Below are 57,671 nucleotides of genomic sequence, written 5' to 3'. Positions count from 1 at the left end.
CTTCACCACCCTGGCCGTGGCAAACGGAGCAAGTCTGTGCATAGACCTCTTTGCCTTTGCCCAGATCGGCGTCAGTGCCCTCAGGCAGCGGCAGACCAGCGAGTTCCTTGCGGACGAAGGCTGCAACGTTCTTTACGCCTTCTTCGCCGATGGCTTGGCCCCAAGCCGGCATTGCCGCGATACGGCCGTTCAGGATGGTGGTCTTGATCGAGGCCGCGTCACCACCCCAGCGCCAATCGCTGTCGGCCAGGTTCGGGAAGCCGAGAGAACCCTTGGCGTCAGACCCGTGGCAGATCGCGCAGTAGTTGGCGAACAGGCGCGCACCCATTTTCACGGCTTGCGGGTCCTGAGCGGCTTCTTCCACCGACATGGCTGCGTACTTGGCGAAGATCGGGCCGTACTTCTCATCGGCCTGGGCGACCTCGCGCTCCCACTGCTTCTCCTGGGTCCAGCCACCTTCGTAGCCGGGCAGGACGCCTTTCCAGTTACCCAGGCCCGGATAGAGCACGAGGTAAAGGATGCCGAATACCAGCGTGCCGATGAACAGCAGGAACCACCAGCGCGGCAGCGGGTTGTCGTATTCCTCAATGCCGTCGAAGGCATGACCCATCGTTTGATCCGTGGTGCCGGCCGACTCGCCCTTGCGGGTGGCGAAGATCAGCCAGAACAGAGCGACGATGGTGCCCAGCGTCAGCAGGGCGATGTATCCACTCCAGAAAGTGCTCATGTGCTACTCCTGGACAGCCCGAGCAACTCTGGCTGTCCGCGATTGAAGTCCCTGACGGCTGGCTTGGCAGCCGTCATTTTTCTTGGCTGCGATTAGCGCTTGTTGGTCAGAGCCGTGCCGAGCACCTGCAGATAGGCCACCATTGCGTCCATCTCAGTCTTGCCCTTGACGGAGTCACGAGCGCCGGCGATGTCTTCTTCGGTGTACGGCACGCCGAGGGTGCGCAGTGCCGACATCTTCTTGGCGGTGTCCTTGCCGTCGAGGGTGTTCTCGACCAGCCACGGGTAGGACGGCATCTTCGACTCGGGCACTACGTTGCGCGGGTTGTACAGGTGCGCACGGTGCCAGTCATCGGAGTAGCGGCCACCGACACGGGCCAGGTCCGGGCCGGTACGCTTGGAGCCCCACAGGAACGGATGGTCATAGACGCTTTCGCCGGCAACGGAATAGTGGCCGTAGCGCTCGGTTTCAGCACGGAACGGACGGATCATCTGCGAGTGGCAGCCGACGCAGCCTTCGCGGATGTACAGATCGCGGCCTTCCAGTTGCAGCGCGGTGTAGGGCTTCATGCCTTCGACCGGCTCGTTGACGGCATCCTGGAAGAACAGCGGGACGATCTGGGTCAGACCGCCGATGCTCACCGCCAGGATCATGAACAGGGTCAACAGCCCGACGTTCTTTTCTAGTTTCTCGTGCGATTTCATTTACCTAGGCTCCTCAGGCGATCTGCGCGGCAGCGTCGTACTCGGCGGGCTTGGCAGCCTGCACGGTGCGCCAGGTGTTGTAGGCCATCACCAGCATGCCGGCGAAGAAGATCGCACCACCGATCATGCGCACCACGAAACCTGGGTGGCTGGCTTCCAGTGCTTCGACGAAGGAGTAGGTCAGCGTGCCGTCGTCATTGATCGCGCGCCACATCAGGCCCTGGGCGATACCGTTGACCCACATCGAGGCGATGTAGAGCACGGTGCCGATGGTAGCCAGCCAGAAGTGGGTGTTGATCAGCGCGACGCTGTGCATCTGGGCGCGGCCGAAGACCTTCGGAATCAGGTGATACAGCGCGCCGATGGACACCATGGCAACCCAGCCGAGGGCGCCGGCGTGTACGTGGCCGATGGTCCAGTCGGTGTAGTGGGAGAGGGCGTTGACGGTCTTGATGGCCATCATCGGACCTTCGAAGGTCGACATGCCGTAGAACGCCAGCGATACCACCAGGAAGCGCAGGATCGGGTCGCTACGCAGTTTGTGCCAGGCGCCCGAGAGGGTCATCATGCCGTTGATCATGCCGCCCCAGCTCGGAGCCAGCAGAATCAGCGACATCACCATGCCCAGGCTCTGCGCCCAATCCGGCAGCGCGGTGTAGTGCAGGTGGTGCGGACCGGCCCAGATGTAGACGGTGATCAGTGCCCAGAAGTGGACGATCGACAGGCGATAGGAATACACCGGACGCTCGGCCTGCTTCGGCACGAAGTAGTACATGATCCCGAGGAAGCCTGCGGTGAGGAAGAAGCCCACGGCGTTGTGGCCGTACCACCACTGCACCATCGCATCGGTTGCACCGGCGTAAACCGAGTAGGACTTCATCGCGGTGACCGGGATTTCCAGGTTGTTGACGATGTGCAGGATCGCTACGGTCAGGATGAAGGCGCCGAAGAACCAGTTACCGACATAGATGTGCTTGACCTTGCGTGTCGCCAGCGTGCCGAAGAAGACGATCGCATAAGCCACCCAGACGATGGTGATCAGGATGTCGATCGGCCACTCCAGTTCCGCGTATTCCTTGGAGCTGGTGAAGCCCAGCGGCAGGGAGATTGCGGCGAGCAGGATGACCAGCTGCCAGCCCCAGAAGGTGAACGCGGCCAGTTTCGGCGCGAACAGGGTGGTCTGGCAGGTGCGCTGGACCGAGTAGTAGGACGTCGCGAACAGAGCACAGCCGCCGAAGGCGAAGATCACCGCGTTGGTGTGCAATGGACGTAGACGACCGAAACTGGTCCACGGGAGGTCAAGGTTCAGAAATGGCCAGGCCAATTGTGCTGCGATGAAAACGCCGAGCCCCATCCCGACGATTCCCCACACCACCGTCATGATGGCGAATTGGCGGACCACCTTGTAACTGTAGGCGGTACTGGTTGCTGTGTTCATGTATGGGCTTCCATCCACGGGTAATGAGCAGTTTTTTTCTTTCTAATAGAAAGCGAGGCAAGGATGGGGAAAGGGCAATCTGCCGGTATTGACCCGGATCAATACACACAAAGTGACAAAGGGCATTCCGTCCGCTGGAACCGAGCGCCAGACGACGCGATCGCGAGCCTGATTCTCGCCCACGGTGCAGGCGCACCGATGGACAGTCCGTTCATGGAGGAAATGGCCGAACGCCTTGCGGCGCGTGGCATAGCGGTCTGTCGGTTCGAGTTCACCTACATGGCGCAGCGGCGGGTGGGTGCGGCAAAGCGCCCACCCAGTCCCCAGGCCCAGTTACTGGCGGAGTGGCGGGAAATCCATGAACTGGTGCGACAGCAGGCCACAGGACCGCTGGCCATCGGCGGCAAGTCGATGGGCGGGCGCATGGCGAGCCTGTTGGCCGATGAACTGGAGGCCGATGCACTGGTGTGCCTGGGCTATCCGTTCTATGCCGCCGGCAAGCCGGAAAAACCTCGGGTGGCCCACCTCGCCACGCTGCAGACGCCGACCTTGATCGTTCAGGGAGAGCGGGACGCCCTCGGCGACCGCGAAACGGTGGAGCAGTACGAGCTGTCACCGGCTATCGCGCTGCACTGGCTCACGACGGCAGATCATGACCTCAAGCCATTGAAACGTTCCGGATCGACTCACGCAGAGCATCTCGACAGCGCCGCGGACGTGATCGCAGTGTTTCTGCGGGGGCTTGCTCGGCCTTGATTCCTGCAGGAGGCAGCCGGGTCAAGCGACACCGGCTGCCGGGCGAACTCAGCGGTTGAAGCGTTCCACCAGCGCGTACTGACCTTCGGCCGTTGCGGCGAGGTCTTCGCTAAGCAGCGCCGAGCTGCGTGCGTCTCCCGAGGTCTGATCGGCCAGGCGGGCGATGGTGCTGACGTTGTTGCTGATCTCATCGGCCACTGCGCTTTGCTCCTCGGTTGCCGAGGCGATCTGCGTGGTCATGTCGATGATGTTGCCCATCGCCTCGTTTATGCCGGTCAGGGCCTGGTCCGCCTGAGCGACCTGGTCGACACCGCGCGTGGCCTGAACACGACCTTCTTCGGTGGTCTGAACGGCGTGCCGAGCTTGCAGTTGCAGCTTCTCGATCAGCTGGTGAATCTCGCCAGTGGCCTCGGCAGTGCGTTGTGCCAGCTGCCGTACCTCATCTGCAACCACGGCAAACCCGCGTCCGCTGTCGCCGGCCCGTGCCGCTTCGATTGCAGCGTTGAGGGCCAGAAGGTTGGTCTGATCGGCAATGCTCTTGATCACATCGACCACGCCACCGATTGCGTCGCTGTCGTTGGCTAGCTGATTGACCGCCTCGCCGGTCCTGGCTACCGAATCGGCCAGCTGCTGGATCGCCTTTCGTGTTTCCGCGGTGACCTCGCGACCATGAATGGTGAGACGGCTCGCTTCGCGGGTGGCTTCGGCCGCCAGGGCGACGTTGCTTGCTACTTCCTGAGTGGTCGCAGCCATTTCGTTGATGGCAGTCGCTACCTGTTCGGTTTCCTGGTTCTGCTGCGCCAGGCCGTTTGCGCAGCTCTGTGCCAGCGAGTCGGCCTGCTTGGCTTGGCCCTGCAGTTGTACAGCGGTGTCTTGGAGGCGGGTGAGGCAGGTTTTCAGATGCGCCTGCTGACTGAGCATCGCCATCTCGAGCTGGGCTTCTACACCCCGGCTGTCGGTATACATGCGTGCAATGAGCGGATCGCTGGTGGTCTGGCTCGCCAGCTGCAACAGGCGTTTCAGGCCGCGTTGCTGCCACTGCAAGCCGGCAAGTCCGAGCGGAACGGCAAGCGTGGCTGCGGCGATGAACCCCAGGGCATGGTCGAAGCCTGCGCCGACGAGAAATCCGAGCTGACTGATGATCAGGAAGGGCAACCACTTGCTCAGCACCGGGAGCCAGCGATCGCTCTGGGGCACGCCGCTCTTGCCGGAGTTGATCCGCTCATACAGTGCTTCAGCGCGCTGCACCTGTTCCCGGGTTGGTTTGGTCCGTACCGATTCGTAGCCTGTCACCTGCCGCTGCTGATCGAGAATTGGCGTGACGTAGGCATTGACCCAGTAGTGGTCGCCGGTCTTGCGCCGGTTCTTGACGATGCCCATCCAGGGTTTGCCCTGCTTGAGCGTGGTCCACATATGGTCGAACACGGCCGGCGGCACATCCGGATGGCGTACCAGATTGTGCGGTGCGCGTATCAGCTCGTCGCGATCGAAGCCGCTGACCTCTACGAAGATGTTGTTGCAATAGGTGATCTGACCTTTCAGGTCGGTAGTCGAGACTAATCGCTGCTGGTCGGGAAAGGCATATTCACGTTGAGTTACGGGCTGGTTGTTACGCATCGACTTTCACGCCTGGCAAGGTATTCATAAGGTGGTGCGCCTGACCTTTATGTTTTTTTGAGTCTCAGGCTGACCTATGGGGTCGGCAGCCGCACTGTGTTCTTGAGCGCTATGCTGCCGGACGGAGCTGTTTCAATCCGGCAATAAGACGACTGGCATCTGGTGCGGCTTAATCAATCTGCAATCTCTTTCCGGCACGTTAAGCCCATGTCCGGACGCTCTATGACGGGAGCGATGACTTGGCGGTCACGGATCCGGGCGGCGGCATGGACGTCAGGGCAGCTGGAGATCAGGCGCCACGGAACGGCAAACGCCGGTGCGAATGGATTCGCACCGGCGTTTTTTGTCTGCGGGAGCAGGGCGCCCCGCATGGTGATGCTCAGTGGGCGATCAGTTGGCGCAACACATAGTGCAGAATGCCGCCCGCCTTGAAGTACTGCACTTCATTGAGCGTATCGATGCGGCTAAGCACCTGGAACGAATCACGCGAGCCATCGGCGCGCTCTACGTCGACGGTCAGCATCTGGCGCGGTTTGATGTCGGCGTCGAGCCCGCGGATCGACAACTTCTCCATCCCGTTCAGACCCAGCGACTGGCGCGTCTGCTCGTTCACGAACTGCAACGCCAGTACACCCATGCCGATCAGGTTGGAGCGGTGAATACGCTCGAAGCTTTCGGCGATCACCGCCTTCACGCCTAGCAGATTGGTGCCCTTGGCGGCCCAGTCGCGGCTTGAGCCGGTGCCGTATTCCTTGCCGGCGATCACCACCAGCGGTACGCCTTCGGCCTGGTAGCGCATGGCGGCATCGTAGATGGAAAGCTTCTCGCCACTCGGCTGATACAGCGTGTTGCCGCCTTCCTCACCGCCGAGCATCTCGTTGCGGATGCGGATATTGGCGAAGGTGCCGCGCATCATCACTTCGTGGTTACCGCGGCGCGAGCCGTAGGAGTTGAAGTCCTCGGGTGCCACACCGAGTGACTGCAGGTACAGGCCCGCCGGTGAGCTGGCCTTGATGTTGCCGGCCGGTGAGATGTGGTCGGTGGTGATCGAGTCGCCGAACACGGCCAGTACCCGGGCATTCTCGACATCTGCCGGTGGGGTCGGTGGCTGGCCGATATCCTCGAAGTAGGGCGGGTTCTGCACGTAACTGGAATTGGCATTCCACGCGTAGGTATCCCCGGCACTGACCGGAATCTTCTGCCAGTGCTCGTCACCGCTGAACACGTCGGCGTAACGGCTGCGGAACATCTCGCCGTCGATGCGCGCCACCGCTTCGGCGATCTCGGCGCTGCTCGGCCAGATGTCCTTCAGGTAGACCGGCTGGTTCTGTGCGTCGTACCCCAGCGGTTCGCGGTCCATGTCGATACGTGTGGTGCCAGCCAGCGCAAAGGCGACTACCAGCGGCGGTGAGGCCAGCCAGTTGGCTTTGACCAGCGGGTGTACGCGGCCTTCGAAGTTACGATTGCCGGACAGCACGGATGACACGATCAGGTCGTTATCGGTGATCGCCTGGCCGATGGCGTCTGGCAGCGGGCCGGAGTTGCCGATACAGGTGGTGCAGCCATAACCCACCAGGTTGAAGCCGAGTTCGTCGAGATAGCGGGTCAGGCCGGCGCGCTCAAGGTAGTCGGTCACCACTTTCGAACCGGGCGCCAGAGATGTCTTGACCCAGGGTTTGCGTTGCAGTCCGCGCTCGATGGCCTTCTTGGCGACCAGGCCGGCGGCCATCAGCACGTTCGGGTTCGAAGTATTGGTGCAGGAGGTGATGGCAGCGATCACTACTGCGCCATGCTTGAGCTGGAACTGTTCAGCAGCGACCGCAAACTCGGTATCGGCCTGTTGCTGGCGCCCGCTGGTATCCAGCAGCAGATCGAAGTTGGCGCCGATATCGCCGAGGGTCACGCGATCCTGTGGCCGCTTGGGACCCGCCACGGACGGTCGAACCTGGCTCAGGTCCAGCTCGAGGGTAGCGGTGAACTCGGGGTCGGGCGAGTTGCTGTCACGCCACATGCCTTGTGCCTTGCTGTAGGCCTCGACCAGTGCGATGCGCTCTTCGTTACGGCCGGTCAGGCGCAGGTAGTCGATGGTCACCTGATCGACCGGGAAGAAGCCGCACGTGGCGCCGTATTCGGGGGCCATGTTGCCGATGGTGGCGCGGTCGGCCAGCGGCAGGTGATCTAGGCCGGGGCCATAGAATTCGACGAACTTGCCGACTACGCCGTGCTTGCGCAGCATCTGCGTCACGGTCAGCACGAGGTCGGTGGCGGTGACGCCTTCGTTGAGCTTGCCGGTCAGGCGGAAGCCGATCACTTCGGGGATCAGCATCGACACCGGCTGACCGAGCATTGCCGCTTCGGCTTCGATCCCGCCAACACCCCAGCCGAGCACGCCGAGGCCGTTGATCATGGTGGTGTGCGAGTCGGTGCCGACCAGGGTATCCGGATAGGCGAAGGTTTCGCCGTTCTCTTCGCGGGTCCAGACCACTTGGCCGAGGTATTCCAGATTCACCTGGTGACAGATGCCGGTGCCCGGCGGCACTACGGCGAAGTTGTCGAAGGCCTGCTGGCCCCAGCGCAGAAACTCGTAGCGTTCACCATTGCGCTGCATCTCGATCTCGACATTCTGTTCGAATGCCTGGTCACTGCCGAAGCGGTCGACCATCACCGAGTGGTCGATCACCAGATCCACCGGCGACAGTGGATTGATCTTCTGTGGGTCACCGCCGGCCTTGGCCACGGCGTCGCGCATGGCAGCCAGATCGACGACTGCCGGCACGCCGGTGAAGTCCTGCATCAGCACGCGGGCAGGGCGATACTGGATCTCCATGGTGGAGCTGCGGGTGTCCAGCCAGCTCACCAGGGATTTCAGGTCGTCGGCGCGCACCGTCTGGTTGTCCTCCCAGCGCAGCAGGTTTTCCAGCAGTACTTTTAGTGACGTGGGCAGCCGGCTGATGTCGCCGAGCTGGGCAGCTGCATCGGGCAGGCTGTAATAGTGGTAGGTCTTGCCGGCGACTTCGAGACTGCGACGGCATTTCAGGCTATCCAGGGAAGGCATTCCTCATCTCCTTGTGCCCACACGGTAGGGCTGGCTGATGAATGAGCTTTGAAACTAGCTTAAGTGGCCGGGTTGGTGGGTTCGGTTTCGCTCAAAACATCTCCGAGCCAACTCACCACACAGGCCACCAGGGCAGGGGTTTCGCTACTGCACTGGACCGGGCCATGCGGGCGAGGGTTCCCATGGTCGGCTATGATGCGCGGCTTTGGCGCAGGCCCGACCGCTGACAGGACTCGAACATGAACACTTTGCTGCTGCATTGCCGGCCCGGTTTCGAGGGTGAAGTCTGCTCGGAGATCAGCGAACACGCCGCCATGCTCGAAGTTGCTGGCTACGCCAAGGCACGGCCAGACAGCGCCTGTGCCGAGTTCGTCTGTAGCGAAAGCAGGGGCAGCGAGCGGCTGATGCGAAAACTGCGTTTTGCCGAGCTGATCTTTCCGCGGCAGTGGGCGCGCGGTGAATACCTGCAACTTCCCGAAACGGATCGCATCAGCGTGCTGCTGACTCATCTGGCGAACTATCCGGTGTGCAGCAGCCTGTGGCTGGAAGTGCTGGATACCAACGACGGCAAGGAGCTTTCCAACTTCTGTCGCAAGTTCGAGGCGCCACTGCGCAAGGCGCTAATCAAGGCCGGGCGGCTCGATGAACAGGGTAGCGGGCCCAGGCTGCTGCTGACCTTCAAGAGCGGCCGTGAGGTGTTTGCCGGAATCGCCGAGGCGGACAACAGTGCGCTGTGGCCGATGGGCATCCCGCGACTGAAGTTTCCACGCCAGGCGCCAAGCCGGTCCACGCTAAAGCTGGAGGAGGCCTGGCACCACTTTATCCCGCGCGATCAGTGGGACGCTCGCCTGGCAGCAGGCATGACCGGCGTCGATCTCGGTGCGGCACCGGGAGGCTGGACTTGGCAGCTGGTCAATCGGCACATCAAGGTCAGTGCCGTGGACAACGGGCCGATGAACGCTGACTTGATGGACTCCGGGCTGGTCGAGCATTTTCGCGCTGACGGTTTCACCTTCCGCCCGAAGAGGCCGGTGGACTGGATGGTCTGCGATATCGTCGAGAGGCCGGCACGTAACGCCGCGCTGCTGGAAACCTGGATCGGCGAGGGCCTGTGCCGCGAGGCGGTAGTCAACCTCAAGCTGCCGATGAAGCAGCGCTATGCCGAGGTCAAGCGCCTGCTCGAACGTATCGCCGATGGCTTGGCCGCGCGCGGCGTCAAGGCCAATATCGGTTGCAAGCAGCTCTATCACGATCGAGAGGAAGTGACCTGTCATCTGCGTCGCCTTTGATGCACGCGGATGACCTGTTCGCCCGCTTGCGCGACAATGCCGACCTGTTTCCCGGAGCCCAAGATGAACCAATCAGCTGAAATGACCGCCGACGCCGTGCTCGATGCCAGCGGCCTGAACTGCCCCGAGCCGGTGATGATGCTGCACAACAAGGTGCGCGATCTGGCCGGTGGTGCCTTGCTCAAGGTAATTGCCACCGACCCCTCGACCCAGCGCGACATTCCAAAGTTCTGCATTTTCCTTGGGCATGATCTGGTCGAGCAGCAGGAGGCAGCGGGCACCTACCTCTACTGGATTCGCAAGAAGAGCGAGTGAGCGATGTGGCTGCCGATTCGTTCGCGCCGCCTCAGCCCAGCTCTTCCCGGGCAGTACCCGTTTGCTGGCGTCGCCACATGCGGGTCAGCCAGCGCCAGGCGATCCAGCCGCCGCCGATCAGGTAGATCAGCCCGCCCGGCACCCACATGATCAGCCCGGCGAGTTGCTGGTCCTCCACCGCGCGGCCTTCTCCATAGAACGAAACGCTACCGAAGGTGAGCAGGGCGCCCAGCAGGCCGGTGTGCATCAGCGTAAGTAGTACCGCCATCAGCGCCTGTGGTACCTGCTTCGGGTTGACGCGCAGCACCGACCACCAGAACAGCCAGCCGGTGAACAGAAAGCACGCATGTTCGAAGGCGTGCCACCAGAGGTTGTCCAGCGCCAGCACGTAGAGCTTCGGTGTGTGCCAGATCCAGATGATCGCGCCATGCAGCAGCGCCAGCAGCGTCGGATAGCGGCCGGCACGCAGAATGCCGGTCCATACAGGCTGTGCGAAGCGGCCCGTTACACCGCGCCATTGCGGCAGCGGGCGGGCTAGCGCCCATAGCGGCGCAATCACGATGATGAACAGCATGTGCTGGGTCATGTGCCAGCTGGTGCTGCTTTCCGCCCAGTCGTCGATCGGGCCGAACACGGAAAACACAACCAGCAGCATGGCGCTGTGGAAGCAGAGGGCTTCGCTGCGCCGCGGCGGCACCTTGCGGGCGCCCAGCGCATAGAGCAGCCAGGCTGCCGCGACCAGCACCGCCGTGAGCAGCAACGGTGCGCGGTCCAGCAGGTGGGCATCGAACAGGCCGTGGGCATGGGCCGGCGCCGGCAGGACGATCGCGGCCAGCGTAATAGCAGCCCAACGCAGCGGAAGCCGGGTCACAGGCATGGCGGAATCTGTAACAGCGGAATGCCGACGAACAGGGTCGCCAGCGCCGCGATGAAGTGAATGCCGGCGGCAATCTTGGTGACGAACTGCTGGCGTTCGTTCAGCTGCGCCGGTGCGCGCGAAAGACGCCAGAAGTAGCGCGCCATCCACAACAGTAATCCGAGCGTAAGCAGTGTCAGCACGCCGAGACTGCCATTCAGCCAGTTCCACACGCCTTGGGCTGGGTCGGGTGGGCTGAGCTTGCAGATCACCGCTTGGCCGCCATACATCGCGACGAACCACAGGCTCCAGATGATCAGTCCGATCGGGATCTGCACCGGATGGTAGGGCGATGTTCGCGCATACTTCATCAGGCACCTCCCCAGGTGGCAGGAAACAACACGATGGCGGCATAGCTGACCCAAAGCACGCCAAGGTTGTAGTACCAGAGCTGCTCGACCACGACAGGCTCATACGGCGCCTTGTCGCCTACGTAACCGATGGCTACCCGCCACGCTTGCAGAGCGGTCAGTACGGCTGCCAGCGTGCAATGAATCAGGTTGTACGCCAGCATCACGAAGATCACTGCATCGTGGGCCGTTTCGGTCGGTGCCAGCCCGGCCGATAGCATCAGCCAGAGCAGCATGGCCGACTGCAGCAATGCCACGAGCGCGATCAGGGCGAGTTGCCCCATCAGGCCGTGATGTATGCCGGCGCGCAAGCGCTTGATCAGCCGGTGCAACCAGAGCGTGCCGGCACTCAGCAACAGCGCGCTGGCCAGCATCAGCCAGCCATTCAGCCCGCTGTCCGGCACCTGCCATTGCGGCGAAACGGTCCACAGATAAAACCAGCCGAACAGCAGCGACAGATACAGCGCGCCGTTGGCCAGCAGCGTCACGCCCATGCCCCACAGGCCCGGTCCGTCGAAGGTGCGCGAGTGCAGCGGTGGCTCGCCTGGCTGCGTATGAGCGTCCGGAGCAGCTGCCGGGTGCGCGCCGTTTTCCCAGGACCAGCGCAGCAGTACGACCACCGTGGCAACGGTCGCCACGATTGCAAGAATGTACGCCTTGTTCAGCAGGCTCAGGCACAGCACGGCGAGGAACACGGAGGCAATGAATGGCAGCCAGCTGTTGCCGGGCAGATGAATGATCTCGCGGACCTTGCCCGTCAGTGGATCGCTGCCCCAGGTCTCGCGCCGACCGTGGTCGATTACCGTCAGCGCATGTTCACCACGAGCGATGCTGTCGGGCAGGTCCGGGTCTTTCCATAGTGGATGGCGATCGGTCACGTCGGGCAGGCTGACGAAGTTGTAGGCGCTGGGTGGCAGGCTGGTAGCCCACTCCAGCGTATCGGCCTTCCACGGGTTCTTCGGCGCCGGAATGCCGAAACGAAAGTGCAGGATGATATCCAGCAGGATGGTGGCGACACCCGCCGCCATGATGAAGCTGCCGATCGACGACACCAGATTGGGCATGTCCCAACCGAGGCCGGTGTCGTAGGTGTAAACGCGCCGGGGCATGCCGATCAGGCCGGTCCAGTGCATGATCAGGAACGTCACGTTGAAGCCGATGAAGAACAGCCAGAAGCCCCAGCGCCCGAGCTTTTCCGACGGCATGCGCCCGGAAAAGTGCGGCAGCCAGTAATAAAGCCCGGCCATCAACGGGAAGACCATGCCGCCCACCAGCACGTAGTGCATGTGCGCGACGACGAAATGGGTGTCGTGCACCTGCCAGTCGAACGGCACCAGCGCCAGCATCACGCCGGTCAGCCCACCGGCGACGAAAACGATGAGAAAGCCCACCAACCAGAGCATCGGCACCCTGTACACCGGCTTGCCGAGCCAGAGCGTTGCCAGCCAGGCGAAGATCTGCACCCCGGTGGGTATTGCCACCAACATGCTCGCCGCCGAGAAGAAGGCTGTAGCCAGTTGCGGGATACCGACCGTGAACATGTGGTGCACCCACAGCCCGAAGCTGATGAAGCCGGTGGTCAGCACGCCCAGCACCACCCAGCGATAGCCCACCAGCGGGCGCTGGCAGAACACTGGAATCAGCGTGGAGACGATGCCGGCGCCAGGCAGGAAGATGATGTACACCTCGGGATGGCCGAACAGCCAGAACAGATGCTGCCAGAGCACCGGGTCGCCGCCGCGGGCGACATCGAAGAACGGCATGCCCGCCGCGCGCTCCAGCTCCAGCAGGATCGAGCCGAGGATCAGCGGCGGGAAGCCGACCACGATCATCATCGCCATCACTAGGATGTACCAGGCGTACAGCGGCATCTTGTGCAGCGCCATGCCGTTGGTGCGGGTGCGCAGGATCGACACCACCAGCTCGACGCCGGCGGATACTGCGGAAATCTCGACAAAGGTGATGCCCAGCAGCCAGAAGTCCGAATTGACCCCCGGCGTGTGCGCCGAGCTGGACAGCGGCGTGTACATGAACCAGCCGGCCTTGGGCGCGACATCGAGAAAGATGCTCGATAGCAGGATCAGCCCGCCGAACAGGTAGCAGTAATAGCCAAGGGCGGAAAGCCGCGGAAATACCAGATCGCGGGCGCCGATCATCTTCGGGATCAGGTAGACCGCCAGCCCCTCCATCATCGGTACGGCGAAGAGGAACATCATCACCGTGCCATGCATGGTGAAGACCTGGTTGTAGACGTCCGGCTCCATCAGCTCGTAGCCGGGCAGGGCGAGCTGGGTGCGGATGAGCATGGCCAGCAGGCCGCCAACCAGGAAGAAGAAGGCACCGGTGACCAGAAAGCGCAGGCCAATGCTGGTGTGGTTGACGATGGTCAGCGCGCGCCAACCGCGCGGATTGCCCCACACCTCGTCGAACTGATCGTGGAGCTGGTCGAGGTCGGTAGCGGCGCCATTGTTTCGGGTCGGGGTCATGGCGCGAGGGTCTCCAGCCAGTCGGCAAGCTGGCCGAGGGTTTCTTCGGGAATGTCGTCGTGACGTGGCATGGCGATGCCGTGCTTGAGGCTCTGGTGATCGCTGAGCCAGCGGCGCAGGCCTTCGGCGTCGTTGGCAATCACCCCCGCGCCCAGCGTCGGGCGGGTCGCCAGGTCGCTGAGATCCGGGGCGCGGTTGCCGTCACTGACACCGGCGACGCGGTGGCACTGGCCGCAGCGCTCGTCGAACACCTGGCCGGCGGCGCCGCTGGGCGGCTGGTGTTCTCGCCCGGCGCGGGCTTCGAGCCAGCTGGCGAATGCGTCGGGCTCGAGCGCTTCGACATGGAGAATCATGTGGGCATGCTGGCTGCCGCAGAATTCCGAGCATTGTCCGCGAAACACGCCGGCCTGCGAGGCTTGCAGGCGCAGGGTGTTGGTCCGCCCCGGCACCATGTCCAGCTTGCCGCCCAGGCGTGGCACCCAGAACGAGTGGATCACGTCGGCGCTGGTCACCTCGACGTCTACTGGCCGATCCACCGGCAGGATGAACTGGTTGGCCGTCACTACGCCCCTTTCCGGATAGCGCACCTCCCACCACCATTGATGACCGATGACCTGGATGCGTAGTGGCTGCTCGCCCTCGACGGGCAACGGCAGCATGCCGCGCCCGGTGGGAATGCCAAAAGCCAGCAGGGCGATGATGCTGACGGTGGGCAGGATCAGACCGCCGCCAATGATCCAGCGTCGATTGATCCGCAGGGCCTGCTCATCGCTATAGGTTTGCGGGCGCCGCAGCATGGCGTAAATCCACAGCGCGCTCACCACCAGCAGTACCAGCACGGAGAAACCGAACATCGCCCACCAGACATTGGCCACGTCGCGGGCCATTGGCCCTGCGGGCGAGAGGGCTGACTGCGGCCCATCGCATGCAGTCAGCAAAGGAACTGCCAGCGCCAGCGTGGTCCATTTGAAAGGGTTGCCGCCTCGTCTCGATGACCGGGCGGCCCGTTTCACTACAGTGCCTGGGAGGGCCGGATGGCCACAGAACGCGAGTCGATCAACAGTAACGCCGCCATTGCCGGCCATCCGTTGCATCCGATGATGATTCATTTCCCCGTCGCCGCGCTGATCGGCCTGGTGCCGGCCGACCTCGCCTATTTCTGGACGCTCGACGAATTCTGGTGGCGCGCCGGCCTCTGGCTTTCCGGCGTGGGCGCCATCGGCGGCTGGATTGCCAGCATTGCCGGCGTGATCGATCTGCTCTCCGTGCAGCAGATTCGCCGCAAGGTCACCGCCTGGTGCCACGCGATACTCGCCGTGATGATGCTTTCGCTGGCTTCGCTGAACTGGCTGTTGCGCTATCAGGGCATGGATCGTGGCGATGGCGATGCCATGTGGGGGCTCTATCTTTCGCTGCTGACTGCCGTGCTGATCTCGCTGGCTGCTTTTCTCGGCGGGCGACTGGTTTACGAACATGCCGTCGGCGTGGATCTCGACGGTCAGCAGGCGCCCTGAGTCTTCGTCACGGCTTGCCAGGGACGGCCGGCTCGAGCAGGCAGAATGGGGAGGGTCGAGGCGGGCCGGGCAGTCGGTCATGCGAGGCTGTCGTTCCTTGAGTCAGAAGGGTTTGGCAAGCACCAGCCAGAGGGTCAGGGCGATCAATACGGGGACCAGCACACCCAGGGCCATGCACTGGTATGTGACGCCACGCTCCGGCTCGCGTTCGATGCGCAGGACCAGAACGCCGCACAGGGCATGACAGAGCGCCATGCCGGTCACCATCGTCAGCTTCATGATCAGCCAGCCGGCCAGGGTGCCGTCGCGCAGGAACAGTGCCGTGCCGGAGCCGATGGCGATCAGCGCAGCGGGCGTGCTGATCAGGGTGAACACCATGCGGGTGAGGTGGGCATGGTCGCGGTAGAAGAGTTGATCGCTGCGCTTGGTGCCCGCGGCGATCATTGCCGGCAGATAGAGCAGCGAGCCGCACCAGCAGAGCAGGGCGGCAAAGTGCAGCAGTTTGAGCAAGGGCATGCCGGTCTCCATCCTGCCTGATGCGAATCTGAGGATGTGACAGTCCCGCTTCCGGGCAGTTCGTCGGTGCGGGCGAAGCGGCGGCGGATGAGCGCCGCTGGTGCGCCGGCGCGCTACATCAGGTCGGTGCGCCGCGGTCAGGGCGCTCGAACAGCTGCGTGCCACAGCGACTGCAGAACGCCGCATTGGGCTCGTGGGTGAGCTTGTCGCAGGTTGGGCAGGCGTGGCGCAGGCTGTCCTGGCGCATGGCATTGGCCAGCTCGGCGGTGAAAATGCCGGTCGGCACGGCGATGATCGAATAACCGGTGATCATCACCACTGTCGCCAACGCCTTGCCCAGCGGCGTGTGCGGGACGATGTCGCCGAAGCCGACCGTAGTCAGCGTGACCACCGCCCAGTAGATGCTCATCGGGATGCTGGTGAAGCCGTTGGAGGGCCCCTCGATCACGTACATCAGCGTGCCGTAGACGATGATCAGCGTGGTGACACTGAGCAGGAAGACGATGATCTTCTGCCGGCTGCCCTGCAGCGCCACCAGCAGGAAGTTCGCCTGGCTCAGGTAGGGCGTGAGCTTGAGTACGCGGAATATCCGTAGCATGCGGATGATGCGCACCACCAGCAGGTACTGCGCATCGGGCAACAGCAGGGCAATGAAAGCCGGCAGCACCGATAGAAGATCGACTGCACCGTAGAAGCTGAAGATGTACTTGCGCGGCTCGGGATGCGTGTAGATGCGCACCAGGTATTCCACGGCGAAGATCGCCGTGAAGGCCCACTCCAGATTGGTCAGCAGCTCGCCGTGGCGCTCATTGAACGAGGCGATGCTGTCGAACATCACCACCACCAGGCTGGCCAGGATGATGACCAGGAGCCAGGTGTCGAAGCGCTTGCCGGCCGGGGTATTGGTGAAAAAGATGATGACGTATAGCCGTTCGCGCCAGCTCATCGCCTTCAGGGAATCGTTATCCATTCGCCGTGGTCTCTCGCATGAGTGCTGCCAAAGCGGGCCATTAAAGCACCGCAGCAGCCTGGCTGCATGTCGTGCCGCCGCGCTGGTCGCATGCCGTTGGTAACGTCACTTTGCCTGAATCACAGTTAGCGCATAGTCTGAATACAGGCGCAGCCAGCAGTTGGAGAGTGCAATGCCCGATTCCCAGTTGGTCGACCCATTCGGCCGGCGCATCACCTACCTGAGATTGTCGGTAACCGACCGCTGTGATTTTCGCTGTACCTATTGCATGAGCGAGGACATGGTCTTCGCTCCGCGTGCGCAGATTCTTACCCTCGAAGAGCTCTATGCCGTGGCCGATGCGTTCATCAGTCTCGGCGTCAAACGCATTCGCGTGACGGGTGGCGAGCCGCTGGTGCGCAAGGGTCTGACCGGCTTGCTGGAGCGCTTGGGCGCGCGCGAAGAACTGGAAGATTTGGCCATCACCACCAACGGCTCGCAGCTGCCTAGCCTGGCGCCGGCGTTGCATGCCGCTGGCGTGAAGCGTCTCAACATCAGCCTCGATTCACTCAAACGCGACCGTTTTGCCGAGCTGACCCGTCGCGACCGACTGGATCAGGTGCTCGAAGGCATCGAGGCCGCGCGCCGCGCGGGCTTCAAGCGGATCAAGCTAAACAGCGTGGTGCAGAAGGGGCGCAACGACGACGAGATCCTCGATCTGGTGGATTTCGCTATCGAGCGCGGCCTCGATATCAGTTTTATCGAAGAGATGCCGCTCGGGAGCGTCTCCAGTCATCAGCGGCAGATTACTTTCTGCTCCAGCGACGAAGTCCGTGAGCGGATCGAAGCGCGGCATACGCTGGTGCGCAGCAGCCACGCTACCGGCGGCCCGTCGCGGTACTGGCAGGTGGCAGGCAGCGAAACGCAGATCGGCTTTATCTCGCCGCACAGCAACAACTTCTGTGGCAGCTGCAACCGAGTACGCGTGACCGCCGAGGGCAAGCTGGTGCTCTGCCTGGGGCATGAGGGTGCACTGGACCTGAAGAGCCTGATGCGGCGTCATCCGGGCGACAGTGAGCGCCTGCGCAATGCTCTGGTGAATGCGCTGCAGCTCAAACCGGAAAAGCATCATTTCCGCACCGACGAACAGGTTCAGGTGGTGCGTTTCATGAGCATGACCGGCGGCTGATAGCGCGCGGCCTCTGGCTCACTGGTCAGCGTTTCATTCTCTCCATGTTTGTGTCGCCATAGTTATCCGGCGGCGCTGCGCCTCGGGAGAGGCGTTTCTGTGCGCCGCCGCGCTGCGAGGCGGGCTAGTCGGCGTGATAAACTCCGTGGCTTCTTGCCAGTACCCATTTGATGCCAGGATTTTCGATGTTCACGGCGACTCCGCTTGTTCGTCCCCATGCTGACTGCCAAGGATTGGCTGCATGCGCCTGAAGAGCATCAAACTCGCCGGCTTCAAATCCTTCGTCGACCCCACCACAGTCAGCTTTCCGAGCAACATGGCGGCGGTCGTCGGTCCGAACGGCTGCGGCAAATCCAATATCATCGACGCCGTGCGCTGGGTAATGGGCGAAAGCTCGGCGAAGAACCTGCGTGGCGAGTCGATGACCGACGTCATCTTCAACGGCTCGAATACGCGCAAGCCGGTAACCCAGGCGAGTATCGAGCTCATCTTCGATAACTCCGACGGTACGCTGACCGGCGAATACGCCGCCTTCGCCGAGATCTCCATCCGCCGCCGCGTGACCCGCGACTCGCAGAATACCTACTTCCTCAACGGCGTGAAGTGTCGGCGCCGCGACATCACCGACATCTTCCTCGGCACCGGCCTCGGACCGCGTAGCTACTCGATTATCGAGCAGGGCATGATCTCCAAGCTGATCGAAGCCAAGCCTGAGGACCTGCGCAACTTCATCGAAGAAGCCGCTGGCATCTCCAAGTACAAGGAGCGCCGGCGCGAAACCGAGAACCGCATTCGTCGCACCCACGAGAACCTGGCTCGGCTGACCGATCTGCGCGAAGAGCTGGAGCGCCAGCTCGAGCGGTTGCACCGCCAGGCGCAGTCGGCGGAGAAGTATCAGGAATACAAGGCTGAAGAGCGTCAGCTCAAGGCGCAGCTTTCGGCATTGCGCTGGCAAGCGCTGAACGAGCTGGTCGGCCAGCGCGAGCAGGTCATCGGCGATCAGGAGGTCGCCTTCGAAGCGCTGGTGGCCGAGCAGCGCAGCGCCGATGCGAGCATCGAGCGGTTGCGTGACGGCCACCACGAGCTCTCCGAGCGCTTCAATCAGGTGCAGGGCCGTTTCTATTCGGTTGGCGGTGACATCGCCCGCGTCGAGCAGAGCATTCAGCACGGCCAACAGCGCCTGCGCCAGTTGCAGGACGATCTGCGCGAGGCGGAGCAGGCGCGGCTGGAAACCGAATCGCACCTTGGCCACGATCGCACTCTGCTCGCCGCCCTCGGGGAGGAACTGGCGATGCTCGAGCCCGAGCAGGAGCTCTCCGGAGCCGCCGCCGAGGAATCCGCGGTCCAGCTGGAAGAGGCCGAAGCGGCCATGCAGGCCTGGCAGGAACAGTGGGAGCGTTTCAATCAGCACAGCGCCGAGCCGCGTCGCGCGGCGGAAGTGCAGCAGTCGCGCATCCAGCAACTGGAGCAGAGCCTGGAGCGCCTGGCCGAACGTCAACGTCGCCTGGACGACGAGCGCGCGCTGCTGGCTGCCGATCCCGAAGACGTCGCGATCCTTGAGCTTGGTGAGCAGCTCGCAGCCAGCGAACTCGATCTCGAGGCGCTTGCTGCGGCCGCCGAAGACCTCAATGAACGTCTTGAGCAGCTGCGTGAGGAGTTGCAGCAGGCGACCCGAACGCAGCAACAGATGCAGGGTGAACTGCAGCGCTTGAATGGCCGCATCGCCTCGCTGGAAGCGTTGCAGCAGGCTGCGATGGACCCAGGCAAGGGCGTCGCCGAATGGCTGCGGGAGCAAGGTCTGGCGGACCGTCCGCGCCTCGTCGAGGGCTTGCGCGTCGAGCCCGGCTGGGAGTTGGCCGTGGAAACGGTGCTCGGCGGCGACGTAAATGCGGTATTGCTCGATGAGTTCGTGGCTATCGATCTTGCTGGCTTCGAACAGGGGGATTTACGCCTGGTCAGCCCGCGCCAGGGCGATGTGAGCCGCCCTGGCAGTCTGCTTGATCTGGTCGAGTCAAGATTGGATCTCTCACCCTGGCTGGGGCGCGTGCGTCCTGTCGACTCGCTGGAGCAGGCTTTGGCCGCACGCGCAGCGCTCGGTGAAGACGAAAGCGTGATCAGTCGTGACGGCTATTGGGTCGGCCAGCATTTTCTGCGTGTGCGCCGGGCCAGTGAGGCGGAATCGGGTGTGCTTGCACGCGGCCAGGAACTGGAGCGGTTACTGGCCGAGCGCGACGAACGTGAAGCGGCCTTGGCAGTGGTTGAAGAGCGTATTTCCGAATTGCGCGCAGCCCAGTCCCGCCTGGAAGAGGAACGCGAACAACAGCGCCGGCGGCAGCAGGAAGAGGCGCGGATACAGGGTGACCTCAAAGCCCAGCTGTCTGCCGGGCAAGCACGGCTGGAGCAACTTGGATTGCGCCGCCAACGCCTGGACGAAGAGCTTGCCGAACAGCAGGACCGGCGCGAGATCGAGACCGAGCAACTGGGCGAGGCGCGCCTGCAGCTTCAGGACGCGCTGGATGCGATGGCTCATGACGCCGAGCAGCGCGAGACGCTGCTAGCCAGTCGTGACGGTATTCGCGAGCGGCTGGACCGTATTCGTCAGGACGCACGTCAGCAGAAGGATCATGCCCATCAATTGGCGCTTCGAGTCGGTTCGCTCAAGGCGCAGCATGAATCTACGCGCCAGGCGCTGGAGCGGCTGGAGCAGCAGTTCGAGCGGGCTATCGAGCGCCGCGAGCAGCTTACGCTGAATCTGGAAGAGGGGGAGGCGCCGCTCGAAGAGCTGCGCATGAAGCTCGAGGAGTTGCTAGAACGACGGATGGGCGTCGAAGAGGAACTCAAGCATGCACGCCTGGCGCTGGAAGATGCTGATCGCGAGTTGCGTGATGCGGAAAAGCGGCGCACTCAGGCCGAGCAGCAGGCGCAGCTGCTGCGCGGTCAACTGGAACAACAGCGACTGGACTGGCAGGGGCTGAGCGTCCGGCGCAAGGCGCTGCAGGATCAGCTTCACGAGGATGGCTACGACCTGCACGGCGTACTGGGAACGCTCCCGGCCGACGCCAGCGAGCAAGGCTGGGAAGCGGAGCTGGAGCGCCTCGCCCAGCGCATTCAGCGTCTTGGGCCGATCAACCTGGCCGCGATCGACGAGTACCAGCAGCAATCGGAGCGCAAGCGCTATCTCGATGCGCAGAACGACGACCTTGTCGAGGCACTGGATACGCTGGAAAACGTCATCCGCAAGATCGACCGCGAAACCCGTAATCGTTTCAAGGAAACCTTCGATCAGATCAACAGCGGCCTGCAGGCGCTTTTCCCGAAAGTCTTCGGTGGTGGCAACGCTTATCTGGAACTTACCGGGGAAGATTTACTCGATACCGGGGTGGCGATCATGGCAAGACCGCCTGGAAAGAAGAACAGCACCATTCACCTGCTTTCCGGTGGAGAAAAGGCACTGACGGCGCTGGCGCTGGTATTTGCCATCTTCCAGCTGAATCCGGCGCCTTTCTGCATGCTCGATGAAGTCGATGCGCCATTGGACGATGCGAACGTTGGTCGTTATGCACGGCTGGTGAAGGAGATGTCGGAGAAAGTGCAGTTCATCTATATCACTCACAACAAGATCGCCATGGAAATGGCCGACCAGTTGATGGGTGTAACCATGCATGAACCGGGTTGCTCGAGGCTGGTGGCAGTCGATGTCGAACAGGCCGTTGCACTCGCCGAAGCCTAGGATTAAGCCGCGTGTTTGAGCATTTTTGATACGAGGAAGGCCATAAAAAGAGAACTACCGCACGGTGCAAAGTTACCGTTCGTCGTGCTAGCTTAGAGCACAATTTTTGCGATGCGCTTGAAGCGGCCCCAAGGGGCCGTTCGTTGCGTCTTTATCATCGAATTCAGAGGTTAATGCATTAATGGATATCGGTCTGCGCGAGTGGCTGATCGTCATCGGCATCATTGTCATCGCCGGCATTCTGTTCGACGGCTGGCGACGCATGCGTGGCGGCAAGGGCAAGCTGAAGTTCAAGCTGGACCGTAGCCTCTCCAACCTTCCCGATGCCGACGATTCTCCTGAAGTACTAGGCCCCGCACGCGTAGTGAATCGCGATCATGAGCCGTCCCTGGATGAAGGCGACATGCCTGCCATGAGCGCTCGCGAATCCGGCAAGAAACGCCGGCAGGACGAACCTTTCCAGGGCGATCTTCAGCTCAATACCGACGAGCCCGTGCCAACGCTGCTCGATCCTGTTGTGGGTGACGATGAGGACGAGAAAGAGCAGTCGCACAAAGAGCTTGCGCCTGTCGAGGAAGTGCTCGTCATCAACGTTATTTGCCGCGACCCTCAGGGTTTCCGTGGTCCCGCATTGCTGCAGAACATTCTCGAAAGCGGCCTGCGCTTCGGTGAGATGGATATCTTCCACCGCCATGAGAGCATGGCCGGTAACGGCGAGGTGCTGTTCTCCATGGCTAATGCGGTCAAGCCCGGCACCTTCGACTTGGATGATATCGATCACTTCACCACTCCGGCAGTGAGTTTCTTCCTCGGTCTGCCTGGCCCGCGCCATCCCAAGCAGGCCTTTGATGTCATGGTCGCTGCTGCACGCAAGCTCTCCCAAGAGCTCAACGGCGAGCTGAAGGATGACCAGCGCAGCGTGTTGACCGCCCAAACCATCGAGCATTACCGCCAGCGCATCGTCGAGTTCGAACGCCGACAGATGACCATCAAGCAACGTTGATACTTCACCGCACCGGGCCTCGCGCCCGGTTTTGCGTTTGTTGGGGGCAGGCTCCTTTCATTTGTCTTGTCTGCCGCCTCGCTGCGCAGAGCGCTGTAGGGTGGCTTCGGTCGGTGTCTAGGGCTGAGCTTTAGCCACCGGCACTTCGCTTCAGAGCAGTCGTCCCGTTAGCCTGTTCCGCCCAGTCCGCTCCAATCAGCTTCCGCAAACCTGCCTTTGGCTGTGCATTCGGCTAGAATCCGACGCCTTTCCTATCAACCAAGGCGCGCTGATGCGGTCTGAATCAGCACAGCCCCAGTCACGGCTTCGTCCTATGCCTTCCGCCCAAACCGCCGCCGAGCGCATTGCCAAACTGCGCAGCGAAATCGACGCCCACAACTACCGCTACTACGTGCTCGACGAACCCAGTGTTCCCGATGCCGAGTACGACCGCCTGTTCAACGAACTCAAGGCGCTCGAGGCAGAGCACCCGGAGCTGGTGACACCCGAGTCACCAACCCAGCGGGTCGGCGGTGCGGCGCTGGCGGCGTTCGGTCAGGTACGCCATGAAGTGCCTATGCTGAGCCTGGGTAATGCCTTCGAGGAGCAGGACCTGCTCGATTTCGACCGTCGTGTGCGCGAAGGTCTCGACCTGCCGGCAGGCGACCTGTTCGGTGCTGGCGTGGTGGTCGAGTACAGCTGCGAACCCAAGCTCGACGGCCTGGCGGTCAGCCTGCTCTACGAGAACGGCCATCTGGTGCGCGGTGCTACCCGCGGCGATGGCAGCACTGGCGAGGACATCAGCGCCAATGTGCGCACCGTTCGCAACATCCCACTCAAGCTGCATGGCAGCGGCTGGCCGGCGGTGCTCGAGGTGCGCGGCGAGATCTACATGCCCAAGGCCGGCTTCGAAGCGCTCAATGCGCGACAGCTGGAAAGCGGCGGCAAACCCTTCGCCAACCCACGCAACGCCGCAGCCGGCAGTCTGCGCCAGCTGGATTCGAAAATCACCGCCAGCCGGCCGCTTGAACTGTGCGCTTACGGCGTCGGTCGCAGCGATGGTGAGCTGCCGGGTACGCACATCGGGATTCTCGAAGCGCTGAAAAGCTGGGGTCTGCCTATAAGTCGCGAACTGAAGCTGGCCAAGGGCGTCGCCGAATGTCGCGCCTATTACGACGCCATCGGTGCAAAGCGCGATGCGCTGCCTTACGAAATTGACGGTGTGGTGTTCAAGGTCAACGCCGTTGCGCAGCAGCGCGAACTGGGTTTTCGTGCGCGCGAGCCGCGCTGGGCCATCGCGCACAAGTTCCCGGCGCGGGAAGAAATAACCGAGCTGCTCGACGTGGAATTCCAGGTCGGCCGTACCGGCGCGATCACCCCGGTCGCACGGCTCAAGCCGGTGCAGGTTGCCGGCGTCACCGTATCAAACGCGACGCTACACAACATGGACGAAGTGGCCCGCCTGGGCGTGATGATCGGAGATACGGTGATCGTGCGCCGCGCCGGTGACGTCATCCCGCAGATTCTCGGCGTGATCGCCGAACGTCGCCCGACCGATGCCCGCGCCGTGCATGTGCCAGAGCAATGCCCGGTGTGCGGTTCTGCCGTGGAGCGCACCCAGCTGATCAAGCGCAGCAAGGGCCGTGAATCGGTCAGCGAAGGTTCGATCTACCGCTGCGTGGGCCGCCTTGCCTGCCAGGCGCAGCTTAAGCAGGCGATCATCCACTTCGTCTCGCGCCGCGCCATGGATATCGACGGTCTGGGCGACAAAATCGTCGAGCAGCTGGTCGACAAGGGGCTGGTCAGTTCGCCGGCGGATCTCTACTGCCTGACTCACCAGCAGGTCATTGAACTGGAGGGTTTCGCCGAGATATCCACGCGCAACCTGCTCAATGCCATCGGTGCCAGTCGCAAGCCGAGCCTCGCGCGATTCGTCTATGCGCTCGGCATCCCGGACGTCGGTGAGGAAACCGCCAAATTGCTGGCACGCGCTCTGGGTTCCCTGGACCGAATCGGCCGGGCACTGCCGGACGTGCTCGTCTACCTGCCCGACATCGGTCTGGAAGTCGCCCACGAGATCCACAGCTTCTTCGAGGACGAGCACAATCGCACTGTCATTGCGCTGCTGCGTGAGCGTGGCGTCGAACCGCAGGAGGAGGGCGACGTCCACCCGGAATTCGCCGCCTGCGCAACGCTGGCCGATCTGCTCGACCGGCTCAACATCCCCCATATCGCCCGCACCGGCGCCCAGCGTCTGGCAGAACGCTTCGGCAGCCTCGACGCAATCATCGCGGCTGATTGGCTCGACCTGCGTCAGGTCGAGCGCCTTAACGAAAAGGCTGCACGCTCACTGCGCGACTACTTCGACAAACCCGAAAACACCGAACGCGCCCGTTTGATCGAAGCCCAGCTGCGCGAGTTCGGCATGCACTGGGAAAGCGAAAGGAAAGCCGCCGAAGGCCTGCCGCTGGCCGGCCAGACCTGGGTACTGACCGGAACGCTGGAAGCGATGAGTCGTGACGAAGGAAAAGCGCGGCTGGAGGCGTTGGGGGCGAAGGTCGCAGGCTCAGTGTCCGCCAAAACGGCTTGCGTGGTAGCGGGCCCTGGCGCCGGCTCGAAGCTCTCCAAAGCCAATGAGCTCGGTGTGACGGTGCTCGACGAAGCGCAGTTCCTCGAACGCCTCGCTCAGCTTGGTTCGACAAACACATAGCACATAACGCATGACAGCTCATCCCGGCGAGCATCGCTGGCAAACCCGCTCCCAAATGTGTCACTAAACTCCTGGGAGCGGCCTTGGTCGCGATGGGGCTCACCCAAAGCCCAACAACATCCTACGAATCTCCCTTCGTTCACTGCTCCTCTGAGGCCGCTTCGGTCATCCTCCTAAAGTTTTCCCGCCTCCACCCGAAAAGCTGGTCAAGCAAGTCCGCAGTCTGGATATGCTGGCGTAGCGTTGGAGCGGTACCGGGGTCAAGAAAAAGTTCGAACCTGCCCTAAAGCCAACCCAAACGGCGCCGATAAGCTAATCGAATGCGAACTCAATGGGTGCCTGACCTAAGCCGGCCCGGAGTCGCAAGCTCAGGCAACCAAAGTAACTAGCGCCCTTGGAGGCAAACACCATGGCTCTTACCGTCAATACCAACATCCCTTCGCTGAACACCCAGCGTAACCTGAACAGCTCGTCCAACGCGCTGGCCACTTCCATGCAGCGCCTGTCCACCGGTAGCCGCATCAATAGCGCCAAGGACGACGCCGCCGGCCTGCAGATCGCCAACCGCCTGACCAGTCAGGTCAACGGTCTGGGCGTCGCGGTTCGCAACGCCAACGACGGTATCTCCCTGGCTCAGACCGCTGAAGGCGCCCTGCAGCAGTCCACCAATATCCTGCAGCGTATGCGTGACCTGGCCCTGCAGTCGGCCAACGGTTCGAACAGCGGTTCCGAGCGTGAGGCGTTGAACTCCGAGGTCGGTCAGCTAAAGAAAGAGCTTGATCGAATCAGCAACACCACGACTTTCGGCGGTCGCCAATTGCTGGATGGCTCATTCGGTATTGCGAGCTTTCAAGTGGGTGCGGCCGCGAACGAGATTATCAGCGTGGGAATCGACAAAATGAGCTCTGCCTCGCTCAGTGGCTCGTACTACAAGGCCGAGTTTGATGATGCTGGCTTAGCCCTCGCGACCGATGGCACATTCGTAGGCGGCACGCTGAAAGCGGCGATTACCGTGGATGGTGTGACTGACCCGGTTGAAGTTGAGTTCGATGTCAAAGCTACAGATGATGCAGATGCAGTAATGGCTAAATTTGCTGCTGCGGTTAACGATGCCAATTTAGGCGTTAGCATCCAGAAGGATGCCGATGAGGCATGGCAGATTGTTTCAAAATCGAATGCAGCCGGTGATGGTGCTTTGGTAACAAATGTCGAGTTCGATGTTAATAGCGTAGCCGGCGTTACTGCCCCGACTGCTGCAGACGTGGATCTTGATGCAGCTACAAAAGTTGCAGCGGCTGATAGCACTGTTAAGGCAATTGACATCGGCGATGCGGTTGGGGCGCAGGCGGCAGTGCTCGTCATTGATGACGCGATCAAAATGATTGACTCGCAGCGTGCCGACCTCGGTGCCGTGCAGAACCGCTTCGACAACACTATTGCCAACCTGCAGAGCATCTCCGAAAACGTTTCCGCAGCCCGCGGTCGCATCGAAGACACCGACTTCGCCGCAGAAACCGCGAATCTGAGCAAGAACCAAATTCTGCAGCAGGCCGGTACCGCGATCCTGGCCCAGGCCAAGCAGCTGCCGCAGGCAGTCCTCAGCCTGCTGCAGTAATCGCAGAAAGCAGGGGCGGCGCAAAGGATGGGGAAGTGGCTCAGCTACTTCCCCATCGATTCATTTACGAGGTGAATCATGGACGTCGGGAAAATGGCAGGAATCACGCTTTCATCACCCACAGTAGCCACGCTACCCAGCATCCGTTCGGAGTCTGGGTTTTCGTCGTCCGATCATCGGAACAATGGTGAGGCTGATGAGGGTCGCACGGGGCGTTCTGAGGATGTCGGCGTTGTAGTCGATCGACTGCGTGAGCAAGTGCAGAACCTGCAGCGCGACCTGAGCTTCAGTGTTGACGATTCGTCGGGCGAGGTGGTCGTTCGGGTTGTCGATGGCGAATCGGGCAAGGTGGTGCGGCAAATACCGTCGGAAGAACTCCTACGCCTTGCCGAGCGGCTGGACGAAATGCGCAGTCTTCTGTTTGAGGGTAAAGCGTGAGCGGCACGAATCTTGATTCGTCAGTTCGTTTGTTAACGATACGCAATTTTTTTTGACGAGGTGTGGCTATGGCGGGCGTAACGGGCATTGGTTCCGGTATCGACATCGATAGCATTGTCAAAAGCATGGTGGCGGCCGAACGTGCGCCTAAAGAGTCGCAGCTCAAAACGCTGGAGTCGAAGACCACCACGCGCATCACAGCTATCGGTGCGCTCAAGAGCGCTATCACCGAGTTTCAATCTGCGCTGGGCAATCTCAACAAGCCTGAAGTGTTCAAGGCTCGTGCTGCTTCTTCTTCGAACGCGGATCTGCTTTCGGTAAAGGCAGGCGTAACTGCCGGTGCGGGAAGCTATAAGGTCGCGGTTTCGCAGCTTGCCTCCGGTAGTAAGGTGGCACTCCAGGCTTTTAAAAACGACGCTGCGAATCCAGTCGCGCTAGGCACCGGTACTATGCGCATCAGTGTCGGTGATTCCGAGTTGCCGATAACAGTCGATGAGAGCAATAACACGCTCGCTGGGATTCGGGATGCCATCAATAAGGCCGGTGCGGATAAAGGTGTTTCTGCCACCATCGTGACTGATGATGCCGGATCCCGGCTTGTGCTCAGTAGTTCGACTACCGGCAAGGATGAGAACATCACTGTAGCAGTGGATGAAGGCTCGACCGGCAACCTTTCCCAGCTTGCGTTTGCCGGCGGCACCAATAAGCCCGGTGCTGATGGATCTGCTGGTGTCATCACCCAGGCGCAGAACGCTGTGCTTACCATTGATGGTCTGACTGTCACCCGCAAGACCAATTCCATTAATGACACGATCGAAGGCGTGACTCTGGAATTGAAAGGCTTGGTAGATGAAAAAGAGCCGCTCACGGTCGGTGTTACGCTCGACGAGGCCGGAGTCAAAAAGCAGATTCAGTCTTTTGTCGATGCATATAACAAGCTCATCGGTGTGATCAACGCACAGACCAAAGTGACTTCTGTCGGTGAAGGCAAGGCGCCGGTGACGGGGGCTTTGGTCGGCGATGCGACTGCTCGAACGTTGTTGAATACCATACGAAACGAACTCGTTTCGGTTCAGGGGTCAGGCGGTATTCGTGCGCTTACAGATATTGGCGTGACGACCCAGAAAGATGGAACGTTAAAAGTCGACAGCGACAAGCTGTCTAAAGTTGTTAGTGCAAACTTCGCTGAGCTGTCAGAGTTGTTCGCCGGTGAAAAAGGTCTTGCAACGCGTCTTGACGAGAAATTGAAGCCATACACGCAAACGGGCGGAATTCTCGAGCAGCGCAACAAAGTGATGACCGAAACAATTTCCAAGATTGATAAACAGAAAGTGGATCTGGATCGGCGTATCACTTCACTGCAGGACCGTCTCTACAAGCAGTTCAATGCGATGGATGCGCTGGTGGGAAAGATGGCTAGCACGTCGTCGAGCCTCCTGGCTTCGCTGGAGAATCTGCCTTGGGCTGCGAATAACTCCAAGAAATGATTCAGTTGGTACAGAAAGCCGCCTTGTGGGCGGCTTTTTTGTTTGCGCCGCTCGCTCAAGTCCCGTCAGCATCGACCGATAACTAGAGCATGTACTTGATGTGGCAGGGTTAATCCAAATGTACGCAATGTCGGCAATGAAGCAGTATCAGCAGGTAGGTGTTCAGGCCCAGGTAAATGACGCCGACCCGCACCGTTTGATCCAGATGCTGATGCAGGGCGGGCTGGATCGTATCGCTCAGGCCAAGGGCGCGATGGAGCGCGAGGCCTTCGCAGAGAAGGGCGTACTGATCGGAAAGGCACTGGGCATTGTGGGCGGGCTGCGTGATGCCTTGGACAAGAGCATTGGTGGTGAGCTGGCGGAGAATCTGGATCGTTTGTACGAATACATGACGATGCGTCTTTTCGAGGCGAACAAAGAAAACGACATCGAAAAACTCAACGAAGTTGGCAGGCTGCTTGGCGAGATCAAGCTCGCCTGGGATCAGATCGCTCCGAAGGGTTGATCTATCATGTATCCAGTTCAGCCTATAGCGCGTTTAGCGGCGCTGATCGACCTGGAGAGTGTATGACTTCGAAAACGCTACTCTTCGCCGACTTCACCGAGCGGTTGCGCAAAGCGCTAGCCAATGATGACTGGGAAGTGATCGCCGCTCTGGATGATGACTGCAGCGCTCTGATTGCGACTTTACAGGATGAGGATGCAGCGGACGCCGAGCTGCGTGCAGAGATCGAGGCTATGGCCGAGGTATACGCCAAGCTTCAAACGGCGGGACGCTCGGAGCGCGAACGGCTTGCGCAGGAGCTCACCAAGTTGAGCCAGGGCAAGCAGGTGACACAGGCCTATAAACCGTTGGGCTGATGGTTGGGGCGCCAGTCGCTCTGTCTTTCGTGACGTTCAGGGGGTGAGAGGGCTGCGATGCTTAAGCCTCCAAAGTTCTTCGCTGAAGGTGGATGGCGCAACGTTCATCCACCTGGCTAGCGCCTCAGCAGTGCTCGTTCGCCTTAGCGATACTCGCAAAGATAAGCCGTATCCATCTTGACCTTTAGCTGAAACTTGCTGTTCGCCGGTACGGTGAACTGGCTGCCGCTTGCGAAGGTTTCCCAGGCATCGGCTCCCGGCAGCTTCACGTCCAGGCTACCCGCAACTACGTGCATGACTTCCAGCTGTGCAGTGCCGAATTCGTACTCGCCTGGTGCCATCACGCCGATGGTGGCCGGGCCTTCTGCCATGTCGAAGGCAATGGATTTGACGGTGCCATCGAAGTACTCGTTGACCTTGAACATCGAGATTCCTTGAAGGGATTTGAAAGGGTCGCCAGTATGCCCAAGCGCATGTGCTGGCGTCACCTGGCTGATTGCGTATCGGTGTTAGGGCGCGTTGCTAGCTGCGGAAGATAAAGTACACAGCGCCGACCAGACACAATCCCGCCCACAGATAATCCAGCTTCAACGGCTGCTGCATGTACAGCACGCTGAAAGGGATGAACACCATGAGGGTGATTACTTCCTGCATGATCTTCAGCTGGCCTATCGATAGCTCCGTGTAGCCGATGCGGTTTGCCGGCACCATCAGCATGTACTCGAAGAATGCGATGCCCCAGCTGATTAGCGCGGCGATGAGCCAGGGTTTGCCGCTCAGGCTCTTTAAGTGGCCGTACCAGGCGAAGGTCATGAACAGGTTGGAGCAGCAGAGCAGGGCGGCGGTTTGCAACCAAACAGGCATGGTGGGTGTGTGCTCGAAAATGACGACGCGCTAGCCTATTTCCGGTCGCAGCCCTGCGCAATGGCCATCTGGTGTCTGCAATTCGGTCGGATTATTATCGCCGCCCGTTTTTCTCATGAGTGGCAGTTCATGGATTGTCGCCCTGGTTGCGGTGCCTGCTGCATCGCCCCCTCGATCAGTTCGTCCATACCCGGCATGCCGCATGGCAAGCGTGCTGGGGAGCGGTGTGTTCAATTGGACGCTGGCTTTTTATGCTCGCTGTTTGGTGATCCACGGCGGCCTGCTGTATGCGCTGCGTTTGCAGCAGACCCTGTCTGCTGCGGTGAAGGCAGGGATGAGGCAATCCGTTTGCTGGGCTGGCTGGAGCAGGAGACGGCGTAGCGGCCTTCCGCTGGAGGTGAGGCGTGCCGACGCTATGATGTGGGCGATGCTGCCGCCAGCTAGGCAATGTTTCAATCAGTGGCGGTTGGGCAGGATTCGCCGGCGAGGATTTTTGTCGGCAATCCAGGGTTTGCTGCTGATGCTCGCGAAGAAACAAAAAAGGCTGCCCTAGGGCAGCCTTTCTCGTTGCACGGAATTGTCGCTTAACGCGGCAGGTCGCGCTTGGTGTGGCCGGTATACAGCTGGCGCGGGCGACCGATCTTCTGGCCGGAGGCGATCATTTCCTTCCAGTGGGAGATCCAGCCGACAGTACGCGCGAGGGCGAAGATGACGGTGAACATGCTGGTCGGAATGCCGATGGCCTTGAGGATGATACCCGAGTAGAAGTCCACGTTCGGATACAGGTTGCGCTCGGCGAAGTAAGGATCGTTGAGGGCAATCTCTTCGAGCTTCATGGCCAGATCCAGTTGCGGATCGTTGATGCCCAGCTCGCCCAGAACCTCGTCGCAGGTCTGCTTCATGACCTTGGCGCGTGGATCGAAGTTCTTGTAAACGCGATGACCGAAGCCCATCAGCTTGAACGGATCGTTCTTGTCCTTGGCCTTGGCCAGGAACTTCTCGACGTTCGATACGTCGCCGATCTCGTCCAGCATGGTGAGTACGGCTTCGTTCGCACCACCGTGAGCCGGTCCCCACAGGGCGGCGATGCCGGCTGCGATACAGGCGAACGGGTTGGCGCCGGTGGAGCCAGCCAAACGCACGGTGGACGTGGAAGCATTCTGCTCATGGTCGGCGTGCAGGATGAAGATGCGATCCATTGCCTTGGCCAGCACCGGGCTGATCGGTTTGATCTCGCACGGGGTGTTGAACATCATGTGCAGGAAGTTTTCCGAGTAGCTCAGGTCGTTGCGCGGGTACATCAGCGGCTGACCGATCGAGTACTTGTAGACCATTGCAGCGATGGTCGGCATCTTGGCGACCAGACGCACCGCGGAGATCTCGCGATGGTGCGGGTCGTTGATGTCCAGGGAGTCGTGGTAGAAGGCCGAGAGTGCACCGACCACACCGCACATGATGGCCATCGGGTGGGCGTCACGACGGAAACCGTTAAGGAAGGACTTCAGCTGCTCGTGGACCATGGTGTGGTTCTTCACGGTGCTGACGAACTGTGCCTTCTGTTCGGCGGTCGGCAGCTCGCCGTTCAGCAGCAGGTAGCAGGTTTCCAGGTAGTCGGATTTCTCTGCCAGCTGTTCGATGGGGTAGCCGCGATGTAGCAGGATGCCCTTGTCGCCGTCGATATAGGTGATCTTGGACTCGCAAGAGGCGGTCGACATGAAGCCGGGATCGAAGGTGAAGTGACCCGTGGAGGTCAGGCTTCGTACATCTATTACGTCAGGCCCTACGGTACCGGTTAAAACGGGCAGTTCGACGGGGGCAGCGCCCTCGATGATCAACTGCGCTTTCTTGTCAGCCATGTATGGCCTCCTGTTTTGTGCTTGGAATCATCATGGCCCCCCACGCAGGGCCCGCATCACTATAGTGTGATAAATCGCAAAGTCAATTTGCGCGAACCCATGCCGTAGAGGGCTCTGCAGGGGGATGCGTACAGCTTGGGTGCACTGTTTACGGCATTTATATAGAGGCTGCTATCAGCCTTTAGTGGCACTTCACCACATTGTCATTAGTGACCTAACTGTTTATACTCGGAAACCGACCGGCAGGGGCCTTACAGGCGGTATTTCTGTAGGTTGTCACTCGTGGGTAGCGGGTACTGCTGCGTGCTCTTCCCAACAACTTTGCCCTGCGTTCTGGGGCTCTCAAGTGTGAAAAAAAGCCGTGAAAAGCCAACGACCTGTAAACCTAGATCTTAGGACAATAAAACTTCCCATCACTGCTTACACGTCGATTCTCCACCGTGTATCCGGTGTCATCCTGTTCGTCGGTATCGCCTTGTTGCTGCTCGCGCTCGATACCTCGCTGTCTTCGCCAGAAGGCTTCGAGGAGGTTCGTGCGTATCTGGGTAGTCCCTTGGCCAAGCTGGTGAGCTGGGCGTTGCTGTCCGCGCTGCTGTATCACCTGGTGGCGGGTGTGCGTCACCTGCTAATGGACACTGGCCATGGCGAGACGCTGGAAGGCGGCAAGCTGGGCGCGAAAATCGTAATCGCCGTTTCGGTGGTGCTGATCGTTCTGGCGGGAGTGTGGATATGGTAACCAATGTCACCAACTTTTCGCGTTCGGGCCTGTATGACTGGATGGCCCAGCGCGTTTCTGCAGTGGTTCTTGCGGCTTATTTTCTGTTTCTGCTTGGGTATCTGATCGCGAACCCGGGTCTGGAATACGCCCAGTGGCACGAGTTGTTCTCGGCTAACTGGATGCGCATTTTCAGCCTGCTGGCGCTGGTCGCCCTGAGTGTGCACGCGTGGGTAGGTATGTGGACGATTTCCACTGACTACCTGACCAATATGGCGATCGGTAAGTGGGCTACCGGCGTTCGTTTCCTGTTCCAGGCGGTGTGTGGCATTGCCATGTTCACCTTCTTCGTCTGGGGTGTGCAGATTCTTTGGGGTATCTGATTCATGGCTAATATTCGTACGCTTTCCTTCGATGCCATCATTGTTGGTGGTGGTGGTGCCGGTATGCGCGCGGCACTGCAGTTGGCTCAATCTGGCCACAAGACCGCTGTAGTCACCAAGGTTTTTCCGACTCGTTCGCATACTGTATCCGCTCAGGGCGGCATTACCTGCGCCATCGCGTCGGCTGATCCGAACGATGACTGGCGCTGGCACATGTACGATACCGTCAAGGGTTCCGACTATATCGGCGACCAGGATGCTATCGAGTACATGTGTTCCGTTGGTCCAGAGGCTGTGTTCGAGCTCGAGCACATGGGTCTGCCGTTCTCCCGCACCGAGCAGGGTCGTATCTACCAGCGCCCGTTTGGTGGTCAGTCCAAGGACTTTGGCAAGGGTGGTCAGGCTGCTCGTACCTGTGCCGCGGCTGACCGTACCGGTCATGCCCTGCTGCATACCCTTTATCAGGGTAACCTGAAGAACAACACCGTATTCCTCAACGAGTGGTACGCGGTTGATCTGGTGAAGAATCAGGACGGCGCCGTTGTCGGTGTCATCGCGATCTGCATCGAAACCGGTGAAACCGTCTATATCCGCTCCAAGGCTACCGTTCTCGCTACCGGTGGTGCTGGTCGTATCTACGCATCGACTACCAACGCACTGATCAATACCGGTGACGGTGTTGGCATGGCGCTGCGTGCCGGTGTTCCGGTTCAGGACATCGAGATGTGGCAGTTCCACCCGACTGGTATTGCCGGCGCCGGCGTGCTGGTGACCGAGGGTTGCCGTGGTGAAGGTGGCTACCTGATCAACAAGCACGGCGAGCGCTTCATGGAGCGTTATGCTCCGAACGCGAAGGACCTTGCTGGTCGTGACGTCGTTGCGCGCTCGATGGTCAAGGAAATCCTGGCCGGCAATGGCTGTGGTCCGGATGGCGACCACGTAATGCTGAAGCTCGATCACCTCGGTGAAGAAGTGCTGCACAGCCGTCTGCCGGGTATCTGTGAGCTGTCGAAGACCTTCGCCCACGTCGATCCAGTCGTTGCTCCGGTTCCAGTTGTGCCGACCTGCCACTACATGATGGGCGGTATTGCTACCAACATTCATGGCCAGGCAATCACCCAGGACGCCAACGGCAACGATACGATCATCGATGGTCTGTTCGCTGTAGGCGAAGTGGCTTGCGTATCCGTGCATGGCGCCAACCGTCTGGGCGGTAACTCGCTGCTGGATCTGGTGGTGTTCGGTCGTGCTGCTGGTCTGCACCTGGAAAAGGCGCTCAAGGATGGTATCGAGCATCGCGGCGCCAGCGATACCGACCTGGACGTCGCGCTGAGCCGCCTTGCCGGTCTCAACGAGCGTACCACTGGCGAAGACGTCGCTCCGCTGCGCAAAGAACTGCAGAACTGCATGCAGAACTACTTCGGTGTATTCCGTACCGGTGAATACATGCAGAAGGGTATCGCTCAGCTGGTCGATCTGCGTCAGCGTATCGCCAACGTCAAGATCTCCGACAAGAGCCAGGCGTTCAACACCGCGCGCATCGAAGCGCTCGAGCTGCAGAACCTGCTGGAAGTTGCCGAAGCTACTGCAATTGCTGCGGAGAACCGCAAGGAATCCCGTGGTGCGCATGCTCGCGAAGATTTCGAAGAGCGTGATGACGAGAATTGGCTGTGCCACACCCTGTACTTTCCGGGTGACAAGCGCGTTGCCAAGCGTGCCGTGAACTTCGCTCCGAAGACCGTTCCGGCATTCGAGCCCAAGGTTCGGACTTATTGAGGTCGCCGATATGTTGCAAGTGAGTGTTTATCGCTACAACCCCGATCAGGACGAAAAGCCGTTCATGCAGGATTTTCAGGTCAATACCGATGGTAAGGATCTGATGGTTCTCGACGTCTTGGCTCTGATCAAGGAACAGGATCAGGGTTTCTCTTATCGTCGCTCTTGCCGTGAAGGCGTGTGCGGTTCCGATGGGATGAACATCAACGGCAAGAATGGTCTGGCTTGCATCACGCCGCTGTCCGCCGTGGTCAAGAACAACAAGCTGGTCGTGCGTCCGTTGCCGGGTCTGCCGGTCATTCGTGACTTGGCCGTCGATATGAGCATCTTCTACAAGCAGTACGAGAAAGTGCGTCCGTATCTGATGAACGATACGCCGCCGCCTGCTATCGAACGACTGCAGAGCCCGGAAGATCGCGAGAAGCTGGATGGTCTTTACGAGTGCATTCTATGCGCTTGCTGCTCGACCAGCTGCCCGTCCTTCTGGTGGAACCCGGACAAGTTCCTCGGTCCAGCCGCTTCGCTGCAGGCCTATCGCTTCCTGGCCGACAGCCGCGACACCGAAACCGAGAATCGTCTGGCTGGTTTGGATGATCCGTTCAGCGTGTTTCGTTGCCGCGGTATCATGAATTGCGTTGACGTTTGTCCGAAAGGATTGAACCCGACCAAGGCGATTGGTCACATACGCAACATGCTGCTGCAGAGCGGCACCTGATGACACCCCGGTCGGGAAAGGTTATGCGCTAGCCTGGAACGGCCGGATCGCTTTACCCGTTACACCTGCGGCGCCGAAGTTGAAGCTCGGCGCCGTAGTTTTAGTAGGAATCCCAGCTCACAAAGCCGGGATTTCACTCTGAAAATTTGATGACCAGCAGGAGCATCCGGGTTGTGCCCGGGAACTATCTGCGCGGTCCGTAGTGGCTTTACCTGAGTCGCTGCTTCAGAACTTGGGAAGTCATGCTGCGGTTTCCACGCTGGTGGTGTCTCCTTATCGAAGGTGACCAGACATGCAAGAAAGCGTAATGCAGCGCATGTGGGACAGTGCCCACCTATCCGGTGGTAACGCTGCCTATGTGGAAGAGCTTTATGAGCTCTACCTGCACGATCCCAACGCTGTGCCCGAAGAGTGGCGCACTTATTTCCAGAAGTTGCCCTCCGGTGGCAGCGCTTCAGCCGATGTATCGCATTCGACGATTCGCGACCACTTCGTCCTGCTGGCCAAGAACCAGCGTCGTGCCCAGCCTGTTTCAGCAGGCACCGTCAGTACCGAGCACGAGAAGAAGCAGATCGAAGTCCTGCGCCTGATCCAGGCCTATCGAGTGCGCGGCCATCAGGCAGCACAGCTCGATCCGCTTGGTTTGCAGCAGCGCACCGCCCCCGCGGATCTCGCGATCAACAATTACGGCCTGACTGACGCTGATCTCGATACGGTGTTCCGTACCGGTGACCTTGCGGTGGTCAACGGTCAGGCGACTCTGCGCGATATCGTTCAGGCGTTGCAAGAAACCTATTGCCGCACCATCGGCGCCGAGTATATGCATATCGTCGACTCCGAGCAGCGCAGCTGGTTTGTTCAGCGCTTGGAGAGTGTGCGCGGGCGTCCCGAGTTTTCGCCAGAGATCAAGAGCCATCTGCTCGAGCGTCTGACCGCGGCCGAAGGTCTGGAAAAGTACTTGGGCACCAAGTATCCGGGCACCAAGCGTTTCGGCCTAGAAGGTGGCGAGAGCCTGATTCCGCTGCTCGACGAGATCATCCAGCGTTCCGGTTCCTACGGCACCAAGGAAATCGTCATCGGCATGGCCCACCGCGGCCGTCTGAACGTGCTGGTCAACACCTTCGGTAAGAATCCGCGCGACCTGTTCGACGAGTTCGAAGGCAAGAAGGTCGAAGGCCTGAGCTCCGGTGACGTCAAGTATCACCAGGGCTTCTCGTCCAACGTGATGACCCCGGGCGGTGAGATTCACCTGGCAATGGCGTTCAACCCCTCCCACCTGGAGATCGTTTCCCCGGTGGTTGAGGGTTCGGTGCGAGCTCGTCAGGATCGCCGTTGTGATCCGATCGGCGACAAGGTGCTTCCGGTAACCATCCACGGTGATGCGGCTGTCGCCGGTCAGGGTGTGGTGATGGAAACCTTCCAGATGTCGCAGACTCGTGCGTACCGCACGGGCGGCACCATCCGTATCGTAGTCAACAACCAGGTCGGCTTCACCACCAACAAGCAGGAAGACGCTCGTTCCACCGAGTACGCGACCGACGTGGCGAAGATGATCCAGGCGCCGATCTTCCATGTGAACGCAGACGATCCCGAGGCGGTGCTGTTCGTCACCCAGCTCGCTGTCGACTATCGGATGCAGTTCAAGCGCGACATCGTCATCGACCTGATCTGCTACCGCCGTCGCGGTCACAACGAAGCGGACGAGCCGAGCGGCACTCAGCCGCTGATGTATCAGAAGATCTCCAAGCAGCGCACCACTCGTGAGCTGTATGCCGATTCGCTGATCCAGTCGAAAGTGCTGGACGACGAGCGCGTTCAGGCCAAGATCGACGAGTACCGCACGGCGCTCGACAATGGACTGCACGTAGTCAAGAGCTTGGTCAAAGAGCCGAACAAGGAACTCTTCGTCGACTGGCGTCCGTATCTGGGTCATGCCTGGACTGCTCGTCATGACACCAGCTTCGATCTGAAGACCTTGCAGGATCTGTCCAACAAGCTGCTGCAGACGCCGGAAGGCTTCGTGGTGCAGCGTCAGGTCTCGAAGATTCTCGAAGATCGTCAGAAGATGGGCGCCGGCGCGCTGGCCATCAACTGGGGCTACGCGGAAGTCATGGCATACGCCACGTTGCTGTTCGAAGGCCATCCTGTTCGTATCTCTGGTCAGGACGTCGGTCGCGGCACCTTCTCGCATCGCCATGCTGCGCTGCACAACCAGAAGGACGGCAGCACCCACATTCCGCTGCAGCACCTCTATGAAGGTCAGCCGCGTTTCGATCTGTACGACTCGTTCCTCTCCGAAGAAGCGGTTCTGGCGTTCGAGTACGGTTACGCAACCACCATGCCCAACGCGCTTGTCGTCTGGGAAGCACAGTTCGGTGACTTCGCCAACGGCGCGCAGGTAGTGATCGATCAGTTCATCACCAGCGGTGAGCACAAGTGGGGTCGCCTGTGCGGTCTTACGATGCTGTTGCCACATGGCTATGAAGGTCAGGGGCCTGAGCACTCGTCCGCTCGTCTGGAGCGTTACCTGCAGCTGTGCGCCGAGCACAACATCCAGGTTTGCGTGCCGACGACTCCGGCGCAGGTCTATCACATGCTGCGTCGTCAGGCTATTCGCCCGCTGCGCAAGCCGCTGGTAGCGCTGACGCCCAAGTCGCTGCTGCGCCACAAGCTGGCCACGTCGACGCTGGAAGAACTCACTCAGGGTTCCTTCCAGACCGTTATCCCGGAAGTCGATGCTATCGATCCGGCAAAGGTCGAGCGCGTGATCATGTGTAGCGGCAAGGTCTACTATGACTTGCTGGACAAGCGTCGTGCCGAAGGCCGCGAAGATATCGCCATCGTGCGTATCGAGCAGCTGTATCCGTTCCCGGAAGAGGATCTGGCCGAGGCGCTCGCGCCTTACCAGAACCTCAAGCACATCGTCTGGTGCCAGGAAGAGCCGATGAACCAGGGTGCCTGGTATTGCAGCCAGCACCACATGCGCCGTGTGGCCATCGCACACAAGAAGGAACTGTTCCTTCAGTACGCAGGTCGTGATGCTTCAGCGGCACCGGCGGTCGGTTACGCCTCCATGCATGCCGAACAGCAGGAAAAGCTGCTGCAGGACGCCTTCACCGTTTAACCAATTCGTGCAAGAGGCCGCGATATCGCGGCCTCGATGTAGAAACCGAATCAATAGGACCCCTGAATAATGGCTATCGAGATCAAAGCCCCTACATTTCCGGAATCGGTCGCCGACGGCACCGTTGCCACCTGGCACAAGCAGCCGGGCGATGCGGTCAAGCGTGATGAACTGATCGTCGACATCGAAACCGACAAGGTGGTCATGGAAGTACTGGCCGAAGCTGACGGCGTGCTGACCGAGATCGTCAAGAACGAAGGCGACACCGTGCTGAGCGGCGAGCTGCTCGGCAAGCTGGAAGCAGGCGCTGCTGCCGCCGCTGCACCCGCTCAAGCTGCGGCCCCGGCCCCGGCCGCCGCTGCTCCGGCAGCCGCTGCCAGCGCTGGTGGCGAAGAGCCGATCCTGGCCCCGGCGGCCCGCAAGCTGGCCGAAGAGAACGGTATTGATCCGAACAGCATCCGCGGTACCGGCAAGGACGGTCGCGTGACCAAGGAAGACGTCGTCGCCGCCGTCGAAGCCAAGAAGTCCGCTCCGGCTGCCGCTGCCAAGCCGGCTGCTCCGGCCGCTGCCGCGCCGATCTTCGCTGAAGGTGATCGCGTCGAGAAGCGCGTTCCGATGACCCGCCTGCGCGCCAAGGTGGCAGAGCGTCTGGTCGAAGCCCAATCCTCCATGGCGATGCTGACTACGTTCAACGAAGTCAACATGAAGCCGATCATGGAGCTGCGTGCCAAGTACAAGGACCTGTTCGAGAAGACCCATAACGGTGTGCGTCTGGGCTTCATGTCCTTCTTCGTCAAGGCCGCGGTCGAAGCACTCAAGCGCCAGCCGGGCGTCAACGCTTCGATCGATGGCAATGACATCGTCTATCACGGTTATCAGGATATCGGCGTTGCCGTTTCCAGCGATCGTGGCCTGGTGGTTCCGGTGCTGCGCAACGCCGAGCACATGAGCCTGGCCGAGATCGAAGGTGGCATCAACGAGTTCGGCAAGAAGGCCAAGGCCGGCAAGCTGACCATCGAAGAAATGACTGGCGGTACCTTCACCATTTCCAACGGTGGTGTGTTCGGTTCGCTGCTGTCCACCCCGATCGTCAATCCGCCGCAGACCGCCATTCTTGGTATGCACAAGATCCAGGAACGTCCGATGGCTGTTAACGGCCAAGTGGTCATTCTGCCGATGATGTACCTGGCGCTGTCCTATGACCATCGCTTGATCGACGGCAAGGAAGCAGTAACCTTCCTGGTTACCATGAAGGACCTGCTGGAAGACCCGGCCCGTCTGCTGCTGGATATCTGATAGAAACGCCACAAGCTGCAGTTGGCAGGGCAGGCGAAAGCCAACCGTGCTGCCTGCAGCTTTTGGCTTTTAGCTGCTTTTGAAGAGGATTCGTAATGAGCCAGAAATTCGACGTCGTCGTCATCGGTGCCGGCCCTGGCGGCTATGTGGCCGCTATTCGCGCAGCCCAGCTGGGTCTGAAGACCGCGTGTATCGAAAAGTACCAGGGCAAGGATGGTAAGACCGCGCTTGGCGGCACCTGCCTGAACGTAGGCTGCATTCCTTCCAAGGCGCTGCTGGACAGCTCCTACAAGTTCCACGAAGCCCACGAGAGCTTCAAAGTCCACGGCATCAGCACCGGCGAAGTGGCCATGGACGTTCCGACCATGGTTGCGCGCAAGGACCAGATCGTTAAGAACCTTACCGGTGGTGTTTCGGCTCTGTTGAAAGCCAACGGCGTGACTGTATTCGAAGGTCACGGCAAGCTGCTGGCCGGCAAGCAGGTCGAAGTGACTGGCCTGGACGGCAACGTGCAGACGCTGGCTGCCGAGAACGTGATCCTGGCATCTGGTTCCACTCCGGTGAACATTCCGCCGGCGCCGGTCGATCAGAAAGTCATCGTCGACTCCACTGGTGCGCTGGATTTCCAGAGCGTTCCGGGCAAACTGGGCGTCATCGGTGCTGGCGTAATCGGTCTCGAGCTGGGTTCCGTGTGGGCCCGTCTGGGCGCCGAAGTCACCGTTATCGAGGCGATGGACAAGTTCCTGCCGGCCGCTGACGAGCAGATCTCCAAGGAAGCGTTCAAGATCCTGTCCAAGCAGGGCCTGAAGATTCTGCTGGGTGCTCGCCTGACTGGTTCGGAAGTGAAGGGCGATCAAGTGACCGTCAGCTTCACCAGCGCCGAAGGCGAGCAGCAGATGACCTTCGACAAGCTGATCGTTGCGGTCGGCCGTCGTCCAGTTACCTCCGAGCTGCTGGCTGCCGACACCGGCGTCGACATGGACGAGCGCGGTTTCATCTTCGTCGATGACTATTGCGCTACCAGCGTACCGGGCGTTTATGCCATCGGTGACGTGGTTCGTGGCGCAATGCTGGCCCACAAGGCCTCGGAAGAGGGCGTGATGGTTGCCGAGCGCATCGCCGGTCACAAGACCCAGATGAACTATGACCTGATTCCGTCGGTCATCTACACTCACCCGGAAATCGCGTGGGTCGGCAAGTCGGAGCAAGTGCTCAAGGCCGAGGGCGTCGAAGTCAACGTCGGTACCTTCCCCTTCGCTGCTAGCGGCCGCGCCATGGCTGCCAACGATACTGCCGGCCTGGTCAAGGTCATCGCCGATGCCAAGACCGACCGCGTGTTGGGCGTGCATGTAATGGGCCCAAGCGCCGCCGAACTGGTTCAGCAGGGCGCCATCGGCATGGAATTCGGCACCAGCGCCGAAGACCTGGGCATGATGGTGTTCTCGCACCCGACGATGTCCGAAGCGCTGCATGAAGCGGCTCTGGCAGTGAATGGCCACGCCATCCACATCGCCAACCGCAAGAAGCGCTAAAGCGGTTTAGTGCTGTACCCGGGCCCGACGTATCCACTGATGCGTCGGGCCTTTTGCAAACTGCAGTTTCAAAAAGGATTGCAGGTCGCTGAGAGGTATCGTGAATTCGCAGATAGTTTTCAGCGACTTGTGAGGGAGGCACGGCGGTTTGCTGTGCCGTAAATGCGCCAATACCAAAACAGACGGTAGAAAGCATGAATCTTCACGAGTACCAAGGTAAACAACTGTTCGCTGAATACGGTCTGCCCGTGTCTAAAGGCTATGCAGTCGATAGCCCGAAGGAAGCAGCGGAAGCCTGCGACAAGATCGGCGGCACGCAATGGGTGGTCAAAGCCCAGGTGCATGCCGGTGGACGTGGCAAGGCGGGTGGCGTAAAGCTGGTTCGTAGCAAGGATGAAGCCCGGGCTTTCGCCCAGCAGTGGCTCGACAAGCGTCTGGTGACCTACCAGACCGACGCCAATGGTCAGCCGGTCAGCAAGATCCTCGTCGAGGCGTGCACCGATATCGACAAGGAGCTCTATCTGGGCGCCGTGGTCGATCGCGCCAGCCGCCGCATCGTCTTCATGGCATCGACCGAAGGTGGAGTGGACATCGAGAAAGTCGCCCACGACACGCCCGAGAAGATCCTCAAGGCCACCATCGACCCGCTGGTGGGTGCGCAGCCGTTCCAGGCGCGTGAACTGGCTTTCCAGCTGGGCCTCAAGGGTGACCAGGTCAAGCAGTTCGTGCACATCTTCGTCGGCCTTGCCCAGCTGTTCCAGGACTATGATCTAGCCCTGCTCGAAGTGAACCCGTTGGTGATCAAGACTGACGGCAACCTGCATTGCCTGGATGCCAAGATCAACATCGACAGCAACGCCATCTACCGCCAGCCAAAGCTGCGCGATATGGCCGACCCGTCCCAGGACGACCCGCGCGAATCGCACGCGGCCAAGTGGGAGCTCAACTACGTTGCGCTCGATGGCAACATCGGTTGCATGGTCAATGGTGCGGGCCTGGCCATGGGCACCATGGACATCGTCAACCTGCACGGCGGTGCGCCGGCCAACTTCCTCGACGTCGGCGGCGGTGCCACCGAGGAGCGTGTAACCGAAGCGTTCAAGATCATTCTTTCCGACAGCAATGTTGCCGCGGTTCTGGTGAACATCTTCGGTGGCATCGTGCGTTGCGACATGATTGCCGAGGGCATCATCGGTGCGGTGCGTGAAGTGGGTGTAAAGGTGCCGGTAGTGGTGCGGCTGGAAGGCAACAATGCCGACCTGGGCGCCAAGATGCTGAGTGAAAGCGGTCTGAACATCATCGGTGCGAACAGCCTGACCGATGCGGCCATTCAGGTTGTCAAAGCCGCGGAGGGCAAGTAATGAGCGTATTGATCAACAAGGACACCAAGGTCATTTGCCAGGGCTTCACCGGCTCTCAGGGCACTTTCCACTCCGAGCAGGCGATTGCCTACGGCACCAAGATGGTCGGTGGTGTCACGCCCGGTAAGGGCGGCACGATGCACCTGGGGCTGCCGGTGTTCAATACCGTGCGCGAAGCCGTAGAGGCGACAGGTGCCGATGCTTCGGTCATCTATGTGCCTGCGCCATTCTGCAAGGATTCGATTCTCGAAGCGGCGTTTGGCGGCATCAAGCTGATCGTCTGCATCACCGAAGGTATCCCCACGCTGGATATGCTCGAGGTGAAGATCAAGTGCGACGAGCTGGGCGTGCGTCTGATCGGGCCGAACTGCCCGGGCGTGATCACACCGGGTGAGTGCAAGATCGGTATCCAGCCTGGGCACATTCATATGCCAGGCAAGGTCGGCATCGTCTCGCGCTCCGGCACGCTGACCTACGAAGCCGTAAAGCAGACCACCGACGCCGGTTTCGGCCAGTCGACCTGCGTCGGCATCGGTGGCGACCCGATTCCGGGTTCGACCTTCATCGATATCCTCCAGCTGTTCCAGAACGACCCGCAGACCGAGGCGATCGTCATGATCGGCGAGATCGGTGGTTCGGCGGAGGAGGAGGCGGCTGCGTTCATCAAGGCCAACGTGACCAAGCCGGTGGTTTCCTATATCGCGGGTGTTACGGCTCCGGCCGGCAAGCGAATGGGTCACGCTGGCGCGATCATCTCCGGCGGCAAGGGCACAGCGGAAGAGAAGTTCGCTGCGCTGCAGGACGCCGGTGTGAAAACCGTGCGCTCGCTTGCCGACATCGGCAAGGCGCTGGCGGAAGTCACCGGCTGGCAAATGAAAGCCTGATGGCAAGGAGGCCCGGCGGAAGCCGGGCCTTTTTCGTTGGGTTTTCGTAGCAACAGTCTGCATTACCCCCGGCTTGCTCAATGTCTCTTGACGCCTTCCGTTTCTGCCCAGCGGACTCGGCTGTGCGCTGTACTTTTCGCAAGCACTGCCGACGTTCTGGTCGGCAATCTGGCTGCATCGTGGCATCATTGCCGCTCATTCATACGTATGTTCGTTTCACAAGAGCGACGGCGTGCATCGAAGGACTCGGCCCAACCGGCTGAGTGACGTTTCCCCTTATCCCTGAAGGAAACCCGAATCCCCATCATCAGGCCTATTTGAATCGCTGACCCGCCGCTTTCGCTGCGCGTGCGTCACTTCATTCGCGCCGTTTTTTCTCTGGTAGTTCTCCCTGCATGAATCGTTTGAAAGGCTTTGACCTGCTGGCCCTTGGCTTCATGACCTTTGCGCTGTTCCTTGGCGCCGGCAATATCATCTTCCCGCCCAGCGCCGGTATGGCTTCGGGTGAGTTCGTCTGGCATGCGGCACTGGGCTTTCTGCTGACAGGTGTCGGCCTGCCGTTGCTGACGGTTGTTGCGCTTGCTCGCGTTGGCGGCGGAATGGACCGGCTTACCGCGCCGCTCGGCAACGTCGCCGGTACCGTATTGGCGGTCGCTGTCTATCTGGCGATCGGTCCACTGTTCGCCACGCCACGTACAGCTGTCGTCTCGTTCGAGATGGGGATCGCCCCGTTCAGTGGTAACGCCGGGATGCCGCTGTTCCTTTACACGCTGGTGTTCTTCGCCGCCATGCTGTTCCTCGTGCTGAATCCCGGTCAGTTGGTCAATCGAATTGGCAAGTTCATCACACCGGTGCTGCTGGCTGCGCTGTTGGTGCTCGGTGGTGCGGCCATCTTCGCTCCGGCGGGAGAGGTCGGCGCCGCTACCGAGAGCTATCGCGCTTCTCCGCTGATCAAGGGCTTCCTGGAAGGCTATCTGACCATGGATACCCTCGGCGCCCTGGTGTTCGGGATCGTGATTGCCACTGCCATCCGAGACCGTGGTGTGACCGAGCCGGCCCTGGTGACCCGCTACTCGATGATTGCCGGCGTGATTGCGGCGATCGGCCTGTCGCTGGTGTACCTGGCACTGTTCTACCTCGGCGCCACCAGCCAGGGCATCGCCGCCGGAGCGGAAAATGGCGTCCAGATTCTTACAACCTACGTGCAGCACACCTTCGGTACACCGGGCAGTCTGTTGCTGGCGGTGGTCATCACCCTGGCGTGCCTGACCACCGCAGTGGGCCTGACGACCGCCTGTGGCGAATTCTTCAGCGCGCTACTGCCTGTGTCTTATCGCACCGTCGTGGTTGTCTTTGCCCTGTTCAGCCTGTTGGTAGCGAATCAGGGACTGACGCAGTTGATCAGCGTATCGGTGCCGGTACTGGTGGGGCTGTATCCATTGGCGATCGTGCTGGTCGCATTGAGCCTGCTGGACCGTTTCTGGGTATCGCCCACGCGGGTGTTCGTGCCGGTAATGGGCGTGACCCTGGTTTTCGGCGTGGTCGATGGTCTCGCCGCTGCGGGGCTGGGGAACTGGGTTCCGGCATTGTTTGCGCAGTTGCCGTTGGCGGATCAGAGCATGGGCTGGCTGGTTCCGGTGCTGGTAATGCTGGTTCTGGCTGTTGCTACCGATCGCCTGCTTGGGCGTGCTGACCGGCAGCGCCACGCTTAAGCGTCTGCGTTATGGCTCGCGGCGCAGCTGGCAACCTGACCTGCGCCGTTGTGCTGCCCTTTGGTCGCTTTTAGCGCAGCGGTGCTGGCTATAATCTCGCCACGTTTCCCGAGGGCGCGCCATGACCTTTTCTGATTCAAACCTGCCGCATCTGATTGCCGTAATCTGGTTTGTTGTCTGCTGGGCTGGTTACACCCGGTACGCGGGTTGGCGTGGACGCGACACCGCCTGTCTGGCCAGCGTGTTGCACCTGTATCGGCAGGACTGGATGCAGCGCCTGCTGTTGCGCGACAACCGAATCGCCGATGCCAACGTAATCGGCAATCTGGAACGCAACGCCTCCTTCTTCGCATCCAGTACGCTGATCATCCTCGCCGGTATCCTGACTGCGTTGGGCGCATCGGAACGTGCGGTTTCGCTGCTGGCCGATCTGCCGTTTGCCCAGCCGGTCAGCCGCGGGCTGTCGGAAATCAAGCTGCTGTGCCTGGCGGTGGTCTTCGTTTACGCCTTCTTCACCTTCAGCTGGTGCATGCGCCAGTACAACTTCGCCGCGGTGCTGGTGGCGTCGGCGCCGATGGTGGGGGAGCGCAACGTCAGCGATCAGGAGCGCAAGGCCTTTGCCGAGCGCGCGGCGCGGGTCCTTTCCATGGCGGCCAATCAGTTCAACTTCGGCCTGCGTGCCTATTATTTCGGCATGGCGACGCTGGCCTGGTTCGTTCATCCCTGGTTCTTCATGCTCGTTACCACAGGTGTGGTACTGATCCTCTATCGTCGCGAATTTCATTCCGACGTGCTCGGGGTGATGGTATTCACGCCAACTTCCCCGGCCGAAATGCCCAAGGAGTAGGGCGCTCTATGGCAAGTCGGTATCATGCGCGGCCTTTGATTCAATCCCCCGAGAACTCGAATGAGCGATAGCCAGATACTCGAGCGCACGCAGCGCTTCCTGTCCTTCCTGCGGCATTGCCAGGTGCTGGGTCTAAGTGTCGAGCACGCCGACAGCAGAGGGCTGACCCTGCGCCTTCCTTACAGCGAGAAAATCATCGGGAACCCGGAAACCGGGGGCGTTCACGGCGGCGCGATCACCACGCTGATGGACACCACCTGCGGCATCTCCACCGCCTGTGCGTTGCCGGAACTCGAGGTCTGCCCAACGCTCGATCTGCGTATCGACTACATGCACCCGGCTGAGGCTGGTCACGATATCTTCGGTTTCGCCGAGTGCTATCGCGTTACGCCGACGGTGATCTTCACCCGCGGCGTCGCCTACCAGCGCGACATCAACGAACCCATCGCTCATGTGGTGGGCACGTTCATGCGCATGGGCAAGGCGAGCCAGGGCGTATTCAGCAAGGATGGTGCGGCATGAGCGAGCTCAATCTCAACGAGCTGGTGCGCAACGCCCATGCCAGCAATGATTACGACTCCCTGATCAAACTCGTGCCGTATGCGAAGCTGATCGGTATCGAATGCCTGCGGTTAGGCGACGAGATGGTGTTTCGCCTGCCGCAGAACGAAGACAACATCGGCAACCCGCTTCCGGCCATTCATGGCGGGGTGATTGCGGGCTTCATGGAGCACGCCGCGCTGCTGCATCTGTTGATGTTCATGGGTGCGCCACATTTGCCCAAAATCATCGACTTCTCGATAGATTATCTGCGTGCCGGTCACTATCGTGACACCTTTGCCGCCTGCCAGGTCTGGCGTCAGGGCCGTAGGGTCGCCAACGTAGCGATCACCGCCTGGCAGACCCATCAGGCCGAGCCCATCGCCACCGCCCGCTGCCATTTCAAGATCGACGAGCCCTGACGCTTTCGTCATGGGAAGCGGCGTTGCGGTGTGCGCCGATACCCTGTGCGATTGCGTGAAGGAATTCGAATGGAAGCACTATTGATACTTGGCGGTTTGCTGCTGATTCTCGCCGGTTTCATCTGGCTGATCAGTCAGGCTTTTGCCACGAGCCTGTTGTGGGGATTGGGCAGCCTGCTGCCTCCGCTGACGTTGGCGTTCGTGTTCAGTCACTGGCGCGTGGCACGCAAGGCGCTGATCCTGTCCTGCCTGGGTGTCATTCCGCTTATCGTGGGGTTGTCCTTGCTGGCCAACCGCGACGCGGAGCGGCTGGAGGCGATTTTCAGCCTGCGCTGGTTGCCGATCCACACGCAGCCCGAACTTGCGATGGGCGTACGCGGGAAGCTGAACGGCCGCGAGTTCGCACCGCAACGAGGTGAGATCATCAATGGTGTATTGACCTTGCGTGAAGGCCAGGGCTTCTTCGCGCGCCAGGAGGTGACCATCCGTCTGCGCGAGCGTTTCGACGGTGCGCAGCGTATGGATGTGCTGCCCGACGATGTCGGCACCTTGCCAGAAGTTGAAATCGCCTGGCTGAGCCAGGATCAGCAACTGCCCGAATCGCGCCGTCTGAACCGCGGCTACACGCTGCACCTCGATCTGCAGCCAGTCGCGCCGAACAAGCTGCGCGGCGATTTCCACTTTGTGTTGCCGCCGCAGTTTGAAACCAGCCTTACCGGCATCGTCGAGCTGTACACCGATCGCCTGCGCTACCGTGACGGCCAGGTCGATCGCCACCACGACTCGCGCGATACTGTGGTGTTCGTGATCGAGGACTACCTACAACGCCGACATGCGAGTCGGCTGGTGACGCTTGAGACCGTACCCACGTTCACCTTGCCGGCCGCTGAGCTGGAATTGGACGTTCAAGCGCAGATCAAAGGCGAGCGGCAGAGCTTTACCCTGCATCTTGGCAAAGGCGAGCAGGGCTGGCAGGTAAAGGGTGATGATTATCCGCCGTTGGCCGAGCCCGTCGAGGTGGTCGCGCCTGCCCGCGAGACGACCGAAGCAGTAAATGCCGAAACACCGCCGAGCAGTCTGGATCGGCGTCTGCGCTTTTCCATGGAGCAGGTGCTGCGCAACCCCGGTCGCTACCAGCACCTGTTGATGCGTGCCCATACCGAGCGTGGTGGCGTCGCCGAGGGGCGCTTCGGTGGCCTCGACAGCGAAGGTAATCTGATCATCAAGCGGGTCATTCGTGGACCCGGCGAGGCAACCTACAACCTGGCACCAGGCGAAATCGTGCTGCTGGAACTCGTCGAGCCCTGATGGGCCCGGACCGACGCCTGGCGGCGTCGGTCGCCCTTGAAATCTACCGTCATGCCCCCATCTGCCAGACATCGCCGCAGTCGCGGTCCGTGCCATTGAGATGATGTGGAGTTTGTAGACGATGAGTGTGGAGACTCAAAAAGAAACCCTGGGCTTCCAGACTGAAGTGAAGCAGCTGCTTCATCTGATGATCCATTCGCTGTATTCCAACAAGGAAATCTTCCTGCGGGAGCTGATTTCCAATGCCTCCGATGCTGCCGACAAATTGCGCTTCGAAGCCCTGGCCAAGCCAGAGCTGCTAGAGGGCGGCGCCGATCTGAAGATTCGCCTCAGCTTTGACAAGGATGCCAAGACCGTCACGCTGGAAGACAACGGCATCGGCATGAACCGCGATGACGTGATTGCGCATCTGGGCACCATCGCCAAGTCGGGCACCGCCGACTTCCTGAAGAACCTCTCTGGCGACCAGAAGAAGGACTCGCACCTGATCGGCCAATTCGGTGTGGGCTTCTATTCCGCCTTCATCGTCGCCGACAAGGTCGATGTCTACAGCCGTCGAGCCGGTACGCCGGCCAGCGAAGGCGTGCACTGGTCCTCGGCAGGCGAGGGCGAGTTCGAAGTTGCCACGGTCGAAAAGGCCGAGCGCGGTACTCGTATCGTCCTGCACCTGAAGAAGGGTGAGGAAGAGTTCGCCGATGGCTGGCGCCTGCGCAACATCGTCAAGAAGTACTCCGACCACATCGCCCTGCCCATCGAGTTGCCGAAGGAGTTCCATGGCGAGGAGCAGGATAAGCCGGCCGAGCAGGAATGGGAGACGGTCAACCGTGCCAGCGCCCTCTGGACGCGTCCGCGCAGCGACGTGAAAGACGAGGAGTACCAGGAGTTCTACAAGCACGTCGCCCATGATTTCGACAATCCGCTGTCCTGGAGCCACAACAAGGTCGAGGGCAAGCTCGAGTACACCTCGCTGCTCTATGTGCCTGGCCGTGCGCCGTTCGATCTGTATCACCGCGAAGCGCCGAAGGGCCTGAAGCTGTACGTTCAGCGCGTCTTCATCATGGATCAGGCCGACGAGTTCCTGCCGCTGTACCTGCGCTTCATCAAGGGCGTGGTCGATTCCAATGACCTGTCGCTGAACGTATCCCGCGAAATTCTGCAGAAGGATCCGGTGATCGACTCGATGAAGTCGGCACTGACCAAGCGTGTGCTGGACATGCTGGAGAAGCTGGCCAAGGACAAGCCGGAGGACTACAAGAAATTCTGGTCGCAGTTCGGCCAGGTGCTCAAGGAAGGTCCGGCAGAAGACTTCGCCAACAAGGAGAAGATCGCCAGTCTGCTGCGTTTTGCCTCCACCAGCGACGCCAGCGGAGAGCAGTCGGTTTCGCTGGCCGATTACCTCGGCCGGGTGAAGGAAGGTCAGGACAAGATCTACTACCTCACCGGCGAGAGCTACGCGCAGGTCAAGAACAGTCCGCACCTGGAAGTCTTCCGCAAGAAGGGCATCGAAGTGCTGTTGCTGACTGATCGTATCGACGAGTGGCTGATGAGCTACCTCACCGATTTCGATGGCAAGCAGCTTGCCGATGTGGCGCGCGGCGATCTGGATCTGGGCAAGCTGGACTCCGAGGAGGACAAGAAGGCCCAGGAAGAAATCGCCAAGACCAAGGAAGGGCTGATCGAGCGCCTCAAGGGCGCGTTGGGTGACGAGGTCGCAGAAGTGCGGGTTTCCCACCGTCTGACCGACTCACCGGCGATCCTCGCCATCGGCGAGCAGGATCTCGGCCTGCAGATGCGCCAGATCCTCGAGGCGAGCGGGCAGAAGGTGCCCGAGTCCAAGCCGATTTTCGAGATCAATCCGCAGCATCCGCTAATCGAGAAACTTGACGCCGAGCCGGATGAAGATCGCTTCGCCGATCTTTCGCACATCCTGTTCGATCAGGCCGCGCTCGCGGCAGGGGACAGCTTGAAAGATCCGGCTGCCTACGTACAGCGGCTGAACAAGTTGCTGGTCGAGCTTTCTGCCTGATACGCAAGCGCAATGCCCAAACGGCCCGTCCTTGACGGGCCGTTTTCGTTTGTCAGCGGCTCATAGCAACACGCTGACCAGGCGGGTGCCGTGGGTGAGATTGTCCGCCACCGGGCAGCGTTTCTCGATCTGTTCGAGAAGCGCCTGTTTGCCTGCCTGATCCAGATCGGCGTCGATTTCGACTTTCACGCGCAGTTCCTGAAAGCCTGGACGTACTTCCGGGTCGCGGCCAAGAAGACCGGCAGGATCGTAATCGGCCTCTATCTCGAAGCGCATGCCGCGCAGTTCGATCTTCTGCTGATGGGCGATGAAACGGCCTATGGTGCCGAAGCAGCCGGCCACGGCTGCCAGGATGGCCTCGAGGGGAGTGGGCCCTAGATCCTGGCCTGCTGCGTTTTTCGGCTGGTCCATGGTCAGACGGTGATTGCCGCACTCCACTACGATCGCCATTCCGGCGGTCAGCTCTCCGCGTGCGCTGATGGTTTTCATAGCCATGGTAGGTTCCTTGCGTGCTGCATCTGAGGATTGGCGCGCCTAGCCTGATGAAGCCGCGCGGTCGAGTGTTCCGGCGATACTAGAACTACCCTCCTGTGTCGGCTTTGATTCCAATCAATACAGGCGGGGGTATGCAAGGGAGGGTAGAGCTCATTGTGCGGGGCTGTGGCAAAGCTGAACGGTGAGCAATGCTCACGGTCTACTCGCTGGCTGTCAGGAGGACCGTGCTTTGTACATTCCCAGAATTCTTTCCCTCGCCGCGCTTTGCTTGTTGCCGCTTGTAGCTGCAGCAGAAGGACGCGAGTACCGTTATAGCGACGCGCATCTGCACTACGTCGATTTCTTCCAGGAAACCGATGGCATGCAGAAGCTGCTGGAGGCGATGGATGCCGGCGGCATCGACCATGTCATGATCAGCGGCATCCCGGTGGCCAAGAAATGGCACGAGAACGAGCCCAAGCGGCCGCGCTATTACGCCGGTGACGATGCGCCGGTGTATTGGTACAGCGCCACCGATGTGCTGGTAGCCGCGGCCCTGGAGGAGCTGGACGAGGAACAGCGCAAGCGCTTTCATCCCTTCCTCTCCGGCTTCAACCCCAACGACAAGAATGCCGATGCGCATATCCGCCGCATGCTTGAGCTGCATCCGGGGCTCTGGCAGGGGCTGGGTGAGATTTTCACGCGCCATGACGATGTGACTGCCCTGACCGAAGGCGACACACCGCGCGCCAACAACGAGGCGCTGGCCAGGGTCTATCACCTGGCAGCGGAGTTCGATCTGCCGGTGATGCTGCACTCCAACATCACCTCCAAGCGCGAGCGCAATCCGCTTTATCTGGTCGAGCTGGAAGAACCTTTGCGCAACCACCCGCATACCCGCTTCATCTGGGCGCATGCCGGTACCAGCATGGAGTTGCATCGACATCAGGAGAAGCTGACCTTCCTGCACAAAACGGTCAGCCGCCTGCTCGATGATTACCCGAACCTCTATATCGATCTGTCCTGGACCATGCTCAAGCCGTATTTGCTAGACGAGCGCGGCAATGCCGACCCCGCGTGGGTCAAGCTGGTCGAGCGGCATCCAACTCGTTTCGTGTTGGGATCGGATGTGGTCGGCCGCTTTGGCAGTCTGGCCGACGGTATGGCGGCATTCGCACCGTTTCTCGATGCGTTGCCGGAGCGGGTTGCTCATCAGGTCGCACGTGACAACTTTCTCGCTCTGCTGCCCCGCAAGCGCCAAGACGCTCTGCGTTGAGTGTCATCAGGCTGTCATCCGTGCTTCATAGGCTCCTGTCTTTTCTTCGGACAGGAGTGTCACATGCCAGTGTTGCGTGCGTTTTCGCTATTCGGCCTGCTGCTTTTTAGCGGTTTAGTAGGGGCCGCGGTAGAAGTCACCGGGCCGGTGGAATACGGCCTGTTCAGCAACTCTCAACTAGATCTGCAGCCAGGTGAGCGAGTTTTGAGTCGCAGCGACCCTACGATCGAGCACACCACCCGCGTTCCGGCGCGCCTTGGCATCAAGTTCGGTGTGCGCTACAGGCTGCAAGGCAAACGCGAGGGCGACATGCCGCTGACGCTGTTGTACCTGACCCCTGGCGTGGTGACGCCGGATGGGCAGCGACACGACAAGTTCGAGGTGGTGCAGAAGCTGGTGCCGGACAGCACTCAGGACGTCATGGCGTTCGAGTTCACCGAATCCCACGAACTCGTCGCCGGCGACTGGCATTTTCTGGTCTTCCAGGGGGATCGCAAAATTCTTGAGCAGCGCTTCATTGTGGAGTGAGTGACTCGATTCGTCTCCGTCCGTCGCTTATCCGGCCGATATTCGACGGAATACCTCTCGACCGTTCAAGTCAGCCGCTTGCGACACGATATGGCAGATGACGCCGCTGCCTGTCCGCCAGAGCAGCGCTGGAAATTTCGAGAGGAACGCCTCAATGCTTGTTCGGAACATGAATGTGTCTCAGCGATCCGCGCTGGGTTTCGGCCTCATCGGTCTGATTGTCCTGCTGCTCGGGCTGTTTGCCATCTTGCAGATGGGCAAGATTCGCAGCGAAGCGGCAAAGCTCAGCGATGAATGGTTGCCCAGTATCGTCGCGCTCGGTGACCTCAACCAACACACCCTGCGCACGCGGATTCACACGCTGCGGCTGATCATCGACCGCACGCGGGTCGAAGAGAACCGCGCCACCCTGGCTCGTTTTCGCAACGAGCTGTCGAGCCTTGAGGATGCCTATCAGCGCACGGTGGACCATCCGCAGGAACGCGAGCTGTTCCAGAACTACCAGCGTGCGCGTACGGCGTTCGACGAGGTGCTGTCAGAAATTGTCCGTCTGGAAGGCCAGGGCCGGATCGAGGAGGCCGTTGAGGTCGTCGGCTCCAGGCTGAACACGGCCGGCACCGGTTTGAACGAAGCAGTTGCCAGGATGACTGCCTTCAACAACGAGCAATCCGCACTCTCGGCGGCCTCGGCCGCGGCAATCTTCCAGAGCTCGCAGGCCTGGATGATCGGGACGATCGTGCTCGCTGTGCTGCTGACGGTTGTGCTGGCATGGATTTTCACCCGCAGTATCGTCCAGCCATTGCAACAGGCGGTGAGCATTGCCGAAGTGGTGGCCAGTGGTGATCTCACGCGGCATATCGACATCGTCGGCCGGGACGAACCGGCGCGATTGCTGACGGCACTGCGTTCCATGCAGGAGCGCTTGCGCGGCACCATCCAGAGCATCTCTCATTCGTCCAGTCAGCTTGCATCCGCTGCCGAGCAACTGAACGTGGTCACTGAGGATTCGACCCGCGGGATGAATCAGCAGAGCCACGAAATCGAGCAGGCCGCCACTGCGGTCAACGAGATGACAGCGGCGGTGGACGAGGTGGCGCGCAACGCCGTGGCTACCTCTGAAGCCTCCCGAGATTCCGATGCGACGGCACAGCATGGGCGCAATCAGGTGATCCGCACCGTCGATTCGATCGGCCAGCTGGCCGGCGACGTGACCCAGACCTCCGCCGAGGTTGAGCGGCTGGCGGCGCAGGTGCGCGATATCAGCAAGGTGCTGGATGTGATCCGTTCGATCGCCGAGCAAACCAACCTGCTGGCGCTCAACGCAGCTATCGAGGCCGCACGAGCAGGTGATGCGGGACGCGGCTTTGCGGTGGTCGCCGACGAGGTGCGGGCGCTGGCGCACCGGACGCAACAGTCGACCCAGGAGATCGAACAGATGATCGGCGACGTGCATCAGGGAACCGACCGCGCAGTGCAGGCCATGCAGGTCAGTAACGAGCGTGCACGTACCACGCTGGACCTTGCGCGTGCGGCCGGCGAAGCACTGGAAGAAATCGCTGCTGCGATCAGTCAGATCTCCGAGCGCAATCTGGTCATCGCCAGTGCGTCGGAGGAGCAGGCCCAGGTAGCGCGGGAAGTCGATCGCAATCTGGTGAATATCCGCGATCTGTCGCTGCAGTCGTCCGCTGGGGCGAGCCAAAGCAGTGCGGCGAGCCAAGAACTGGCACGGTTGGCGGTTGGTTTGAATGGTCTGGTCGGCGGCTTCCGAGTTTGACCCGAAGGTAATCCCGAGGTTGAAAAAGATGGATTCTCAATTGCGATAAATATATTTGTTGTCGCTTGTCAAGTAATGCATGACCTTGCCCGATATACGGTTATATCCCGTAGTCGAAGTGAGTCTTGCCATGTTTAGACAGATGAGAATTGCCCTGAGGGCCGGATTGGGTTTTGCCGTGGTGGCATTGCTGGTGTTCCTGCTCGGTGTCTTCGCATTGACTAGGATTGCCGCGATGGAGGGTGACGCGGAGAAGGTCGACCAGCGGTTGTTGCCAACGATTCAGTTGCTCGGTCAGGTCAATCAGGAGTTCCTGATGATCCGTGCAAGCACCTTGCGCCTGCTGATCAGCGAGCCGGCAGAGCGCAGCCGCGGTGCGGAAACCCTTGACGCCCTACGCAAGACGCTGGCTCAGGAGCGACAGGATCTTGATCGGCTGATACAAGATACCGAAGGTAAGGCGTTGCTGGCTAACTTTGACCAGTCGCTGGCACGCTACGAGAGCTTTCAGCGCAGGATAGTAGAACTCGCCTTGCAGAATCGCATGGAGGAGGCGATCGAAATTACCCGGGGGGAGCTGAACGAGCATGCCCGTAGTACCTCGAAAGCTGTCTATGACCTTATCGGCCTCAACCGCAACGCAGCTAATGCAGCGAGTGCCCATGCCCTTGAGGTAGCAGCCAGCGCTTTCCAGGGCGTCGTCGTTGCGATGATCCTGGCGTTTATCGCTACCATCATTCTTGCCATGCTGCTGACACGCAGTATCGTCCAACCGCTGGCTGAAGCTGTGGGCGTTGCCGAGGTGATTGCCGGTGGCGACCTGACCCGCCATTTCCAGGTTGTCGGCAGCGACGAGCCGGCGCGCCTGCTCAGTGCGCTGCAGGCGATGCAGCGCAGCCTGCGTGAAACCATCCAGGGCATTTCCGATTCCTCCAATCAGCTGGCATCAGCGGCGGAAGAGCTCAATGTCGTGACCGAGGACTCGACCCGCGGCCTGCATCAGCAGAATCACGAGATCGAACAGGCGGCCACTGCAGTCAACGAAATGACTGCGGCGGTCGATGAGGTTGCGCGCAACGCCGTGGCGACGTCCGAGGCCTCGCGAGAGTCCGACGAGACGGCGCAGCACGGTCGCCAGCAGGTCATTCGCACGGTCGACTCGATTGGCCTGCTGGCCGACGACGTAACGCAGACGGCCACCGAAGTCGAACGGCTTGCCGGGCAGGTGCGTGATATCAGCAAGGTGCTCGATGTGATTCGCTCGATCGCCGAACAGACCAACCTGTTGGCACTCAACGCCGCCATCGAAGCCGCGCGGGCAGGGGATGCAGGCCGCGGTTTCGCGGTGGTGGCCGATGAAGTGCGGGCACTGGCACATCGCACGCAACAGTCGACCCAGGAAATCGAACAGATGATTGGCGACGTACATCAGGGTACCGACAAGGCGGTGCACGCCATGCAACTCAGCAACGAGCGCGCCAGGACGACGCTGGAGCTGGCGCGCGCTGCAGGCGAGGCGCTCGATGGTATCGCCAGTGCTATCAGCCAGATCAGCGAGCGCAATCTGGTGATCGCCAGTGCGTCGGAAGAGCAGGCGCAGGTGGCCCGCGAGGTCGACCGCAACCTGGTGAACATCCGGGATCTGTCGCTGCAGTCGTCGGCCGGTGCTAACCAGACCAGCGCGGCGAGCCAGGAGCTGGCCCGCCTGGCCATCGACCTGAACAACCTCGTGGCGCGCTTCCAGGTCTGATCCACATCATGGGCGTTGTTTGACGGCGCCCATCTCCTCAGCCGTCCGACTGCTACGCTCTTTCAGCCCCGTGACAGCGCAACGCTGGGCATTGCCGGGCGAGCGGCGTACCATCCCGCGTTTTTCCATGGCAGGAATGGCCACCTCCGGGCCGTTCCCTTCCTAGCTGCGAGTCGCGTTTATGTCCGATATGCCTCGAGTCATCCGCTTCATCAGTCGTACCAGCCTGGTCGCCCAGATCGTGGTGGGCTTGGTCGCTGGCGCCTTACTGGCGCTTTTCCTGCCGGCGGCAGCCAAATCGGTGGCACTACTGGGCGACCTGTTCGTGCAGGCGCTCAAGGCGGTGGCACCGATTCTGGTGTTCGTGCTGGTGACCTCGTCATTGGCCAATCACAAGCGTGGCCAACCTACCCATATACGACCGATCATCCTGCTCTACGCGCTCGGCACACTGAGTGCCTCGGCGGTAGCCGTGCTGGCGAGCTTCATGTTTCCCACCACGCTCACGCTGGTGAGTGGAGCGGCCGACGTCACTCTGCCTTCGGGCGTAGGCGCGGTGCTGCAGACGCTCTTGTTCAATGTCGCCGACAACCCGGTACGCGCGCTGCTCAATGGCAACTTCATCGGCATTCTCGCGTGGGCGATCGGCCTCGGTTTCGCCTTCCGTCATGCGCAGGACAGCACACGGCGGCTGATTGGTGATCTGTCCGATGGCGTCACGCTGATCGTCAAGGTGGTCATTCGTTTCGCGCCGCTCGGCGTCTTCGGACTGGTTGCCGGCACGCTGGCTGATTCGGGCTTCGATGTGTTGCTGGGTTACCTGCGCCTGCTGCTGGTGCTGGTGGGTGCCATGCTGTTCATGGC

At 60.7% G+C, this 57,671-nt stretch carries 49 protein-coding genes (2 of these 49 running past the window's edge); 34 read left to right on the top strand and 15 right to left on the bottom strand.

The window, feature by feature from the left end; translation table 11 throughout:
- From ccoP to ccoN, 3 genes are all read right to left on the bottom strand, one after another.
- Window positions 1–727: the 5' portion of a cytochrome-c oxidase, cbb3-type subunit III gene (gene ccoP / locus BHD08_RS10305; RefSeq protein WP_125022016.1), read on the bottom strand. The gene continues 209 nt to the left of window position 1, outside the view; the window shows 727 of its 936 coding nt (coding positions 1–727); it begins with the start codon at window positions 725–727; its stop codon lies beyond the left edge, outside the window.
- A gap of 92 nt (window positions 728–819) precedes the next feature.
- Entirely contained in the window at window positions 820–1,431 is a 612-nt protein-coding gene (gene ccoO / locus BHD08_RS10300; protein WP_003301811.1) for a cytochrome-c oxidase, cbb3-type subunit II, read from the bottom strand.
- Between the two features lie 13 nt (window positions 1,432–1,444).
- Entirely contained in the window at window positions 1,445–2,869 is a 1,425-nt protein-coding gene (ccoN, locus tag BHD08_RS10295; RefSeq protein ID WP_015277305.1) for a cytochrome-c oxidase, cbb3-type subunit I, read from the bottom strand.
- A 63-nt stretch (window positions 2,870–2,932) separates the two neighbouring features.
- Between ccoN and BHD08_RS10290 the strand changes: the two genes are divergently transcribed.
- Window positions 2,933–3,625, top strand: a complete 693-nt coding sequence (locus BHD08_RS10290) for an alpha/beta family hydrolase (RefSeq protein WP_125022014.1) — start codon at window positions 2,933–2,935, stop codon at window positions 3,623–3,625.
- Between the two features lie 48 nt (window positions 3,626–3,673).
- Here the strand turns inward: BHD08_RS10290 and BHD08_RS10285 are convergent, their stop codons facing one another.
- Together BHD08_RS10285 and acnA are read right to left on the bottom strand one after the other, a co-directional pair.
- On the bottom strand, window positions 3,674–5,242 hold the full coding sequence (locus BHD08_RS10285) for a PAS domain-containing methyl-accepting chemotaxis protein (protein WP_125022012.1): 1,569 nt from the start codon (window positions 5,240–5,242) through the stop codon (window positions 3,674–3,676).
- Between the two features lie 379 nt (window positions 5,243–5,621).
- Window positions 5,622–8,297: an aconitate hydratase AcnA gene (gene acnA, locus BHD08_RS10280; protein WP_125022010.1), complete on the bottom strand. Its 2,676-nt coding sequence runs from the start codon at window positions 8,295–8,297 to the stop codon at window positions 5,622–5,624.
- Between the two features lie 239 nt (window positions 8,298–8,536).
- On the opposite strand from acnA, the gene rlmM reads away from it, so the two are divergent.
- Window positions 8,537–9,586 carry a 23S rRNA (cytidine(2498)-2'-O)-methyltransferase RlmM gene (rlmM, locus tag BHD08_RS10275; RefSeq protein ID WP_125022008.1) on the top strand — a complete coding sequence of 350 codons (1,050 nt, stop codon included), beginning with the start codon at window positions 8,537–8,539 and terminating at the stop codon, window positions 9,584–9,586.
- A 63-nt stretch (window positions 9,587–9,649) separates the two neighbouring features.
- A complete protein-coding gene (gene tusA, locus BHD08_RS10270) occupies window positions 9,650–9,901 on the top strand; it encodes a sulfurtransferase TusA (RefSeq protein WP_015277300.1) in 252 nt (83 codons plus the stop codon).
- 31 nt (window positions 9,902–9,932) lie between these two features.
- Here the strand turns inward: tusA and BHD08_RS10265 are convergent, their stop codons facing one another.
- Genes BHD08_RS10265 through coxB form a run of 4 tightly spaced genes read right to left on the bottom strand, consistent with a single transcriptional unit; the run spans window position 9,933 to window position 14,540 of the window.
- Complete coding sequence (locus tag BHD08_RS10265) at window positions 9,933–10,778, bottom strand: cytochrome c oxidase assembly protein (RefSeq protein ID WP_125022006.1); 846 nt, start codon at window positions 10,776–10,778, stop codon at window positions 9,933–9,935.
- Complete coding sequence (locus tag BHD08_RS10260) at window positions 10,769–11,128, bottom strand: hypothetical protein (protein ID WP_015277298.1); 360 nt, start codon at window positions 11,126–11,128, stop codon at window positions 10,769–10,771. The genes BHD08_RS10265 and BHD08_RS10260 overlap by 10 nt, the downstream gene beginning before the upstream one ends.
- Window positions 11,128–13,653, bottom strand: a complete 2,526-nt coding sequence (gene ctaD, locus BHD08_RS10255) for a cytochrome c oxidase subunit I (protein WP_125022003.1) — start codon at window positions 13,651–13,653, stop codon at window positions 11,128–11,130. The genes BHD08_RS10260 and ctaD overlap by 1 nt, the downstream gene beginning before the upstream one ends.
- Window positions 13,650–14,540: a cytochrome c oxidase subunit II gene (gene coxB / locus BHD08_RS10250; protein ID WP_125022001.1), complete on the bottom strand. Its 891-nt coding sequence runs from the start codon at window positions 14,538–14,540 to the stop codon at window positions 13,650–13,652. Before coxB ends, ctaD begins: the two co-directional genes overlap by 4 nt.
- A gap of 147 nt (window positions 14,541–14,687) precedes the next feature.
- On the opposite strand from coxB, the gene BHD08_RS10245 reads away from it, so the two are divergent.
- A complete protein-coding gene (locus tag BHD08_RS10245) occupies window positions 14,688–15,167 on the top strand; it encodes a DUF2231 domain-containing protein (protein WP_125021999.1) in 480 nt (159 codons plus the stop codon).
- 102 nt (window positions 15,168–15,269) lie between these two features.
- Here the strand turns inward: BHD08_RS10245 and BHD08_RS10240 are convergent, their stop codons facing one another.
- On the bottom strand, window positions 15,270–15,683 hold the full coding sequence (locus BHD08_RS10240) for a CopD family protein (protein ID WP_015277294.1): 414 nt from the start codon (window positions 15,681–15,683) through the stop codon (window positions 15,270–15,272).
- 118 nt (window positions 15,684–15,801) lie between these two features.
- Window positions 15,802–16,653, bottom strand: a complete 852-nt coding sequence (locus BHD08_RS10235) for an ion transporter (RefSeq protein WP_125021997.1) — start codon at window positions 16,651–16,653, stop codon at window positions 15,802–15,804.
- A gap of 172 nt (window positions 16,654–16,825) precedes the next feature.
- Between BHD08_RS10235 and moaA the strand changes: the two genes are divergently transcribed.
- The 9 genes from moaA (at window position 16,826) to BHD08_RS10190 (ending at window position 29,644) form a co-directional block, all read left to right on the top strand.
- Entirely contained in the window at window positions 16,826–17,821 is a 996-nt protein-coding gene (gene moaA, locus BHD08_RS10230) for a GTP 3',8-cyclase MoaA (protein WP_015277292.1), read from the top strand.
- 241 nt (window positions 17,822–18,062) lie between these two features.
- Entirely contained in the window at window positions 18,063–21,551 is a 3,489-nt protein-coding gene (gene smc / locus BHD08_RS10225) for a chromosome segregation protein SMC (protein WP_125021995.1), read from the top strand.
- Between the two features lie 181 nt (window positions 21,552–21,732).
- Entirely contained in the window at window positions 21,733–22,554 is an 822-nt protein-coding gene (gene zipA, locus BHD08_RS10220) for a cell division protein ZipA (RefSeq protein ID WP_015277290.1), read from the top strand.
- 313 nt (window positions 22,555–22,867) lie between these two features.
- Window positions 22,868–25,243: an NAD-dependent DNA ligase LigA gene (gene ligA, locus BHD08_RS10215; RefSeq protein ID WP_125021993.1), complete on the top strand. Its 2,376-nt coding sequence runs from the start codon at window positions 22,868–22,870 to the stop codon at window positions 25,241–25,243.
- Window positions 25,244–25,652: 409 nt separating this feature from the next.
- Window positions 25,653–26,858 (top strand): flagellin, encoded by a 1,206-nt coding sequence (locus BHD08_RS10210; RefSeq protein ID WP_125021992.1) that lies wholly within the window; start codon window positions 25,653–25,655, stop codon window positions 26,856–26,858.
- A gap of 78 nt (window positions 26,859–26,936) precedes the next feature.
- A complete protein-coding gene (locus BHD08_RS10205) occupies window positions 26,937–27,296 on the top strand; it encodes a flagellar protein FlaG (RefSeq protein ID WP_125021990.1) in 360 nt (119 codons plus the stop codon).
- Window positions 27,297–27,364: 68 nt separating this feature from the next.
- Entirely contained in the window at window positions 27,365–28,783 is a 1,419-nt protein-coding gene (fliD, locus tag BHD08_RS10200; protein ID WP_125021988.1) for a flagellar filament capping protein FliD, read from the top strand.
- A gap of 118 nt (window positions 28,784–28,901) precedes the next feature.
- On the top strand, window positions 28,902–29,288 hold the full coding sequence (gene fliS, locus BHD08_RS10195) for a flagellar export chaperone FliS (protein WP_015277285.1): 387 nt from the start codon (window positions 28,902–28,904) through the stop codon (window positions 29,286–29,288).
- Between the two features lie 62 nt (window positions 29,289–29,350).
- The gene (locus BHD08_RS10190) at window positions 29,351–29,644 is read left to right on the top strand and encodes a flagellar protein FliT (RefSeq protein ID WP_015277284.1); all 294 of its coding nucleotides are present in this window, start codon (window positions 29,351–29,353) and stop codon (window positions 29,642–29,644) included.
- 143 nt (window positions 29,645–29,787) lie between these two features.
- Here the strand turns inward: BHD08_RS10190 and BHD08_RS10185 are convergent, their stop codons facing one another.
- Both BHD08_RS10185 and BHD08_RS10180 read right to left on the bottom strand, forming a co-directional pair.
- On the bottom strand, window positions 29,788–30,069 hold the full coding sequence (locus BHD08_RS10185) for a pyrimidine/purine nucleoside phosphorylase (protein ID WP_015277283.1): 282 nt from the start codon (window positions 30,067–30,069) through the stop codon (window positions 29,788–29,790).
- Between the two features lie 97 nt (window positions 30,070–30,166).
- Window positions 30,167–30,508: a DMT family protein gene (locus tag BHD08_RS10180; protein WP_015277282.1), complete on the bottom strand. Its 342-nt coding sequence runs from the start codon at window positions 30,506–30,508 to the stop codon at window positions 30,167–30,169.
- Between the two features lie 129 nt (window positions 30,509–30,637).
- Here BHD08_RS10180 and BHD08_RS23215 point away from each other — a divergent pair, with 129 nt between their 5' ends.
- Window positions 30,638–30,889, top strand: coding sequence for a YkgJ family cysteine cluster protein (locus BHD08_RS23215; RefSeq protein WP_015277281.1), 252 nt, complete (start codon window positions 30,638–30,640; stop codon window positions 30,887–30,889).
- Window positions 30,890–31,092: 203 nt separating this feature from the next.
- Here the strand turns inward: BHD08_RS23215 and gltA are convergent, their stop codons facing one another.
- Window positions 31,093–32,364, bottom strand: coding sequence for a citrate synthase (gene gltA / locus BHD08_RS10170; protein ID WP_003294794.1), 1,272 nt, complete (start codon window positions 32,362–32,364; stop codon window positions 31,093–31,095).
- A gap of 361 nt (window positions 32,365–32,725) precedes the next feature.
- On the opposite strand from gltA, the gene sdhC reads away from it, so the two are divergent.
- The 15 genes from sdhC to htpG all read left to right on the top strand — a co-directional run bounded on the left by sdhC (window position 32,726) and on the right by htpG (window position 51,005).
- A complete protein-coding gene (gene sdhC / locus BHD08_RS10165) occupies window positions 32,726–33,100 on the top strand; it encodes a succinate dehydrogenase, cytochrome b556 subunit (RefSeq protein ID WP_015277280.1) in 375 nt (124 codons plus the stop codon).
- Window positions 33,094–33,462, top strand: a complete 369-nt coding sequence (gene sdhD / locus BHD08_RS10160) for a succinate dehydrogenase, hydrophobic membrane anchor protein (protein ID WP_015277279.1) — start codon at window positions 33,094–33,096, stop codon at window positions 33,460–33,462. Before sdhC ends, sdhD begins: the two co-directional genes overlap by 7 nt.
- 3 nt (window positions 33,463–33,465) lie before the next feature.
- A complete protein-coding gene (gene sdhA / locus BHD08_RS10155) occupies window positions 33,466–35,238 on the top strand; it encodes a succinate dehydrogenase flavoprotein subunit (RefSeq protein ID WP_015277278.1) in 1,773 nt (590 codons plus the stop codon).
- A gap of 10 nt (window positions 35,239–35,248) precedes the next feature.
- Entirely contained in the window at window positions 35,249–35,953 is a 705-nt protein-coding gene (locus BHD08_RS10150; RefSeq protein WP_003302396.1) for a succinate dehydrogenase iron-sulfur subunit, read from the top strand.
- A gap of 292 nt (window positions 35,954–36,245) precedes the next feature.
- Window positions 36,246–39,077, top strand: coding sequence for a 2-oxoglutarate dehydrogenase E1 component (locus BHD08_RS10145; protein WP_015277277.1), 2,832 nt, complete (start codon window positions 36,246–36,248; stop codon window positions 39,075–39,077).
- Between the two features lie 69 nt (window positions 39,078–39,146).
- Window positions 39,147–40,373: a 2-oxoglutarate dehydrogenase complex dihydrolipoyllysine-residue succinyltransferase gene (odhB, locus tag BHD08_RS10140; RefSeq protein ID WP_003285440.1), complete on the top strand. Its 1,227-nt coding sequence runs from the start codon at window positions 39,147–39,149 to the stop codon at window positions 40,371–40,373.
- Between the two features lie 95 nt (window positions 40,374–40,468).
- A complete protein-coding gene (lpdA, locus tag BHD08_RS10135) occupies window positions 40,469–41,905 on the top strand; it encodes a dihydrolipoyl dehydrogenase (RefSeq protein ID WP_125021986.1) in 1,437 nt (478 codons plus the stop codon).
- Between the two features lie 194 nt (window positions 41,906–42,099).
- On the top strand, window positions 42,100–43,266 hold the full coding sequence (gene sucC, locus BHD08_RS10130) for an ADP-forming succinate--CoA ligase subunit beta (RefSeq protein WP_015277274.1): 1,167 nt from the start codon (window positions 42,100–42,102) through the stop codon (window positions 43,264–43,266).
- Window positions 43,266–44,150 carry a succinate--CoA ligase subunit alpha gene (gene sucD / locus BHD08_RS10125; protein ID WP_015277273.1) on the top strand — a complete coding sequence of 295 codons (885 nt, stop codon included), beginning with the start codon at window positions 43,266–43,268 and terminating at the stop codon, window positions 44,148–44,150. The genes sucC and sucD overlap by 1 nt, the downstream gene beginning before the upstream one ends.
- A 395-nt stretch (window positions 44,151–44,545) precedes the next feature.
- The gene (gene brnQ / locus BHD08_RS10120; protein WP_125021984.1) at window positions 44,546–45,862 is read left to right on the top strand and encodes a branched-chain amino acid transport system II carrier protein; all 1,317 of its coding nucleotides are present in this window, start codon (window positions 44,546–44,548) and stop codon (window positions 45,860–45,862) included.
- A 121-nt stretch (window positions 45,863–45,983) separates the two neighbouring features.
- Complete coding sequence (locus tag BHD08_RS10115; protein ID WP_015277271.1) at window positions 45,984–46,709, top strand: DUF599 domain-containing protein; 726 nt, start codon at window positions 45,984–45,986, stop codon at window positions 46,707–46,709.
- 60 nt (window positions 46,710–46,769) lie between these two features.
- Window positions 46,770–47,231: a PaaI family thioesterase gene (locus tag BHD08_RS10110; protein ID WP_106155105.1), complete on the top strand. Its 462-nt coding sequence runs from the start codon at window positions 46,770–46,772 to the stop codon at window positions 47,229–47,231.
- Complete coding sequence (locus BHD08_RS10105) at window positions 47,228–47,671, top strand: PaaI family thioesterase (RefSeq protein WP_015277269.1); 444 nt, start codon at window positions 47,228–47,230, stop codon at window positions 47,669–47,671. Before BHD08_RS10110 ends, BHD08_RS10105 begins: the two co-directional genes overlap by 4 nt.
- Before the next feature lie 69 nt (window positions 47,672–47,740).
- Entirely contained in the window at window positions 47,741–48,979 is a 1,239-nt protein-coding gene (locus tag BHD08_RS10100; RefSeq protein WP_125021982.1) for an MFS transporter, read from the top strand.
- 121 nt (window positions 48,980–49,100) lie between these two features.
- A complete protein-coding gene (htpG, locus tag BHD08_RS10095) occupies window positions 49,101–51,005 on the top strand; it encodes a molecular chaperone HtpG (RefSeq protein WP_125021980.1) in 1,905 nt (634 codons plus the stop codon).
- A gap of 60 nt (window positions 51,006–51,065) precedes the next feature.
- Here htpG and BHD08_RS10090 read toward each other — a convergent pair whose 3' ends face one another.
- Window positions 51,066–51,500, bottom strand: a complete 435-nt coding sequence (locus BHD08_RS10090) for an OsmC family protein (protein ID WP_125021978.1) — start codon at window positions 51,498–51,500, stop codon at window positions 51,066–51,068.
- A gap of 229 nt (window positions 51,501–51,729) precedes the next feature.
- Here BHD08_RS10090 and BHD08_RS10085 point away from each other — a divergent pair, with 229 nt between their 5' ends.
- From BHD08_RS10085 to sstT, 5 genes are all read left to right on the top strand, one after another.
- Window positions 51,730–52,755, top strand: coding sequence for an amidohydrolase family protein (locus tag BHD08_RS10085; RefSeq protein ID WP_125021976.1), 1,026 nt, complete (start codon window positions 51,730–51,732; stop codon window positions 52,753–52,755).
- 63 nt (window positions 52,756–52,818) lie between these two features.
- The gene (locus tag BHD08_RS10080; protein ID WP_125021974.1) at window positions 52,819–53,283 is read left to right on the top strand and encodes a DUF3859 domain-containing protein; all 465 of its coding nucleotides are present in this window, start codon (window positions 52,819–52,821) and stop codon (window positions 53,281–53,283) included.
- Window positions 53,284–53,380: 97 nt separating this feature from the next.
- Entirely contained in the window at window positions 53,381–55,057 is a 1,677-nt protein-coding gene (locus tag BHD08_RS10075; protein ID WP_375708247.1) for a methyl-accepting chemotaxis protein, read from the top strand.
- Between the two features lie 142 nt (window positions 55,058–55,199).
- Window positions 55,200–56,807 (top strand): methyl-accepting chemotaxis protein, encoded by a 1,608-nt coding sequence (locus tag BHD08_RS10070; RefSeq protein ID WP_125021972.1) that lies wholly within the window; start codon window positions 55,200–55,202, stop codon window positions 56,805–56,807.
- Between the two features lie 181 nt (window positions 56,808–56,988).
- Window positions 56,989–57,671: the 5' portion of a serine/threonine transporter SstT gene (gene sstT / locus BHD08_RS10065; protein WP_125021970.1), read on the top strand. 544 nt of this gene lie beyond the right edge of the window; the window shows 683 of its 1,227 coding nt (coding positions 1–683); the start codon lies at window positions 56,989–56,991; its stop codon lies off the right edge, out of view.

The organism is Pseudomonas sp. SCT, assembly GCF_003864275.1.
GTDB lineage: Bacteria > Pseudomonadota > Gammaproteobacteria > Pseudomonadales > Pseudomonadaceae > Stutzerimonas > Stutzerimonas stutzeri_AE.
Note: the sequence above shows the minus strand (reverse complement) of the source record. Positions and strands in the feature narration are given on the sequence as shown.

Coding starts and splice junctions, on each gene's coding strand:
- ccoO (WP_003301811.1), bottom strand. CDS start 1,431: ATGAAATCGCACGAGAAACTAGAAAAGAACGTCGGGCTGTTGACCCTG.
- ccoN (WP_015277305.1), bottom strand. CDS start 2,869: ATGAACACAGCAACCAGTACCGCCTACAGTTACAAGGTGGTCCGCCAA.
- BHD08_RS10290 (WP_125022014.1), top strand. CDS start 2,933: ATGGGGAAAGGGCAATCTGCCGGTATTGACCCGGATCAATACACACAA.
- BHD08_RS10285 (WP_125022012.1), bottom strand. CDS start 5,242: ATGCGTAACAACCAGCCCGTAACTCAACGTGAATATGCCTTTCCCGAC.
- acnA (WP_125022010.1), bottom strand. CDS start 8,297: ATGCCTTCCCTGGATAGCCTGAAATGCCGTCGCAGTCTCGAAGTCGCC.
- rlmM (WP_125022008.1), top strand. CDS start 8,537: ATGAACACTTTGCTGCTGCATTGCCGGCCCGGTTTCGAGGGTGAAGTC.
- tusA (WP_015277300.1), top strand. CDS start 9,650: ATGAACCAATCAGCTGAAATGACCGCCGACGCCGTGCTCGATGCCAGC.
- BHD08_RS10265 (WP_125022006.1), bottom strand. CDS start 10,778: ATGCCTGTGACCCGGCTTCCGCTGCGTTGGGCTGCTATTACGCTGGCC.
- BHD08_RS10260 (WP_015277298.1), bottom strand. CDS start 11,128: ATGAAGTATGCGCGAACATCGCCCTACCATCCGGTGCAGATCCCGATC.
- ctaD (WP_125022003.1), bottom strand. CDS start 13,653: ATGACCCCGACCCGAAACAATGGCGCCGCTACCGACCTCGACCAGCTC.
- coxB (WP_125022001.1), bottom strand. CDS start 14,540: ATGGCCCGCGACGTGGCCAATGTCTGGTGGGCGATGTTCGGTTTCTCC.
- BHD08_RS10245 (WP_125021999.1), top strand. CDS start 14,688: ATGGCCACAGAACGCGAGTCGATCAACAGTAACGCCGCCATTGCCGGC.
- BHD08_RS10240 (WP_015277294.1), bottom strand. CDS start 15,683: ATGCCCTTGCTCAAACTGCTGCACTTTGCCGCCCTGCTCTGCTGGTGC.
- BHD08_RS10235 (WP_125021997.1), bottom strand. CDS start 16,653: ATGGATAACGATTCCCTGAAGGCGATGAGCTGGCGCGAACGGCTATAC.
- moaA (WP_015277292.1), top strand. CDS start 16,826: ATGCCCGATTCCCAGTTGGTCGACCCATTCGGCCGGCGCATCACCTAC.
- smc (WP_125021995.1), top strand. CDS start 18,063: ATGCGCCTGAAGAGCATCAAACTCGCCGGCTTCAAATCCTTCGTCGAC.
- zipA (WP_015277290.1), top strand. CDS start 21,733: ATGGATATCGGTCTGCGCGAGTGGCTGATCGTCATCGGCATCATTGTC.
- ligA (WP_125021993.1), top strand. CDS start 22,868: ATGCCTTCCGCCCAAACCGCCGCCGAGCGCATTGCCAAACTGCGCAGC.
- BHD08_RS10210 (WP_125021992.1), top strand. CDS start 25,653: ATGGCTCTTACCGTCAATACCAACATCCCTTCGCTGAACACCCAGCGT.
- BHD08_RS10205 (WP_125021990.1), top strand. CDS start 26,937: ATGGACGTCGGGAAAATGGCAGGAATCACGCTTTCATCACCCACAGTA.
- fliD (WP_125021988.1), top strand. CDS start 27,365: ATGGCGGGCGTAACGGGCATTGGTTCCGGTATCGACATCGATAGCATT.
- fliS (WP_015277285.1), top strand. CDS start 28,902: ATGTACGCAATGTCGGCAATGAAGCAGTATCAGCAGGTAGGTGTTCAG.
- BHD08_RS10190 (WP_015277284.1), top strand. CDS start 29,351: ATGACTTCGAAAACGCTACTCTTCGCCGACTTCACCGAGCGGTTGCGC.
- BHD08_RS10185 (WP_015277283.1), bottom strand. CDS start 30,069: ATGTTCAAGGTCAACGAGTACTTCGATGGCACCGTCAAATCCATTGCC.
- BHD08_RS10180 (WP_015277282.1), bottom strand. CDS start 30,508: ATGCCTGTTTGGTTGCAAACCGCCGCCCTGCTCTGCTGCTCCAACCTG.
- BHD08_RS23215 (WP_015277281.1), top strand. CDS start 30,638: ATGGATTGTCGCCCTGGTTGCGGTGCCTGCTGCATCGCCCCCTCGATC.
- gltA (WP_003294794.1), bottom strand. CDS start 32,364: ATGGCTGACAAGAAAGCGCAGTTGATCATCGAGGGCGCTGCCCCCGTC.
- sdhD (WP_015277279.1), top strand. CDS start 33,094: ATGGTAACCAATGTCACCAACTTTTCGCGTTCGGGCCTGTATGACTGG.
- sdhA (WP_015277278.1), top strand. CDS start 33,466: ATGGCTAATATTCGTACGCTTTCCTTCGATGCCATCATTGTTGGTGGT.
- BHD08_RS10150 (WP_003302396.1), top strand. CDS start 35,249: ATGTTGCAAGTGAGTGTTTATCGCTACAACCCCGATCAGGACGAAAAG.
- BHD08_RS10145 (WP_015277277.1), top strand. CDS start 36,246: ATGCAAGAAAGCGTAATGCAGCGCATGTGGGACAGTGCCCACCTATCC.
- odhB (WP_003285440.1), top strand. CDS start 39,147: ATGGCTATCGAGATCAAAGCCCCTACATTTCCGGAATCGGTCGCCGAC.
- lpdA (WP_125021986.1), top strand. CDS start 40,469: ATGAGCCAGAAATTCGACGTCGTCGTCATCGGTGCCGGCCCTGGCGGC.
- sucC (WP_015277274.1), top strand. CDS start 42,100: ATGAATCTTCACGAGTACCAAGGTAAACAACTGTTCGCTGAATACGGT.
- sucD (WP_015277273.1), top strand. CDS start 43,266: ATGAGCGTATTGATCAACAAGGACACCAAGGTCATTTGCCAGGGCTTC.
- brnQ (WP_125021984.1), top strand. CDS start 44,546: ATGAATCGTTTGAAAGGCTTTGACCTGCTGGCCCTTGGCTTCATGACC.
- BHD08_RS10115 (WP_015277271.1), top strand. CDS start 45,984: ATGACCTTTTCTGATTCAAACCTGCCGCATCTGATTGCCGTAATCTGG.
- BHD08_RS10110 (WP_106155105.1), top strand. CDS start 46,770: ATGAGCGATAGCCAGATACTCGAGCGCACGCAGCGCTTCCTGTCCTTC.
- BHD08_RS10105 (WP_015277269.1), top strand. CDS start 47,228: ATGAGCGAGCTCAATCTCAACGAGCTGGTGCGCAACGCCCATGCCAGC.
- BHD08_RS10100 (WP_125021982.1), top strand. CDS start 47,741: ATGGAAGCACTATTGATACTTGGCGGTTTGCTGCTGATTCTCGCCGGT.
- htpG (WP_125021980.1), top strand. CDS start 49,101: ATGAGTGTGGAGACTCAAAAAGAAACCCTGGGCTTCCAGACTGAAGTG.
- BHD08_RS10090 (WP_125021978.1), bottom strand. CDS start 51,500: ATGGCTATGAAAACCATCAGCGCACGCGGAGAGCTGACCGCCGGAATG.
- BHD08_RS10080 (WP_125021974.1), top strand. CDS start 52,819: ATGCCAGTGTTGCGTGCGTTTTCGCTATTCGGCCTGCTGCTTTTTAGC.
- BHD08_RS10075 (WP_375708247.1), top strand. CDS start 53,381: ATGACGCCGCTGCCTGTCCGCCAGAGCAGCGCTGGAAATTTCGAGAGG.
- BHD08_RS10070 (WP_125021972.1), top strand. CDS start 55,200: ATGAGAATTGCCCTGAGGGCCGGATTGGGTTTTGCCGTGGTGGCATTG.